Source organism: Caballeronia sp. INML1 (assembly GCF_023631085.1).
Lineage (GTDB): Bacteria > Pseudomonadota > Gammaproteobacteria > Burkholderiales > Burkholderiaceae > Caballeronia > Caballeronia turbans.
The window spans coordinates 284,173-340,687 of the sequence record NZ_JALQDT010000004.1 but is presented as its reverse complement, the minus strand read 5'-3'; the positions used below and the strand labels follow the sequence as shown (position 1 = coordinate 340,687).

Sequence of the window (56,515 nt, the reverse complement as noted above, 5' to 3'; positions counted from 1 at the left end):
GGTTGATTTGCGCGGTATCGACCGATGCCTTGCCCGCGGCGACATCCGCCACGGCCTGGCCTTGCGCGGCGACGGCGTTGTCGTAGTCCTGCTTCGACACCGCGTTGGCCGCGACGAGAATCTTGTAGCGCGCCACGAGCGCGTTCTGCGACGCGACGTTCGCCTGCGCCTTCGCCAGCGTCGCCTTCGCGTTGTTCAGCGCGGCGATGTACGGCGCCGGATCGATCTTGTAGAGCCGCTGGCCGGCCTTGACCTCGGAGCCTTCCGTGAATTCACGGCGCAGCACGATGCCATCCACCCGGGCGCGCACTTGCGCGACGAGGTAGGCATTGGTGCGGCCCGGCAAATCGACGACGACCGGCACGCTCGTGGGCTGCACGGTGACGATGCCCACTTCGGGCGTTTGCGGCGGAGGCGCTGATTGTTTTTGCCCGCACGCTGCCAGAAACACGGCAGCCGTCGCGGCGGTGATTAAGCGGAGTGGAACCCGTTCGACGCGCATGGAGCGACCTCTGTCTAAGACTGAGAGTGAAATAGGTGCGCGGCGGCCTTCCCCGGGCAATGCCGCGCACGAGCGTCCCTGAGGACGCTGCCAATAATCAAAACCTGTCCGACGAATGAGCGGCGCCGTGGCCAGTGGCCGGCGTTTCATGCCCGTGCGCGACGCTGTGAAGCGCCGCCTGTGGCCCAAGGACGGCCGGAACGGGGCAATGGAAACGAAGCTTAATTCGAAATCTGATCGTCGGCTGAATTTGTGAATATTGGTAAACGGGTGGTATTGTATATACATTCGTGGATGAATGTAAAAAACTGTACGTGTTTATCCCCATTGGAGTTGAGAAAAAAATCGCTCAGGGGAATCGATTACGGTCGACCAATCTTCGACAAGGGCGCGCGGGCGCGCCCCTTCAACGGCAGAAAGCAGGAGCAGACGGCCCGAAAGGCCGCACGATATGGTCAGACGAACCAAGGAAGAAGCGCAGGCAACGCGCAACCGGGTGCTCGACGCGGCCGAGCGCGTCTTTTACGAAAAAGGCGTATCACGTACGACGCTGGCGGACATCGCGCAGGCGGCGGGCGTCACGCGCGGCGCGATCTACTGGCATTTCGCCAACAAGGGCGATCTCTTCAACGCGATGTTCGACCGCAGCCTGCTGCCGCTCGACGAACTCGTGGAAACCACGCTCGACGGCAAGGAAGAGGATCCGCTCGAGCGCCTTCGGGAGCTTTTCGTCTGGTGCATGCGCAACATCACGACCGACGAGCAGCGCCGGCGCGTCTTCGACATCCTCTTCATGAAATGCGAGTTCGTCGAGGAAATGGGCCCGGTGCGCGAGCGGCATCAGAACAACATGCGCGACGGCATGGAGCGCATCGAGCGTGCGCTGCGCAACGCCGTCGAAAAGAAGCAGCTTCCCGCAACGCTCGATACGAACCGCGCAACTACGATGCTTCACTGCCTCTTCACCGGCATCCTGCACGATTCGCTGATGCTGCCGGATATCGTCCATCCGGAGCGCGACGCCGAAGCGCTCATCGACGCGTGCTTCGACGCCCTGCGCTGCAGCCCGGCCCTGCTCTTACCGGCCAGCGCCTGAATTCGCGGCGCGCGCCCGCTGGTTCGACGCGTAGATGTTGTCGCGCGCGGGCGCGTCGCCGCTCTCCAATGCCCTGATCCAGTCGTCCGTGCCGAGAACGGCGGCGAAACGCGATTGCATCACCACCGTGAACACGCGGTGGATCTCCTCCGCAGTCGCACGGCCCGCGCTGTTTTCGTAGGGCACGGCGCCCGTTGCATCCGCGAGAAGTTCCACGGCAAGGCCGGCATGCACCGCGTGCTTGACGGTCGAATCGTCACAGTTGTGCGTCATGTAGCCCGCGATCGCGATCGTGTCGATGTCGTGAGCCGTCAGCCAGTCGGCGAGACCGGTGCCGGCGAATGCGCTCGGCAGCGATTTCTCGATGTAATGCGCGCGCGGCCGCGACGCCACCGTTTCGTGCAGCTCGGCCATTGCTGAGCCGCGCGCGAAGATCGGCGCGCCCGGCGGCGCGAAATTCTGCACGACGACGACCGGCACGCCGTGCTTCCCGGCGGCGTCCATCGCGCGCGCGATATTCGCGAGCGACACGTTCACATCGGGATATTCGATCAACAGGTTGCCGTCGATGTACTCGTTCTGCACATCGATGACGATCAGGGCGCGGCGCGGCATGGTCAGCTCCTTCGTGGATGGTCGAAGCATTGTCGCCGCGCCCGCGCGGTATCCAGAAGTGGCCCGATCGCCAACTTTCATCGGAATCGGGCCAAAATGTCGAGATCGACGTTTCGCCGGAGCCGCGCCATGACCCGCCATTCGATCGCCGTCGTCGCGTTCGACCGCATCAGCCCGTTTCATCTTGCGGTGCCTTGCATCGTGTTCGGCGAGGAGCGCAGCGGCATCGGCGTGCCGTCGTTCGACTTTCGTGTCTGCGCCGCCGAACCGGACGCGCTCGCAACCTCCGCCGGCTTTACGATCGCGGCCCGGCATTCGCTCGACGCCCTCGCCGGCGCCGATGTGATCATCGTGCCGTCGTGGCGCGATCCGGACGAGATGCCACCCGAAGCGCTCCTCGACGCGCTTCGCGCGGCGCATGCACGCGGCGCGCAAGTCGTCGGGCTGTGCCTCGGCTCGTATGTGCTCGCGGCGGCGGGCCTGCTCGACGGCCGCGCGGCCACGACGCACTGGGCGTGGGCCGACGATTTCGCGCGCCGCTATCCCAGGGTCCGGCTCGATCCGAATGTGCTCTATATCGACGACGAAAACATCACGACTTCAGCCGGCACCGCGGCCGGACTCGATTGCTGCCTGCACGTGCTGCGCAAGCTGGCCGGCTCGCACGCGGCGAATCAGGTCGCGCGGCGGCTCGTCGTGCCGCCGCATCGGCAGGGATCGCAGGCGCAATTCATCGACGAGCCGGTTCCCGAGCGCCCGAACGGCGAAAAGCTCGCCGGTCTGCTCGACTGGCTGCGCGCCAATCTCCAAACCGAACATTCACTCGATGCGCTCGCCGCGCGCATGGCGATGAGCCGCCGCAACTTCACGCGGCGCTTTCGCGAAACGACGGGCGCGACGGTGAGCACGTGGCTCGTCGGGCAACGCGTCGCGCTCGCGCAGCGCTTGCTCGAAGGCACGGATCTTCCGATCGATCGCATCGCGGAACAGAGCGGCTTTCGCACCGGCGCGACGCTGCGCCAGCAATTCGCGCAGACGCTGAAGACGTCGCCGTCGGCTTATCGACGGGCGTTTCGCGGCGTGTAACCGTCATTTGAGCGCGATATGCTGTGCGAGGTAGGCAAACAGCGCGACGCACACGAGCATCGCCGCCCACGCCCAGACGGGCAAGCCGAGCGGATGCGGATCGTGGGAGTGATCGCGCTCGTGATGCACGAAACCATGCCCGTTCAGCCGATGCCGCAGCACGCCGCTCGCGTGGGCATCGGCGGACGGCCCGCGCATCGCGCCCGAGCGACGCGAAAACGCCGCCGACATCGCGCTCGGCCGCAAGAAGACGTGCCGGCGCTCGGTGCGCTCGCCCGCGGCGCGCATCGACGGCAACGCGTGCTTCGCGCGCACCACTTCGCAGAACTCGGCGAAGAAATCATCGGCGCCTTCGCGCAGCGCGTTTTCGATCTGGCGGGCAGGCAAGCCGGCGAGCGGGCCCGATACCGTCGCCCAGACGGTGTATTCGATCCAGGTAGCGGCGCCGTCGTCGTCCGGGTTCAACGCGACCGCGATCTGCCCGCGCAAGGAGCCGACGCCTTCGCCGCGCGCCTTGAAGCTCAGCGTGCGGGCGTACACGGCATCGTCGGATTCGGTGGTTTCGGTGGTATCGCCTGGCGCGCGCGCCGCCTGACGCGTGCGCCCGGCGGCATGAGCGCGGATCTGGTAGCGCGCCCGCAGCGCGCCGAGCGGCACGATCAGCGTGAGGACATACTCGCCGCCGGGCGTGCGTGTGAACGATTCGCAATTGTCGAGGCTCGCGCGCAGCAGCGCGAGATCGCCCAAGGCTTCCCGGACATGCGCCGGGTCGAGCGGAACGCACAGGGCATCGGTGACTTCCATTCGAGCCTCCGCGAAAAGGATCGCATGCGTTCGTTATGGCCGAGCCGGCCTCGGCTGTCTGTTCGGATGCGCGCCTATGACGTTTCGTCGATACGATCGACGCGCGAACCGTAAAACGCGAGATAGCCCTTGATCTTTACGGCGGCGTCGAGCGGCGCTTCGTAGCTCCACGCGGCGTTCTCGACCGGGCCGTCCTCGGTCAGCAGGTGATAGTGCGTGGCCTCGCCCTTGCTCGGGCAATGCGTGGTGTGGATGGAGCGTTCCAGGCGCGCCATGTTTACGTCGGCGCGCGGGAAGTAGTGAACTTTCTCCACACCCGGCTCGATGAGCGTGAGGGACGCGTGCGTATCGGCGTAGGTCACGCCCTGATGGATCACGCGGCAGCGCCGTCCATTCAGCGTGATCTCGATGTGATGCGCCGTCTGGTGTCCGTCGTTCAGTTCCGTGCCCATCGTGCTGCCCCTCCCGCGTGAGAACCGACATCCCAAGAAAAAAGCCACGAGTCATCGAGACACCCGTGGCTTAATTATGAGACAAACTTCCGATACTGCGTGAGCGCTTTCGATGCCCGGGCGTATCCCCTTTCGACGCTCGCGCTTACTGAATGTTCCAGTGGAACGCCGCCTTGGCCTTGCCCGGTCCGGCAACGGTCACCGCCTGCTTTTTCTCCTGGTCCTTGTACTTCGCGTAGACCGTATAGCTGCCCGGCGGAAGTTTGACGAGCATGTACGGCCCCATCGACTCGGTGGAAAGCGTCTCGCCGCCCTTGCCGTCGACGATGCGAACCTGCACGCCCGAGAGATAGTCGGCGGTCGGGCCCGTGAAGCGCAGCGACAACGGCCAGTGCGCCTGTTCGCGCAACAATGCCCGCGATTCGTCGAGTCCCACGCCGCCCGATGTGTAGGAGACGTCGCCTTGCTGCTGGATCTGCGGCAGACCGCCCCCGTTGGTATTGCCGGCGCTCGACGTGTCGCTCGTCGTGCCACCCGCCGCTCCGCCCGCTTGCTGCGCCCAGGCGCCGCCCGTCATGCCGGCGCTCATCGCCGCAACGAGAACTGCGGCCGCCAGCTTGCCCGTGGTCTTGCTCGTCATGTTTCTGCTCCTTTGTCCGGTGCCGCCGCGCCCGGGAGCCGGCGGCGTCACGCCCGATGCGTCGATGTCACGCGATGGGGCACCAGGCAACCGCAGAGCATGGTTCGTGCCCGCATCGCGCAAGCCGACGGCCGCGCGTCAGCCGAGATCGACCGGCACGAAGATCTGGGCATCGTCACGCTGGATCAGAAGCGCGATGCTGTCGCCCGCGTGCTGGACCATCGACTTCAATTGCTGCACCGACGTGACCGGCTGGCCGTTCACGGCGAGAATCACATCGCCCGGCTGAATGCCCGCGTTCGCCGCCGCGCCGTTCGACTGCTGCACGAGCAGGCCGCGCGAAAGCGAATCGTTCTGCCGCTCTTCCGGCGTGAGCGGGCGCACCGCGACGCCGAGGCGCGCGTCCTGCGCCGACGCGCTGTCGGCGCCGCCGGTGTTCGCGCTCGCGGTCTTCGCATCCTTCAGCGCGCCGATTGTCACGGAAAGATCCTTCGCGCTCTTGTCGCGCCACACCGTCACTTTCGCGGACGTACCCGGCGAGAGGCCCGCGACCTGCGACGGCAGCGAAGTGGAATCCGTCACCGGCACGCCGTTGAGCGCGGTGATCACGTCGCCCGGCTGCAGCCCTCCCTTCGCGGCCGGTCCTCCCGGCTCGACCGAACTCACGAGCGCGCCTTGCGGCGACTTCATGCCGAACGAATTCGCGAGCGTCTGGTTCATGCCCTGCACCGTCACGCCGAGACGGCCGCGATCCACGTGTCCCGTCTTGATGAGCGCGTCCTTGACCTTGATTGCCTCATTGATCGGGATAGCGAACGAAAGCCCCTGGAAGCCGCCCGTTTGCGAATAGATCATCGAGTTGATGCCGATCACCTCGCCTTGCAGGTTGAAAAGCGGGCCGCCCGAATTGCCCGGATTCACCGGCACGTCGGTCTGGATGAACGGTGTGTAGTTTTCGTTGGGCAACGCGCGCGACTTCGCGCTGATGATGCCCGAGGTCACGGTGTTGTCGAATCCGTATGGCGAGCCGATCGCGACGACCCACTGGCCGACCTTGCTGCCGTTAGGATCGCCGATTTTCACCACCGGCAGGTCCTTCGCGTCGATCTTCAGCACGGCGACATCCGACTGCTTGTCCGCGCCGATGACCTTCGCGCGATATTCGCGCTTGTCCGTGAGCTTCACGGTGACGACATTCGCGTTGTCGACCACGTGTGCGTTCGTCAGGATGTAACCGTCGCTGCTCACGATGAAGCCCGAACCAAGACCTTCGCTCGGACGATCCGCACCGGGACCGCCGTCGCCGCCGCCGAAGCCGGGCATGCCGCCGAAGCGCTTGAAGAACTGATAGAAGGGATCGTCGGGGTCCATCGGCAGTTGACTCTGGCCGCGGCGATTCGACGTCTGCTTGACGACGTGCTTCGCGCTGATATTCACCACGGCCGGACCGTATGTCTCGACGAGGCCGGAGAAATCGGGAATGCCTGTTTTTGCCGCGGCTTCGGCGGGCATCAGCGCGGCTGCGGCGGGCGAGATGACCTGCGGCGCCGGGACGTTGTTGTGCCCAGCCACGTAGCCCGCCGACAAGGCAACGGCAACGGCCGCTGCGACGGCGCTGCGGGTGAGGATCTTCGCTTTCATCGTGTGCTCCTGACGAGGGGATGTGCGCTTGAGAAGCGCGCTATGTCGATGGAGCAAGATTACGGGGTGTCGCTTAAACCTTTCTTAAAAACGTAAAGGGGCGTCTGTTTCCGCGAACAGACGCCCCTGGTAGTGCGGCTTGCTTATACTGCACTGGGTCGAACTCATTGCATTACTTTCTGACACATTCAACTTAGTCGACTGCTGCTCGTTGTTTCAAGAACGGTCAACCAACGACCGCGGCATCAGAACGTCACAGTGACCTTGAGCCCGCCCGCTTCCGACTCCCCGAGCGACACCGCCGCGCCATGCTGAACCGCGATGCGGCGCACGATCGCAAGCCCGAGACCGCTGCCCGCGACATCCGTGCGTGCGCGATTCGCGCCCTCGCCGACGCGATAGAACCGGTCGAACACTCTTTCGCGTTCTTCTTGCGGAATGCCCGGCCCGGTGTCGGAGATTTCGACGACCGGACGTCCGTCGCGCACCTTCAGGCAGACATCCACGCGACCGCCTTTGGGCGTGTACTTCGTCGCGTTGTCGATGAGATTGTTGAACATCACGCGCAGCGAATCGGCATCGCCCTTCACGATCGCCGGCTCGCTCACTTCGATGCCGAGATCGACGCCGCGCTCCTGCGCGACCAGCACATAACCGCGCACGCAGCCTTCCAGCAGTTCGCGCAGATCGACTTGCGTCTCGACACCCTTGCCGTCCGGCTCCGATCGCGCGAGAGCCAGCAATTGTTCCGCAAGCCGCGTGGCGCGCGCGATGCCTTCATGCAGATCCCCGAGCGCCTCGCGGCGCGTTTCGTCGTCCTGCGCACGCGCGACGAGCTGCGCCTGGATCTGCACCGCCGCGAGCGGCGTGCGCAGTTCGTGCGCGGCGTCGGCGACGAAGGCCTTTTGCGTATCGAGCGCAGCCGACAGCCGCGAAAGCAGCGCATTCAGCGCGCGCACGACCGGCCGCACTTCCTGCGGCAGACGTTGATCGGAGAGCGGATCGAGCGCTTCGGGATGACGTGTGTCGAGCGCGCGCGTCACGCGCTGCAAGGGCGCGAGGCCGAGTCCCACGATCACCCAGATCGCAAGCCCGAGCAGCGGCAGCAGCAGCACGAGCGGCCACAGCGTGCGCCACGCGACGCCCGCCGCGACACGATTGCGGATCGACAGCGGCTGGGCGAGCTGCACGACGTTGTCGCCGACGATCGCGCTATACACGCGCCATTCGCCGCGCGGCGTCATTTCGGTGGAAAAGCCGAGCTCCGCGTGGGGCGCGAGCGGCACGCGCGGATGCGAGTAGTACATCAGCACGCCGTTGCGATTCCAGATCTGGATGACGACGCCCTCGTCGCTCTCGCTGCGCGAACTCAGCACCGACGAAAACGGCTCCGAAGGCAGCGCGGCCGCGATCTGCTGCAACTGGTAGTCGAAGAGTTCGTTGGCTTCCGCGAGCGCCTGCCGATAGATGAGCCATCCTGCAAACCCCACGCCGACGATGACGAGCGCGAGCAGCCAGATCAGCAATTGCCGGCGGATCGACCGCATCAGGCGTCCTTCGCGACCATGTAACCGAGGCCACGCACGTTGCGGATGAGATCGGCGCCGAGCTTCTTTCTCAGCGAATGGATATACACCTCGACGGTATTGCTGCCGATCTCCTCGCCCCAGCCATAGATCTTTTCCTCGAGCTGGCTTTTCGACAGCACCGCGCCGGGCCGCGCCATCAGCGCTTCGAGGAGCGCGAACTCGCGCGCCGACAGCGACACGGGCGCGCCCGCGAGCGTCACCTGATGACCGACCGGATCGAGCGTCAAATCACCGTGGCGCACGAGCGATTCGCCCCGCCCCGCGTGCCGGCGGATGAGCGCACGCATGCGCGCGCCGAGCTCGTCGAGATCGAAGGGCTTGACGAGGTAATCGTCCGCGCCGGCATCGAGTCCCTTCACGCGATCCGCAATCGCGTCGCGCGCCGTGACGATCAGCACCGGCAGGGCGTTGGCCCGCGCGCGCAAAGTTTTCAGCACATCGAGGCCGTCCCGTTTGGGTAGACCGAGGTCGAGCAGCATGAGGTCATAGGACTCGCCCGCGACGGCGGTGAGCGCAGCCTCGCCGTCCTGTACCCAGTCGACTGCGAAGCCGTCCGCGCGCAGCGCCTTGCGTACGCCTTCGGCAATCATCCGGTCATCTTCGACAAGCAGGATTCGCATGGCACATGTCTGTTCGTGGTTACATGGGCAGCCTCGTAGCCGCGACCCATTGTAGCCGCGCGGGCTTGCCACAGGCTTAAACGCGACTTAACCGCGCCGATCGTCCACGTTCGGAAGACAACGGCGTGCCGCGCCCGACGCCCATCGCCCGACGAAGATTTTCAGCCCGTACGATTTCCGCAAGCCAGCTTGTCTACAATAGCCGCTTCCCGCGCGGCGCACCCCTGCCCGGCCACGCGCCGCCGCCTGCCATCCAGTCCAAGAACAACGCTCGTCCATGCCGTCTGCATTTCGCTTCCTGCCCAGCCGTCTCTCTTCGTTCGCGCTCGCCGCAACCTTCGCCTGCGCAGCGCTCGGCCATATGCCCTACGCCGAGGCGCGCAGCGGCTCGAAGTCCGAATCGCAGGCGCAATCGCCGGAGCGCGCGGCGATCGGTGGAACCCGGTCGAAGCACGCGGCGAAAAACGAAGCGAAGCGCGCGAAGGCCGAGCGCGAGCGTGCCGAGAAGGCGAGCGTGCCCGCCGGACCGCTGCCCGCATCGGTGATGACGGCGCTCGCGCACGCGCACGTACCGCTTTCGTCGATGAGCGTCGTCGTGCAGCGCGTCGGCGCGCCGTTGCCTCTCGTCTCGGTCAACGCGAGCCAGCCGATGCTGCCCGCCTCGACGATGAAGCTCGTCACCACATACGCCGGCCTCTCGATGCTCGGCCCGGACTATCGCTGGAAGACGACCGCGTATGCCGACGGCGACGTCGATGCTCAGGGCGTCCTGCACGGCAATCTGTACATCCAGGGTACTGGCGATCCAAAGCTCGTGCCGGAGGAGCTGATCGATCTCGTCGAGCAGGTGCGCAAGAACGGCATCACGGGCATCGATGGCGCGCTCGTGCTCGACAAGCGCTACTTCGACGCTTCCACGCGCGATCTGCCCGCCTTCGACAACGATGACACCGCGCCCTACAACGTCGGCCCGGACCCGCTGCTGTACGCATTCAAGTCGCTGTCCTTCACGCTGACGCCGAGCCCCGACGGACAAGTCTCCATCGACGTGCTGCCGCAACTCGCGCAATTGCAGATCGACAACGAACTGCGCGTCACGCGCGGCGCCTGCACCGGCTCGCTCCAGGCGGCGTCGCCGAGCGTCGCGCAGACACAGGGCGGCTTCGTGCAGGCATCGTTCATCGGCGACTATCCGTTGCGTTGCGGCTCGCGCACGATCAACGTCGCGGCGCTCGATCACTCGACGTTCTTCGCGGGCGGCTTTCTCGCACTGTGGAAGCAGGCGGGCGGCACGTTCCAGGGCACGACGCGCGAAGGCCCGACGCCGTCGAACGCGCGGCTCGTCGGCACGCATCGCAGTCCGGTGCTGTCGGACGTCGTGCGCGACATCAACAAGTTCAGCAACAACGTGATGGCGCGCAACCTGTTCCTCACGATCGGCGCGGCGCAATCGAAGCCGCCGGCGACGACCGCGAAATCCTCCGCGGCGATCCAGGCGTTCCTGAAGCGCAGCGCCCTGCCGATGAGCGGCCTCACGCTCGACAACGGCTCGGGCCTTTCGCGCGACGAGCACATCTCGGCGAGCTCGCTCGCCGACCTGCTGATGGCGGCCAACGCGAGTCCGGTCGCGCAGGTGTTCGTCGAATCGCTGCCCGTCGCGGGCGTCGACGGCACGATGCGCAACCGCCTCACCAACGCGGGCGCGCTCGGCAACGCGCACATCAAGACCGGCACGCTGCGCGACGTACGGGCGATCGCGGGCTATGTCGGCGCGGCGAACGGCGAGAGCTATGTCGTCGTGAGCTTCATCAATGATCCGCGCGCCGAAGCCGCGCGCGCCGCGCACGATGCGCTGCTCGAATGGGTCTACGAAGGCGTGCGCAGGCCGGGCGCGGCGGATTGAACGGCTCGGCCATCGGCTGAATACGGCGCTCGCGGGCACGGAAAGCCGGCGGGACCGAAGATTTCTTCTACGAAGTGACGTCCGGTAACGTGCGCGCGGCGTGTACGCTGTCGGGCACGCCGCTGGCCCGGTGCAGGTGTGCACCGGAGCGGGCGGGCGGCATCGCTTAAACTCGCAGGTACGCGGCAGGCGGACCGCAACAAGGTCAGGCGCCGCAATCGAACTAGAAAACACCGAAGAAGGGAGACGAGGTCCATGAACAAGCAACGCTCGACGCGCGCCGCACTGGTGCGCTTTGCCCAAGTCGCGACGGCCAGCGCGGCCTTCGCTCTGCTCGCCGCGTGCGGTGGCGGCGGCGATGACAACAATTCCACGCCGGCGGGCGGCGTGAAACTGCAGGTGGTGTCGTTCGGCGACAGTCTTTCCGACGTCGGCACCTATTCGCCGGTCGCGGCGGCGAACTTCGGCGGCGGCCGGTTCACGACGAATCCGGGTCAGGTCTGGGTGCAGAATGTCGCGCAGTATTACGGCGATACGCTCACGCCGGCGATGACGGGCGGCTTCGGCACGCCGCCTGCCACGCAAGCGGGTCTCGGCTACGCGCAAGGTGGCGCGCTCGTGACGAATCCGATCGGGATCAATCACGTGTCGACCGATCCCGCGAATTACACGGGCGCGCTCACGGTGCCGATCGTTCAGCAGGTGCAGAACTATCTCAGCGCACACGGCAGCTTCAATTCGAACCAGCTCGTGATTGTGAACGGCGGCGGCAACGACATCCTCTATAACTTCCAGCGGGCCGTGGCCGGCGCGATCACGCCGGCACAGGCGAGCGCAGCGATCGGCAAGGCGGCGATCGACCTCGCCGGTCTGATCGGCAAGGTCGTGCAGAGCGGCGCGACGCACGTACTGGTGTCGAACGTGCCGGACATCGGCGCCACGCCGCAGGGCATGATGAGCTCGGCGGCCAATCGCGCGTTGCTCACACAGGCATCGCTCGGCTTCAATCAGGCGCTTGCGGCAGCGCTTACGCAGTCGGGACTGATGCCGAAGGTGATTTATCTGGACATCGTGCCGGTGCTCGCCAATGTCACGGCGAATTATCAGCAGCTTGGATTCGCGGTTTCGAACACCGGGACGGCCTGTAACCTGCAGGCGATGGCGGCGGCGGCGCAGAAGTTCGGCGAGCCCAATCCGCAAGCGTTCGCCACCTCGCTGTTCTGCTCGCCGGAGACGCTGACCGTCGCGGGCGCGGACCAGACGTACATGTACGCAGACACCGTGCATCCGACGACGCATCTGGGCGCGCTCTATGCGCAGGCGGCGGAGCAGGCGATTGCGAAGTCGGGGTTGGGGAAGTAAGCGGGTTCTTTCGGTTGCGAATGGAAAACCGCCCGGCGAGAGATCGCCGGGCGGTTTTGTTTTGAGGCTTGGAAGAGGTGTGCGCGGGCGCGGAGGAAACATCACGCCACCGCCGAGGCGATCTTCTGAAAGGTGTATCTCCGCACACGCGGAGGAAACTGGCAGAACTCGGGTATGGGTTCGCCTACCGGGGGTCTATCTCCGCACACGCGGAGGAAACGCGCCCATCGCCATCATCGATCCGGCATATGGGGGTCTATCTCCGCACACGCGGAGGAAACTACAAAGCTCAGACCCAGTACCTCGATCCTCAGGGTCTATCTCCGCACACGCGGAGGAAACCCTGTCCGCTCGTCGATACAGTCGTCTGTGAAGGGTCTATCTCCGCACACGCGGAGGAAACGGCCAATCCTATCTTGATCCCGTCTACGACCAGGGTCTATCTCCGCACACGCGGAGGAAACTTTTTTGGAGGTCCATTGCAGTTGACTGACCACGGTCTATCTCCGCACACGCGGAGGAAACAAAGTCGTCGCGGTCATGGCTCAGGCCATCCACGGTCTATCTCCGCACACGCGGAGGAAACGGGCCGAACAGATCGTGCGGCGGCGGATGCAGGTGTCTATCTCCGCACACGCGGAGGAAACGCGAGGATTGCGCACAGCTCTTCCTGGATCATGGGTCTATCTCCGCACACGCGGAGGAAACTTGTGCTCTACGCTTGCGACTCGCCGCGCAATGGGTCTATCTCCGCACACGCGGAGGAAACGACGGCTTGCCGCTCACGCTGTCATGGTCGGACGGTCTATCTCCGCACACGCGGAGGAAACTAGATCCATCGCCGAGCCATCGCTCATCGCGAGGGTCTATCTCCGCACACGCGGAGGAAACTTTGTTTCCATCACGCGATGGTAGTACCCGAACGGTCTATCTCCGCACACGCGGAGGAAACCTCAGACTCGCGCATAGCGCCTACGGCGGCCCGGGTCTATCTCCGCACACGCGGAGGAAACCGCGGGTCCGAATCGATGACGAGGATGGGATCGGGTCTATCTCCGCACACGCGGAGGAAACGGCGAGACGTTCATGCACTTCAAGGTCCGCGTGGGTCTATCTCCGCACACGCGGAGGAAACCCTAGATGATAACCGCTTGATCCAAAACCGAAATCCCCGCAACCCATCTTCACAAATGAGGCCCCCGCGCGCCCTCACTCCTCCCGCTCGAACGCCGCCGCCGCCCTCCCAAGCCGATCATTCACCGCGATCCACTCGACCGTATCCGGCAGTTTCTCGATGAGAATCCGCTCGACATCCGCCCGATCCAGCGCACGCAACAAACCATACAAATCGCGCGCGTAACTCTGCGGATTTTCCGGCGCGGCCGCGAAATGCACATGCGCCGCATGCGCCCATTCCCCCGCGCTTGACGCCCTCGCGACCAGCGCGATCTTCCTTCCGCTCACCCGATCGTGAGCCGCGAGCAACGGCTCGATCGACGCGAACGGCAACAACGCAAGCGGCGTGCGCGGCGCGTAATGCGCCTTCAACGTCCCGGAAGCGCGCGGCGCCGTGGCATCCGCCCCATCCGGCAACCTCGGCGCAGTACCGATCACATCCGCGATCTGCTGCGGACTCACATGTCCCGGCCGCAGCAGCGCCGGAAACCCGCGCGACAAATCCAGAATCGTCGATTCGATGCCGACGTCCGCCGCGCCGCCATCGAGCACGTGCACCGCGCTGCCGAACTCGTCGCGCACGTGCTGCGCGGTCGTCGGACTGACATGACCAAACCGGTTGGCCGATGGCCCCGCGACGCCGCCCTGCTTCCCCGTGCCGATCCGCCGCGCGTGGAACGCCGACAACAGTTGCTGCGCCACCGGATGCGACGGACATCGCACGCCCACCGAATCCTGGCCGCCGCTGACCGCCGCCGGAATATGGGCCGCGCGCTTGAGGATCAACGTCAAAGGCCCCGGCCAGAACGCATCGATGAGCTTCTGCGCATCTGCGGGCAACTCCCGCACCCAGTAGCCCGGATCGGCTTCGGGCGCGAGATGCACGATCACCGGATGATTCGCCGGACGGCCCTTCGCCGCATAAATACGCGCGATGGCGTCCGGATTCTCGGCGTCGCCGCCGAGCCCGTAGACCGTCTCGGTCGGAAACGCGACGAGTTCGCCCGCATCGAGCAAAGCCGCGGCTTCAGCGATCTGCGCGGCGCTCGGAAAGTGAATGGTCATTGCCTGCTGCTTCGGTAAGTCTCAATCGAGCGGGATATGCAGCATCCGCGCGCAGTCACGCGCCGCCGTGCGCGCTTCCTCGAGCGTCGCCGCCGTGAAATTGATGTGGCCCATCTTGCGGCCCCGGCGCGCCTCTTCCTTGCCGTAGAGATGCAGCCGCGCGGCCGGCATCGCCGCAACCTCCGTCCATGCGGGCGCTCGCGCCTTGTCGCCATCGAACCAGATATCGCCGAGCAGGTTCAGCATCGCGGCGGGCGAATGCTGGCGCGTATCGCCGAGCGGCATGCCGGTCATCGCGCGGACCTGTTGCTCGAACTGGCTCGTCGCGCAGGCATCGACCGTGTAGTGGCCGGAATTGTGCGGACGCGGCGCCATTTCGTTGGCGATCAGCGTGCCATCTTCCAGCACGAAGAATTCGACGCACAGCACGCCGACATAACCGAGCTTCGCGGCAATGGTCAGCGCGGCGTCCTGCGCCTGCGCGACAAGCGATGCCGAAGCATCGGGCGCAGGCACGACCGTCTTCGCGAGAATGCCGTTCACATGCACGTTCTGCGCGAGCGGAAACACGGCCGACTTGCCGTCGCCGCCGCGCGCGATCAGCACGGACACTTCGTACTTGAGCGGCATGCGCTTCTCGAGCACGCACGGCACGCCCGACAGCGACGCATACGCGTTGCGCACGTCCGCGACATTGCGCACGCTGACCTGCCCCTTGCCGTCGTAGCCGAGACGCGCGGTCTTGAGAATGCCCGGCAGCACCGCCGCGATCTTCTCGTCGGGCAACGCGGCGAGCGCCTGCGGCGATTCGATCACGACATGCGGCGCGACCGGCACGCCCGATGCCGCAATGAAGCGCTTCTCCGCGACGCGGTCCTGCGCGATCGCCACGCAGCTCGCAGCCGGGCTGACGAACGTGCACGACGCGAGAAATTCGAGGCTCGCGGAAGGCACGTTCTCGAATTCCGTCGATACCGCCGCGCACAGGCGGCCGAGTTCGGTGAGCGCCGCGCGGTCGTCATAGGCGGCGCGGATGTGGCGATCCGCGACAGCGCCCGCGGGGCTCGTCTCGTCCGGATCGAGGACGGCGACGCGATAGCCCATCGATTGCGCGGCGAAGCAGAACATGCGGCCGAGCTGGCCACCGCCGACCATGCCGAGCCATGCGCCCGGCAGGATGGGGGAGATCGGAGAATTGTGTGGGTTCATCGTGGGGCTTGGGTGGCTGGCTGTGGGCATCAGCGATTGCGCGACGCGCGGTCCGCGCGCGGGGTCATCAAAGCGGCGGCAGCGCCATGTCCCGCGCCGCCTGATTCTGCTTCACACGGAAAGCGGCGAGCGCGTCGGCGTATGCGGCATCGGTGACGCTCAGCATCGATACGGCGAACAGCGCCGCGTTCGCCGCGCCCGCCTCGCCGATGGCGAAGGTCGCGACCGGCACGCCCTTGGGCATCTGCACGATCGAATGCAGCGAATCGACGCCCTTCAGATATTTGCTCGCCACCGGCACGCCGAGCACCGGCACGGTGGTCTTCGCGGCCAGCATGCCCGGCAGATGCGCCGCGCCGCCCGCGCCCGCGATGATCGCACGCACGCCGCGCTCACGCGCGCTTTCCGCGTAGGCGAACATCTCGTCCGGCATGCGATGCGCCGAGACCACTTTCGCCTCGTACGGCACGCCGAATTCCTGAAGCATCGCGACGGCGTGCTTCATCACGTCCCAGTCGGAGCTGGAACCCATCAACACGCCGACGAGCGGCGCTTCGTGTGTGTGCCCTTTTGCCAGATCCGGGGCCTTCACTTCGCTCATTCCAATTTCCCAGAGATATGCCCGCGCCGCTCTTTTCGTGAGCGGCGCGCGTGCCGAACCTTAAGACAGCGTCTTGCCAGTGAGACGCTGCAACGCTTCCTGATACTTTTCCGACGTCTTGGCGATCACCTCGTCCGGCAGCGCCGGCGCGGGCGGCTCTTTTTTCCACGGCTGCGTTTCGAGCCAGTCGCGCACGAACTGCTTGTCGAAGGACGGCGGATTCGTGCCGACCTGATAGCCATCGGCGGGCCAGAAGCGCGACGAATCGGCCGTCAGGACTTCGTCCATCAGATACAGCTCACCCTTGTTGTCGAGGCCGAACTCGAACTTCGTATCCGCGATGATGATGCCGCGCGTGGCCGCGTATTCGGCCGCTTCCTTGTACAACTGGATGGAGATGCGCTTGATCGTCGCCGACAGTTCGGTGCCGATGCGGCGCTCCATCTCATCGTAGGTGATGTTTTCGTCGTGATGACCCATTTCGGCTTTCGCCGCCGGCGTGAAAATCGGCTCGGGCAGCTTCTGCGCATTCTGCAGCCCCGGCGGCAACTCGACGCCGCACACCGCGCCCGTCGCCTGATAGTCCTTCCAGCCGCTGCCCGCGAGATAGCCGCGCACGACCGCTTCGACGAGGATCGGCTCGAGGCGCTTCACGACGACCGCGCGGCCCTTCACCTGCTCGACCTCGTCGGGCGCGACGACAGTCGAAGGATCGATGCCCGTGTTGTGATTCGGCACGATATGACCGAGCTTCTCGAACCAGAAATCGGCCATCGTGTTCAGCACGCGGCCCTTGTTCGGAATCGGCTCGCCCATGACGACATCGAATGCGGAAAGGCGGTCGGTCGTTACGATCAGGAGCTTGTCCTGACCGACTGCGTAGTTGTCGCGGACCTTGCCGCGGCCGAGCAGCGGCAGCGATCTGATCGTGGATTCGTATAGCGTGGACATCGTCATGTACCGGAAAGGGTGCTGAAATGGTTAACGCCGCGCTTCGGCATCCAGCGCGGCGAGAGAAAAAAAGCGAACGGGCTCCGAACCCGGAACCCGTTGATTTTACTTTACAAATAACGCCTGGCTCAGATCAGGCTTATTTCGCGCTCACTTGACGATCTGCGCGAGGGCGCCCGACTTGTACTTCTCGGCGATCTTGTCGAGCGAAACCGGCTTGATCTTGCCCGCCATGCCTTCGCAGCCGAACTGCATGTAGCGCTGGCGGCAGATTTCCTTCGCCGCTTCGCGCGCGGGCTTCAAATAGTCGCGCGGATCGAACTTCGACGGATTTTCGAACAGATAGCGGCGAATCGCGCCGGTGATCGCGAGGCGCAAATCGGTATCGATGTTCACCTTGCGCACGCCGTGCTTGATGCCTTCCTGAATCTCTTCGACCGGCACGCCGTAGGTTTCCTTCATGTCGCCGCCGAATTCGCGGATCTCGGCCAGCAATTCCTGCGGCACGGACGACGAACCGTGCATCACCAGGTGCGTGTTCGGAATGCGCTGGTGGATTTCCCGGATGCGGTCGATGGCGAGAATGTCGCCCGTCGGCTTCTTCGAAAACTTGTACGCGCCGTGCGACGTGCCGATCGCAATCGCCAGGGCATCGCACTGCGTCTGCTTCACGAAGTCGGCGGCCTGCTCGACGTCGGTCAGAAGCTGCTCGCGCGTCATCGTGCCTTCGGCGCCGTGGCCGTCTTCCTTGTCGCCCTTCATGGTTTCGAGCGAACCGAGCACGCCCAGCTCGGCTTCGACGGTGACGCCGATCGAATGCGAAAACTCCACGACCTGCTTCGACACCGCGACGTTGTATTCGTACGAAGCGACCGTCTTGCCGTCGGCTTCGAGCGAACCGTCCATCATCACGCTCGTGAAGCCGGAGCGGATTGCGGCCATGCACACGGCCGGCGACTGGCCGTGATCCTGATGCATCACGACCGGAATATGCGGATACGACTCGACGGCCGCTTCGATCAGATGGCGCAGGAACGCTTCGCCCGCGTACTTACGCGCGCCGGCGGACGCCTGCATGATGACGGGCGCGTTCACTTCGTTCGCGGCCGACATGATCGCCTGCACTTGTTCCAGATTGTTGACGTTGAATGCCGGGAGGCCGTAACCGTGTTCGGCTGCGTGATCCAGCAGTTGACGCATTGATACGAGAGGCATTGTGGTGAGACTCCATGATGTGAAACGAATTCTGCAGCGCGCTCGATTCCGCTCTCGGGCGGTTTTCGGCTTGATCGTCGCCTCGACTGACGCATTGCTCCGCGTCGTCTTGCGCGCTTGATTGGGCGCCCGCCGCTGCTGGACGGCGGGCGCTCCGGACCTGCGGCAATCGCGCGGCGTTTGACCGCGCAGATTTCTCAAAAATGCTTAGAAGTGGTCGCCCACACGCACGATCTTGAGCGTGTTGGTGCCGCCCGCCTGACCCATCGGCTCGCCGACGGTCAGCACGACCATGTCGCCGCGCGCCGCATAGCCCTTCGACACGACCACTTCGAGCGCCTGATTCAGCGCGGTGTCGCGATCCATGTTGGTGTCGACGTGCAGGGGCGTCACGTTGCGGTACAGCGACATCGTGCGCTCGCTCGACACGCGCGGCGTCAGCGCGAAGATCGGCACGTGCGTCCAGTGACGCGACATCCACAGCGCCGTCGAGCCGGATTCGGTCAACGCGACCACGGCCTTCGCGCCGAGATGAAAGGCGGTGAAGAGCGCGCCCATCGCGATCGACTGGTCGATGCGCGTGAACGTGCGGTCGAGGAAATCGCGGTCGAGCTGCGACTCTTCCGACTTCTCCGCCTCGACACACACGGCCGCCATCGTCTCGATGGTCGTCACCGGATACTTGCCGGCTGCCGTTTCGGCGGAGAGCATCACGGCGTCGGTGCCGTCGAGCACGGCGTTCGCGACGTCCGACACTTCCGCGCGCGTCGGCACGGGCGCGTGGATCATCGATTCCATCATTTGCGTGGCGGTGATCACGAGCTTGTTCGACTCGCGCGCCATGCGGATCATGCGCTTTTGCAGCGCCGGCACCGCCGCGTTGCCCACTTCCACAGCGAGATCGCCGCGCGCGACCATGATGCCGTCCGATGCGTCGAGAATGCCCTGCAATGCCGGAATCGCTTCGGCGCGCTCGATCTTCGCGATCATCTTCGGCTTGATGCCATACGGCGCGCCCGCGATGTTCGCGAGTTGACGCGCCATTTCCATGTCCGTCGCATTTTTCGGGAACGACACCGCGACGAAGTCCGCGCCGAGCGACATCGCCGTCTTGATGTCCTCCATGTCCTTCTCGGTCAGCGCGGGCGCGGTGAGACCGCCGCCCTGGCGGTTGATGCCCTTGTTGTTCGAGAGCTCGCCGCCGACTTTGACCGTCGTGTGAATTTCCTCGCCGATCACGCGCGTCACGTCGAGCACGATGAGGCCGTCGTTGAGCAGCAGCACGTCGCCTGCGCGCAGGTCGCGCGGCAGATCCTTGTAGTCGAGGCCGACGCGCTCGTTATTGCCGAGCGTGCAGTTGGCGTCGAGGATGAACGGGTTGCCCGCGACGAGCATCGTCTTGTTGTTCTCGAACTTGCCGACGCGGATCTTCGGGCCTTGCAGGTCCGCCATGATCGCGACTTCGCGGCCCACCTGACGCGCCGCCTCGCGGACGATTTCAGCGCGCTGGCGATGGTCGTCGGCGGTGCCGTGCGAAAAGTTGAAACGTACGACGTCGAGACCCGCCTGCAGCATTTGCAGCAGGATGTCCGGGCTAGTGGAAGCCGGGCCGATGGTGGCAACAATCTTTGTAGCGCGATGCATGGAATTCCTCGTCTCAGTAGGATCGCCCGTAACTACGCTGCGAGCACGTTGCGCTTGCAGTGAGGTGTTGCTCACCGGTTGCGCGCGCGCGCCGGTTCGTGCCGGCGTCGCTTTGTCGATTTCCTTCAGGGCATGGGCGGGCATGCCGCCAATGATGACCGGAGGCGGGGGCGGCACTGCGGCCGCGGCTTCGCCTTCGGATGCTGCCTGATCTGTTTGCGCCGCTTGCGCGATCGCCAGCGCTGCTTCAGGGGCGGCATCGGGCGCGCCGCTGTCGATCACGTCCTGCGTCACATCGTCTTGCGCGCCGCCGGCTGCTTGCGCGCCCTTCTTACCTGCTTTCGCCGGATTGCCTCGGGCCGCCAACGCCTCAGGCCCGCGACTCGAGCACTTCCACCGCGGGCAGCTTCTTGCCTTCCAGGAACTCCAGGAACGCGCCGCCGCCGGTCGAGATGTAGCTCACTTTGTCGTGGATGTTGTACTTCGCGATGGCCGCGAGCGTGTCGCCGCCGCCCGCGATCGAGAACGCCGACGAATTGGCGATCGCCTGCGCGAGCGTCTTCGTGCCGTTGCCGAACTGGTCGAACTCGAACACGCCGACCGGGCCGTTCCAGACGATCGTGCCGGCGGTTTCGAGCTGCGCCGCGAGCGCCTTCGCCGTATCCGGGCCGATGTCGAGGATCAGGTCGTCGTCGGCGACATCCGCGACGGGCTTGATCTGCGCCTTCGCGGTCGGGGCGAATTCCTTGGCCGTCACGACGTCGCTCGGAATCGGCACCGATGCGCCGCGCGTGCGCGCCTGCTCGATGATTTCCTTCGCTTCGTCGACGAGATCGGCCTCCGCGAGCGACTTGCCGATCTTGAGGCCCGACGCCAGCATGAACGTGTTCGCGATGCCGCCACCGACGATCAGTTGATCGACCTTCTCGGCGAGCGACTTCAGAATGGTGAGCTTGGTCGACACCTTCGAGCCCGCGACGATCGCGACGAGCGGTCGCTTCGGGTTGCCGAGCGCCTTGCCGAGCGCGTCGAGCTCGGCGGCGAGCAGCGGGCCCGCGCATGCCACCGGCGCGTACTTCGCGATGCCGTGCGTCGTGGCTTCGGCGCGGTGCGCGGTGCCGAACGCGTCATTCACGTAGACGTCGCAGAGCTTCGCCATTTTCTGCGCGAGGGCGTCGTCGTTCTTCTTCTCGCCCTTGTTGCAGCGGCAGTTTTCGAGCAGCACGACGTTGCCCGGCTGGACCTGGACGCCGTCGACCCAATCGGCGACGAGCGGCACGTCGCGGCCGAGCAGCTCCGACAGACGCTTCGCGACCGGGGCCAGCGAGTCTTCCGGCTTGAACTGGCCTTCGGTCGGGCGGCCCAGATGGGACGTGACCATCACGGCCGCGCCCGCGTCGAGGGCGGCCTTGATTGCCGGGACAGAGGCGCGCACGCGCGTGTCTTCGGTGATGTTGCCGTCATCGTCTTGCGGCACGTTGAGATCCGCGCGGATGAACACACGCTTGCCGGAGACTTTGCCTTCGGCGATCAGATCGGTGAAACGCAGTACTTTCGTCATGGGAGTCAACGTAGGTAAAGAAGCGGTTCGGGCGGGGACGGCCGTCGGGGCGGCCGGTTCGTGGAGTCGCCGCGCGCGGGCCGCCGGGCAGGACGGCTCGCGCGCGGATCAGGCTGGAGGCGAAGGGCGCGCGGTGAAGCCGAACGCGCGTGCAAGAAGCGGGAGAAAGGGATCGGACAGATGAATCCGGAGAGGCGCGCGAGCGGCGCTCGGGCGCGTGCACGCAGCCGGGAGCGGCGGGTTGGACAGCGGGTTGGACCATCCTGGCGCGGTGACTGCCGGAGACACTTTCGACCTCGCTCACTCGGGAAAGACCATCATTTTAACCGATCGCCCTGTCCGCTTTTAGCGGGCAATCGTTGATGACGCGTATTTGGCGCCGACGCATGCGACCCGAGCGTGGCGCGTTCACGCCGCGAGCCGCAGCAGCGTGAACACGAGCATGCCGACGGCGATCGTGCCCATCATGCCGCGCCGCCACAGGTAGTACGCGAGTCCGGCCGCCGACGCCCATAGCGCATGATTCGACAGCGCGAGCGAAATGCCCGCCGACGTCTCCAGCAGGTCGGGCACGACGACGCCCGCCAGCGCCGCGGCCGGCGCGTAGCGCAGCACGCGCTGCACGCGCGGCGGCAGCACCATGCGTTCGCCGCCGGCCAGAAACAGTGCCCGCGTCACCGCGGTGACGAGGCCCATGCCGAGAATCGCGAGCCAGACATGCAGGGCGCTCATCGGAGTGGCCTCGTGGCGGCGGGTTTGTCGGCTTTCTTTTCGTCGGTGGCCTGCTTAGGGCCGGTGCGCTCCGCTATCACGTCCGCGAGCGTGCCCGCGAACAGCGCCGCGAATACCGCGAGCGGCAAGCCGAAGCGATACGGCAGATCGAACGCCAGCAGCGCGACCACGCTGGCGACGGCGACGGCCGCGAGCGTCGAGCGCGTGGCGATCGCAGAAACGATGAGCGGAATCAGCGCGAGCGTGCCCGCGAGCTCGAGGCCCCAGTTATCCGGAATCAGGCTCGCGAGCAGAATGCCGATCACCGACGAACTCTGCCAGGACAGCCAGCTCGACACCGCCAGTCCCCAGAAGAACGCCTCCTTGCCGGGCTGCCAGCCGACCGGAAAATTTCGCTTCGAGAACATCAGATAGATGATGTCGCCGTTGAAATAGCCGAGCAGCAAACGCCGCTTGAGCGGCAAGTAGGAGAAATGCGGCGCGAGGCCCGCGCTGAAGATGACGAAGCGCAGGTTGACCATCGCGGCGGTCAGGAGAATCGTCCAGAGCGGCAGCTTGGCGGCGAAGAGCGGCAGCACCGCGAGCTGCGACGAGCCCGCGTACACCGCGAACGACATGCCGAGCGCCTGCGGCACGGTGAGTACGGACTTCGTCATCGCGACGCCGGTCACGAGGCCCCAGGAGAACGTCGCCAGGACGGCGGGAGAGAAGGTGCGCACGCCCTCGAAAAACGCGCGGCGATTCGTGTCGGACAGCCGGTCGAGCATGAGCAAATGCGAGGCGAACAAGACAACCCGTGATGCCATTGCGCGGCCTCGATCGAATGCGCGATGGATCGGGAAAAACCGGGAAAATCGGGAATGGTGAGCTTCGCCGTTTCAGCCCGCGGTTTTTCAGCGGACGGCGAAAGGCAAATTATAGCGGCGTGAAAGGCGTGCCAAGGTCGGTTTCGTCGTGAAAAGACGCTAAAATGACGGTCTTTCGCCGCCTTTGCGCCCTCGACACGCGACTTCCCCTACGGAATCCGAGCAAGAAAGCGCGCCGGGCGCCGCCGCCCCTTCAGAACGCGGGCGGCCTGCCGAAACCCACTTGAACCGAGACAGCTAGGAGAACCGTATGTCAATGGCCGACCGCGACGGCAAGATCTGGATGGATGGCAAGCTGATCGACTGGCGTGATGCCAAGATCCACGTTCTGACGCACACGTTGCACTACGGCATGGGCGTTTTCGAAGGCGTGCGCGCGTACAAGACCGCGCAGGGCACGGCGATCTTCCGCCTGAAGGAGCACACGAAGCGCCTGCTGAACTCCGCGAAGATTTTCCAGATGGAGGTCCCGTTCGACGCTGCCACGCTCGAAGCCGCGCAACTGGAAGTCGTCAAGGCGAACAATCTGGAAAGCTGCTACATCCGCCCGATCATCTGGGTCGGCTCGGAAAAGCTCGGCGTGTCGGCCAAGGGCAACACGATTCACGTGGCCATCGCCGCCTGGCCGTGGGGCGCGTATCTCGGTGAAGACGGACTCGCGAAGGGTATTCGCGTGAAGACGTCGTCGTTCACGCGCCATCACGTGAACGTGTCGATGGTCCGCGCGAAGGCATCCGGCTGGTACGTGAACTCGATTCTCGCGAATCAGGAAGCCGTCGCCGACGGCTACGACGAAGCCCTGCTGCTCGACGTGGACGGTTACGTGTCCGAAGGCTCCGGCGAGAACTTCTTCCTCGTGAACAACGGCAAGATCTACACGCCCGATCTCGCCTCGTGCCTCGACGGCATCACGCGCGATACCGTCATCACGCTCGCGCGCGATTTCGGCATCCCGGTGATCGAAAAGCGCATCACCCGCGACGAGGTGTACACCTGCGACGAAGCGTTCTTCACCGGCACCGCCGCCGAAGTCACGCCGATCCGCGAGCTCGACAACCGCACGATCGGCTCCGGCAAGCGCGGTCCGATCACGGAGAAGCTGCAAAGCGCGTTCTTCGACGTCGTCGGCGGCAAGAACGAGAAATACGCGAGCTGGCTCGCGAAGGCTTAACCGACCTCATGCGACGCGGCGAGCCTGACACTCGCCGCTAGCAGGACATCTGACAAGAGATAGCAATGAGCGACCTGAAGGAAATGCCGCTGGTGGAATTGTCGGCGAAAGATCTGCCCGCCTTCTGCCCGAACCCGAAGATGCAGCGCTGGAGCACGCATCCGCGCGTGTTCATCGACGTGACGCACGGCGAAGCGCGCTGCCCGTACTGCGGCACGCGCTACAAGCTGAAAGACGGCGAAGTGCTCAAGGGCGGTCACTGAAAACGCGCCGGGCGCCGCCGCCCTGTTTCCGCGCCGTAGCAAAAGGCGCACATCAGACCCACGACAATCGACGGCTCGCCCCAAGGCGGCGGGCCGCGTTCATTTTGAGATCGGATAACGACAGATGCGCCGTGCGCTGGTTATAGCACCGAACTGGATCGGTGACGCATTGATGGCGCAGCCGCTCTTTACGCTCTTGCGCAAACTGCATCCGCGCATCGCGATCGATGCCGTCGCGCCGGGCTGGGTCGCGCCCGTGCTCGAGCGCATGCCCGAGATCCGCGACGTCTACGCGACGGATCTCGCCCACGGCAAGCTGCAACTGCTGCGCCGCTGGCAGCTCGCGAGCGATTTGCGCGATGTCGGCTACGACGCCGCCTACGTGCTGCCCAACTCCGTCAAATCCGCGCTGATTCCGTGGATGGCTGGCATCAATTTGCGTATCGGCTACACGGGCGAGAGCCGCTACGGGCTCTTGAACGTGCGTCACGCGAATCCGCCGAAGACCGAGCGTCCGCCGATGACCGCGCATTACGCCGCGCTCGCCTACGCGCCGGGCGCGAAGCTGCCGTTCGTCGACAAATTCGCCCAGCCCGATGCCGCCGGAGAGCCCGAGGCGCAGACGCTTCCCGTGCCGCGTCTCGAATTCGATCCGAACGAAGCCGCGCGCGTCTCGACGCGCTTCAATCTCGACACGCGGGCGCCGCTCGTCGTGTTCTGCCCGGGCGCGGAGTACGGGCCCGCCAAGCGCTGGCCGCCGGAGCATTTCGCGTCGCTCGCGCAATTCATCGCGCAGTCGTTCCCGTATGCGCGCATCATCGCGCTCGGCTCGAAGAAGGATGCGCCGATCGCGCAGGCCATCGCGGAGCGTGCGCCGATGGTGCGCAACCTGTGCGGCCAGACGTCGCTCGGCGAAGCGTGCGCGCTCATTTCACGGGCGAGCGCGGTCGTCACCAACGATTCCGGCCTCATGCACGTCGCGGCCGCGTCGCGCCGGCCGCTCGTCGCGGTCTACGGCTCGACCGATCCGCGCCACACGCCGCCCTTGTCCGATCTCGCAAAGGTACAATGGCTGCATCTTGAATGCAGTCCGTGCTTTGCCCGCGAGTGTCCGCTCGGCCATCTGAACTGCTTGCGCGAACTCTCGGCCGAACAGGTCTTCGGCGATTTGCGCGGGATGCTGCTCGCGCATCGTTGATGTTGCGCTCACGCGTCGAAAACGCGTGTCCAACTCGACGGTTTCCAGCCGTGTGTGCGGGTGCGGACACGCGAATGTCTCCGAACGGGGGCATGCTTTGACCAATGACCGATGCAGCGCGCCGTTCCGTCGCCTGCCGCCATCAGCGGCTTCGCGCGGCGCCGAGCACCGAATGCCAGAGACCCACGAGCCATGCCACGTTTCGCCCGCCTCTTCGAAGCCGCAGCCGATACTCTCAACGCTTACTATCAGGCGGTCGCGGACAACAGCATCGACAGTGTGATGTCGTTGTGGATCGACGAGGAGTTCGCCACCTGCGTCTGCGCGGACGGCACGCATCTGCACGGGCTGGAAAGCATCCGCGCCGGTCTCGGCAAGCAATTCGAAACGCAGGCGGTGACCATCGAGCCGCTCGATATCCGCGTGTACGACAGCTTAGGCACGGTGGTCTATGCGATCGCCGAGGCGCACCAGCAGGCCGCGCCCGCGAGCGTACCGCGCATGATCTACACGACCTACGTGATGGTTCACGAGCGCGGCGAGTGGCGCATCGCGCACATTCACGCGAGCGAGATGCCGCCGGACACGGCGGGCCAGTTCGCGGCCAGGCTGCGTCACGGCCAGGGGCCGCTGCACTGAAGGTAGATTTGAAGCGCTGAAGAAGACGTCTGTCGGGGAGGGGCCATGAAGCGCGATCCGTTGATGAAACACGATTCGTCATTCGTGGACAAAGCGCCTGCCGTCGCGCTGAAGGCAACCGCGCGCGTTCCGGGGCTGCCGGGCTCGGAATGGCTGTACAACGCGCCGCGCTGGCTGCCGACGAGCCACGCACAGACCATCGTCCCTGCCCTGTTCGGTCGAAAACCCGATGTGGGCTATCGGCGCGAGCGCTGGAACACGCCCGATGGCGATTTCATCGATCTCGACTTCCTCGCGCACGAAACCGGCGACGAACCCGCCGCGAATGCCCCGCTCTTCGTGCTCTTTCACGGCCTCGAAGGCAATTCAGATTCGCACTACGCGCGCACGATGATGGCCGCCGCCCGCGCGCGCGGCTGGCGTGGTGTCGTGCCGCATTTTCGCAGTTGCAGCGGCCCGCTCAACCTGCTGCCGCGCTTCTACCATCTCGCGGATAGCGCAGAAGTCGACTGGATCCTGCGTCGGCTCGCGCAGACGCATCCCGGGCCGGTCGTCGCGGCGGGCGTCTCGCTCGGCGGCAATGTGCTTTTGCACTGGCTATGCCAAAGCGGCAAGGATGCGTCGATCGTCAGCGCGGCCGCGGCCATCTCCGCGCCGCTCGACGTCCACGCCGGCGGCCTCGCGATCTCGCAGGGCTTCGGCATGGTCTATACGCGCAGCTTCCTGAAATCGCTCAAGAAGAAGGCGCTCGCGAAGCTCGGCCAGTATCCTGGTCTTTACGATCGCAACGCCGTGCTCGCGGCGCGCACGCTGTACGAGTTCGACAACGTCGTCACGGCGCCGCTGCACGGCTTTCGCGACACCGATCACTATTGGTCGACGGCGACCACCCGCGCGCATCTGAAGCACATCGAAGTGCCCGCGCTGCTGCTGAACGCGCGCAACGATCCGTTCCTGCCCGAGTTCGCGCTGCCCTCGCTTACTGAAGTGTCCGAGCGAGTCACGCTCGACCAGCCGAACCACGGCGGGCACGTCGGCTTCATGACGGGGCCGTTTCCCGGCCGGATCGACTGGCTGTCGCTGCGTGTGTTCGGCTATCTGGAGAACTTCGTTTCGTGAACGATCATGGATGAAATCGTCAAACAGGCGCTCGCCAAATGGCCCAACGTTCCGCACTGCACGGGCTGGCTGCTGCTCGACCGACGCGGCCAGTGGCGCATGCGCGACGACGCCGCCCAGGCTGCCGGCGAACTCGGGACGCCGATCCGGCATGAAGCGCTGCTGGGCTTCATCAACCGCAACTACGAAAGCGATGCAGACGGCCAGTGGTTCTTCCAGAACGGTCCGCAGCGCGTCTATGTGGAACTGGCCTACACGCCGTGGATCGTGCGCCTGCACGCGGCGGACGGCGTATTACGCCTGACGGATCAGGCCGGCGCGGCATTCGAGCCGGCGCAGGCGTACATCGACGACGAAGGCGGCATCCTCTTTTCCGACGACGCATCGCCGGCGCGCGTGGCCGCCATGCACGACCACGATCTCGAACTGTTCGCGAATCACGCGTCGCTCGACGATGCGGGCAAGGGCGGCATTTTCCATTGGCGCGATGGCGTCGATCTGCCCGTGCAGCCGATCGCACGCGCCGACGTCGCGACGCGTTTCGGCTTCGTCGCGAGTCCGGCAAACCGCGCCGCCGCGAAGAAAGACTGACCTAGCCGTTCTTCTCCAGCTCGCGCTCTTCCCTGTAGCGCATTTCAAAATCGCGCAGGCGCGCGGAAATCGTTGAAAGATCGTAGAAGCTCGCGGTCTTCACATCGCGCGCTTCCTTCAGTTGCCGGATCGCGGATAGCCACGCGCCGTCCAGCGCGAACTTCTCCGCCATCGCCTGATGTTGTTGCAGCGGATCGTTCAGACCCGCGCTCGCCTGCGCGAGATAGAACCACCAGTCGGGCCGCGTCGGCTCGGCGCGCGTTTCGCGGCGTGCGAGCGTCTGCGCTTCGGCGAAGCGGCGTGCGGAAAGCAGCGTCTGCAGATGCACGTCGATGGCCGCGTGGGACGCCGGCCAGCGTTTCTGCGCGATGTCCGCGAGGCGGATCGCGTCGTCGTTGCGGCCCGCGCGGCGGGCGATGTCAGCGGCGAGCACGTCGAGGCTCGGCGTGCTGCGTAATGCTTGCGGCGCGGGCTGCGGTTTTGGCGCCGGTGCCGTTCGGCCTTCGACGTGAACCGGCGCCAGCGCAATGTCGCTGCTCGCGCGAGGCGCCGTCGCCGGCGTCGAATCGGGCTGCGGTGCGTGGCCGAGATTCAGCGCCGCGCGTGCGTGATCGAGCGGCGTTGCGGTCATCGAAGGATCGGCGTTGCGCAGCGACTGCGCGCCGCCCTTTCGCGAAGGCACGGGCGGCGCGGTCGCGGCCACGTCCTGCGGCGCATGCGCGCGATCCTCCTGCTGAACCTGCGCCGATGCCGCCGCCGCGCTCGCCTCCTCGCCCTCGAACAGCTGGCGTGCTTTGGCGAGTGCGTCGTTGGCCGCATCGAAATTGCCCATCAACGATTGCGCGAGTGCAATTCCATACCAGTTCGATGCCGGATTGAGCGCCGTCTGATCCTCGATTTCCGATTTGAGCCGGCTCGCGACCTCGCGATAATCGCTCGCGTAATTCACCTGCAGCGCGCGCGCGCGGGCACGCACGAACGCATATTCCGCCGATTGGCGTGGCTGCCGGTACGGCACGCGCCGCGCGCGGCCTTCCATGTCGGCGATGCGATCGGTCGTGAGCGGATGCGTGCGCACGTAGGGCGGCACGCCGTTATCGGCCATCGACGCGCGGTCGAGGCGCTCGAAGAACGCCACCATCGCGTATGGATCGTATCCGGCGGCGGCGAGCATCTGGAACCCGACGCGATCGGCCTCGTGCTCGGCCGCGCGCGAGAAGCGCAGTTGATTGTCGACGGCGAACGCCTGTCCGCCCATCGCGATGCCCATGCCCAGATCTCCGCTGTGCGCGAGCAGCCCCGCGAGCATGCCGGCGACCATCGCCGCGAGCGCCGCGTAGGTGCTCTTTTCCTGCGTGCCGAGCATGCGCGCGATGTGGCGCTGAAGCACATGCCCCATTTCGTGGCCGATCACCGACGCCAGTTCCGACTCGGTCTGCGTCGCGGCGACCAAGCCCGTATTCACGCCGATGAAGCCGCCCGGCATCGAGAATGCGTTGATCTGCGGATCGCGCACGGCAAAAAGATCGAAATCCGGCCGATAGCCGCCGAGATACTGTGTCGCTGCGGCCGCGGAGAGCTTCGAGGAGATCGAATCGAGGTAATCCCGCAGCAGCCAGTCGTCGAGATAGTCGGGATCGGCGCGCACTTCACGCATCATCCGCTCGCCGACCTTGCGCTCGGCCTGTGGGGTGAGCGAGCCGCCAGAGCCATCGCCGAGATCCGGAAGCTGCACCGACGAGAGCGGTGCGCGCAGGCCCGACATCGTGCCCGGACGATTCGCGAAACGGCTTTCCGCGCCGCCGTATACGCCGAACACGCCATCCGCGACATTGGCTGGCACGTCGCTGACAGTGCTTTCCTGCGATGAACGCAGTTGCGAGGCCGCGAGCGTGCCGGTCGAACTCGCGGAAGGCGCACTCGATTGCGCCAGCGCCGCGGGCGGCATGGCGAGGGCAACACACAGCAGGGAGATGAGCACGCGGCTCGGACGTGTCGGATGCATGGCGCGAAACGGTCGAAGCGCCGATGGTCGGCTCGAAAACTGAAACGAGCTTATCGTATCAAGTGTTGCGCGGGGGGCGTCCCGCGTCGGCCCTGCGTCGCGCCGGAGCGCGACCTTTCGCGAAAAACCGCGCGAAATCACGCTGGTATGATAGGCGCCCATTCGAAGGAGACGCTATGTCCGGACTCACCCATTTCGATGCCGCCGGCGAGGCGCACATGGTCGATGTCGGCGCAAAGAACGAAACGCGGCGGGTCGCCGTGGCGCGCGGCTCGATCGCGATGCTCGACGGCACGCTCGCGCTGATCCGCGAAGGCCGCGCGAAAAAAGGCGACGTGCTCGGCGTCGCGCGCATCGCCGCGATTCAGGGGGCGAAGCGCACGGCCGATCTGATCCCGCTGTGTCATCCGTTGGCGCTGACGCGCGTCGCGGTGGATTTCACGATCGACGAGGCGCTGCCCGGCGTGCATTGCGAAGTGCGTGTGGAGACGGTCGGACGCACGGGTGTGGAGATGGAAGCGCTGACCGCCGTGCAGGTCGGGCTCCTGACCATTTACGACATGTGCAAGGCGGTGGATCGGGGGATGACCATCACGAACGTGCGCGTGATGGAGAAGCACGGAGGAAAATCCGGCGATTGGGTGGCGGACGATCACACATCGCCGACACCCTGATCCGCCTCACTCCTCGTCGTCGTCCGCCGAAGACTCCTGACTCTGCGCCGGCACCCCATACAGCTTCACCAGATCCGCCCTGAAGGAAGCGAGCGGCTTGCCCGCCTCGTCGACCAGATCGTAGACGGCGGCAAGTTGCTTCGGCCAGTCGTGTAACTGAGTGGCGAAGATCTTCAGGCGCGCCATCGTGTCGAGCGCTTCGGCGCGCTGTCCGGCAAGCGCCTGCAGCACCGCGTATCGGCGCAACACCGTCTCGCCCGGCAGCAGCGCGATTGCCTTCCGATGCGCGGCGAGCTTCTCCTCGACGTTCTGCGCGTTGATCGGCAACAGCGTCGCCGCACCGTATTCGCCCCACGCCGTGAACAGGAACGACGGATTGTCCCGATATTGCTCCGCCGGCCGCGATCCGTAATAGAGCACTTCGGCGCGGTTGTAGTCACGCATCGTCGGATAGAGCGCTGCGAGCCCGCCGAGCACGAGCACGACGTACACGCCATACGACAGCGGACGCGCGACGAGGCGCAGCGGCCGCGTCTCCAGCAGCCCGATGACGAGCATCGCCGGCATGAGAAAGAACATGTACTGCTGCGGATACTCGACGAGCGCGTGCATCATCAGCACGCCGAGCAGCGACAGGGCGAAAATGCGCGCCGGCGTCTGCGGCGCGCGCAGCACGCGAATCAGCCAGAACACGATGCCCGCGACGAGAATCGCCATCCCGAGCGCGCCCGTTTTTGCGAGCAGGTCGATGAAGATGTCGTGCGCATTATTCGCAACCTCGACACCGCCGAGATCGCGGACGAGATCGAACTGATAGCGCGGAAACTCGCCCCAGCCGACGCCCAGCAACGGATGCGTCTTGAACATCGTCCAGCCGTATTTCCAGAGCGCGAGGCGCGGCGCGATCTGACTGGCTTCCTGCATGCGCTCCGCCGCCGATTGCGCAAGACCGAAGTCGTAGCGCACGTTCGCCCAGCGCACCGCCGCGTTCACGGCGAAGAAGACGATTGCAAGCAGAATCGGGACGATCCACGCACGCACATCACGCCGGCCCGGGCCGTCGAAACCCTCCGACGCAACCGGACGCCCGATAACGAACGCCATCCAGAATCCGGCGACGACGATCACCGCCGTTTGCAGCCACGGACCGCGCGACACCGTGAGCGCGAGCCCGAGTGAGTAAGCCGCCGACAGAATCAGCCACAACACGATCGGCAGCCGCCGCGCCTGCACGAAATACAACGCCGCCGCCAGCGCGAACGCGATCACGGTCGCGAGGTGATTCGCCTGCGCCATATTGCCGAAGGGGCGCCTTTCGACCATCACGTTGTACGCGACCACGAATGGCGTGAACTTCACTTCGAGATGCAGCAACTGCACGATCTGGCAGAAGACTGCGAACAGTCCGCCGACCATCAGCGCCGCCGCGCCGATTCTCAGCGTCTTCTCGGCAAGCCCTGCCCGCACGAGTCCGAAGCCCGTATGCACCGCGACGAACGATGCAAGCAGATACGCGCCGCCGAGCCAGTTCATCGATGGCTGAGCGACCGGCAACAACAGCGTCTGCGCGACGAGCAGCACGCCGAACGCGAGCGGCATCAGCGCGACGACCGGCGACGCGAACGGCACCTTTGGCTCCGATACGCGCACGAGCAGCGCAACCGTCGCGCCGAGCGCCAGATAGAGCGCGAGCGCGCTGTATTCAGCGTAGAAAGTCGGAATCGGATACGTATGGTTGACGACCGCGAAAGGAATCGTCAACGCAAGACACAGGACAGCAAAACAAAGAAAGCGTGCGTAGTGGGAAGGCATGAGGGCAAGGAACGTCGGGTAGGGTAGCCCCCCCTCCTTGCGAAAGAGGAGCCCCCTAGGAACCGTACGTGCGAGTTTCCCCGCATACGGCTCGAGCCTACAGATTTCTTATACAAAGCCCCGTCATTGCAACGACGGGGCCGGCTTAGTTACGACAAGTTTACCAACGTGCACCTGCCGGTGGCAGTCCGGATGGAGCAAAACCCGGTTGGAGAGAGCGTCTGATCCGCCATGCATCCGGTATTCAAGATGATGATCGTGCCAGCCAGTCTCTTCCGTCAGGGCACTACCACAGTGCGCACACATCCCGCTCTGTGACATATACAGCGAAGCCCATTGCTTGCGATAGCGCATTGATTCCCACATGCGCATCTGTCGCAACTGCTCCCCGTATTGCTCCCACTGCGGATCAAAGGGATTGAAGTCACCCTTGACCTTCTTGTGTCGCCTGATTTCCATACCGCTGAGTTGGTACAGCTCAAGCAACCCCGTACTCCCATCGTCCCGAACTATCGGGACAGCGAACACCCAATTTCGACTACCGGTCGAGTGTAAGTACTTCTGCTTCACCCAATCGGTGTTCTTGTTCGGATGCCGCCGTTTCGACCACCGCCAGAGTCGGAAAAACACCAGCGACTCCATGCGGCTGTAGGCCTGCTTGGCAACCACCGAGCTGTGATACTGCGCCCAGCCCCGTAACATCGGGTTCAGCAGGCGGATCAGTTCCGCCTGTTTCACCGTCTTGTGACCGCTGATCGTATCCGCCACCTTTCGGTAGAACGTCTGCACATTCTTCCGGCTCGGCTTGATGAGCAGTGTCCCCGAGTACTTCCGGAAATTCCACCCAAGGAAATCGAAGCCTTCGTCAATGTGTGTGATACGCGTTTTCGCCTCGGACAGTCGCAAGCCTCGTACAGCAAGGAATGCTTCCACCCAAGGCCTGACCTCGTTTTCCAGAATCTCTTTCGAGTCGCCGGTGATCACGAAGTCATCCGCATATCGAACCACATTCACTTTCAGCTTCTTTGCCTTTGCGATCCCGAATTTCGCACCGAGGTGCGCAATCAGTTCACGCTCCAGCCCGTTCAGCGTCACGTTTGCCAGCGTCGGGGAGATGATGCCTCCCTGCGGCGTACCGGCCTCAGTCGCCTGTAGCTGCCCCTTGTAAATCAGGCCAGCCTTCAACCACTTCCGAAGGACTTCCCTATCCATCGGGACATGTCGTTCCAGCCAGTCGTGGTTGATGTGGTCAAAGCACCCCTTGATATCCGCTTCGAGCACCCATTGCGATGAACTGCGCCGGGCCATGACAACGAAAATCTGGGACATGGCGTCGGCCGTCGAGCGGTTTAACCTGAACCCATACGAGTTCGGATCGCTCGTCGACTCCGACGCCGGCTCCAAAGCCAGCAAATACAGGGCTTGCATCGCCCTGTCCCGCATGGTTGGGATGCCCAAAGGGCGCTCCTTTCCATTGGCTTTGGGGATAAAGACTCTCCGTAAAGGCAGAGGCCTGTATCCACGCCGCTTTAACCTGCCGACGGCACGCCATCGGCTTTCAGGCGAATCCCACAGTTCGCGATCGACTCCAGCCGTTCGCGCACCCTGGTTCTGCGTAACACGTCGTACCGCGTACAACTTTGCGGACAACGTGCGGGTAAGCATCCGTTGCAAGGCTTTCACCCTGCGCCAGTCGCCTTCCCGCGTCGCCTTCGCAATTCGGATCTGCATCCCTCTCACGTTCCGTTCAACCCGACGCCAATCGACGGCGTACCAGTTATCCGGCGCGTGGGAAAGCGCAGATCCGGTCTTTCGACTGGATACTTTCATGCTGCTCTCCTACCTTGGATTAGATCCCCGGCAGGAGGCGCATCTTCCCCAGCGGGAAGACACACCCCGCTGGGGAACAACAAACACCTCAATATGGGCGCATGCACCCATATCTCGATCAAACACCTCAGTACGAGCGCATGCGCCCGTACCTCACCAAGTTACAGAGGGTAGTCAGCCGTCTTACGACGGTAGACCAGACGGAAGTCTGCCCGCTTTCGCGTGGGGCGATGTCTAAGCCCCTATCCGAACCATTACAGCCCAGCATTCGCTTTTTCCGTCCTCCCATACCTGCACAATCAACAGCGTCCCTTACGGTTCGCCTGCCAGCAGTACAGCACTGGCAACCATACAGGCTTACCACGTTCCCGGCATGTCACACGACTGACGTAGGTTCTGCCTCTTCCCCGGTGGCTTGATGACGACGTAATCCGACGGTTGAGCGGATTAACCAGCCACGTACCTTTTGGTTAGAGCCCGATGTTCAAGCAGCTTTGGCTCCTCAGTGCTTACGAGGTTTATCAGCAGTTCACGTACGTTAACCTTATCAGCCAGCCTAGCTCCTCAACCCCCTTGCTGCTGGGAGTCTCCAGATCGTTCCTCGCGGAACCGGTCTGCCCGAAACGTCCAGGGGCTACGTTGTCAGAAGAGCTTCACACCCCACCGTTGCCAGTGACGCATGTCTTCCTAGGCTACTGCTGGTCGTACAGCAGGTTCACTTCCTCGCCCAGACTGCAGGTGAGGCAAAACAATGACACACCGAGCTTTCGCTCGTATCGGCTAGCGACTCCGTCGCCTAGTGGCGCAGGAAATGCACACATCATTCCGCCCTGTCGGCGGAGAGGAAGCCGCTGACTGGGCGGGACCTGACGGTAATCAGGTCAATGCAATGCGGTATCCGGCAAACTACTCCGGGTCCCGCTTTCACTAAAAGAAACCGTGCTCACAAACAGCACGTCTACTGCCTAAATTGCGGCCCACAAGGGGGCCGCCTGTGGAGGGCATGGTGATCCGGCCGAGGCCGATTCAATAACCCTCTAGTCGATGCCCCGTAACGTGGGGCATACGGACACGAGCGTGCGTGTCGCACGTAGGGACGGCCGGAATTGCAACGAAATCGCTGCTTATCGTGCAAAAACGACGTCGCAAAGACGCGGCGGCGCCGTAAATCCTGCCGCCGCGCTTACCTCTCGTGCCGAACTTTCGCACCGCTTACGCGCGGCACTCCGGCGGTGCGAGGTTCGCCCGGAGCGTCGGCGCCTGCGCCGGCAACGGACCGGCGCCCGGCGCGGGCAGCGACGAGTCCGTCTTTGCGGCCGCGAAGCATTCCCATGTCACCGAGCCTGCCTGCACGACGCCGCGGCTCAACGCGACGCGCGCGGTCGGGGTATCGGCGTTATCGGGCGTCGAGGGTACGAGCGCACGAGCGTGTTCGAACCCGCGGGCGCGACGCGCGTCGTGTAGGCGATCGTAATCTGCCCGGTGTCGCTGTCGACGTGAATGGACTCGACGTTGCGCGTGCCCGGCGGCGACGAAAACCCGCCCGCGAGATCCGCGCCGCTCGCCGCGTTCTCAGCGACCGCGAGCCGCGCGGCCGCCGCGAGCGTGATGCCCTCGCCCACGCGGCTTCGCGCCAGATAATCCTGGTAAGCGGGTATCGCATACGCCGCGACCACGCCGACGATCGCGAGCACGATCATCAGTTCGATCAACGTGAAGCCGCGCGTCAGCACTTCTTGCGCGCGCCTCCCGAACCACCCTGCGCGCCGTTCGCACGGCGCGCCCAAACTACAAGCCATCGTCGTCATTGCTGCTCCAAGAAAACAAGAAAGCGCCCTGCCGCGCGATGCGGTCAGGACGCTTCGATCGTATTGAGGGAGCGCAACGGGCGACAGTCGGCCGAACGGCCTAGGCAATTTCGCGGACGTGTGCTCAGCCAGCCGCGCGATTGCCCTCGGCGAGCGCGCGGCGCTTGAGCAGCCAGCCCAGCGCAAGGACGAACAACGCGCCGGCGGCGCGTGCCGTATAGCCGGCGAGTTCGGTGTTGAGCGCGGGCCATCGGTCGATGAACGGATCGTCGATGATGAGCCCGCCCGCGATCCATCCGAGCAGGCCCGCTCCGAGCAGCACGACGACCGGGAAGCGGTCGAGCAGCTTCAACACCAGCGTGCTGCCCCACACGATGAGCGGAATGCTCACGATCAGCCCGAAGATCACCAATGCGAGCCGATGACGCGGATCGGCGGCTTCGGCCGCGCCGGCGATCGCGATCACGTTGTCGAGGCTCATCACGGCATCCGCGATGATGATCGTCTTCACCGCCGCCCACAGACGGTCCGATGCGGTGATCTGATGCTCGTCGTGATCCGGCTGCATCAACTTCACGCCGATCCACAAAAGCAGCATGCCGCCCACGAACTTGAGGAACGGAACGTCGAGCAACATCACGGCGAACGCAATCAGCACGACGCGCAGGATGATCGCGCCGAGCGTACCGAGCACGATGCCGCGCGTGCGCTGCTGATCGGGGAGGTTGCGGCAAGCGAGCGCGATCACGACGGCGTTATCGCCGCCGAGCAGAATGTCGATCACGATGATCTGAACGACCGCGCCCCAATGAAGCGTTGAGAAGAATTCGAGCATGTAGCAAAGAGAAAGCAGGCGCCGAAATGAAAAAGCGAGGAAGCAACGCTCCCTCGCTTTTGATCGGCTTTATACGAAAGGAATCAGTAAGAGTACCAAACCCTCGCGTAATTTGCCCGCTCGATGTCAGAGAACCGACTTCAGCAGACGCGCCATCTCCGACGGATTCTTCGTGACCTTGATGCCGCACGCGTCCATGATTTCCAGCTTGGCGTCCGCCGTGTCCGCCCCGCCCGAGATCAGCGCGCCAGCGTGGCCCATGCGCTTGCCCGGGGGCGCCGTCACGCCCGCGATGAAGCCGACGACCGGCTTCTTCATGTTGTCTTTGATCCAGTAAGCGGCATTCGCTTCGTCCGGACCGCCGATCTCGCCGATCATGATGACGGCGTCCGTCTCCGGATCGTCGTTGAACATCTTCATCACGTCGATGTGCTTGAGACCGTTGATCGGATCGCCGCCGATACCGACCGCCGACGACTGGCCGAGGCCGAGCGCCGTCAACTGACCGACCGCTTCATACGTCAGCGTGCCCGAACGCGACACCACGCCGATGCGGCCCTTCTTGTGGATGTGACCCGGCATGATGCCGATCTTCAGCTCGTCCGGCGTGATCGTGCCGGGGCAGTTCGGTCCGAGCAGCAGCGTCTTGCGGTTTTCGCGGCGCATGCGGTCCTTGATTTCGAGCATGTCGCGAACCGGAATGCCTTCCGTGATGCAGATCGCGAGATCGAGATCGGCCTCGACGGCTTCCCAGATCGCAGCGGCTGCGCCTGCGGGCGGCACGTAGATCACCGAAACGGTGGCGCCCGTTTCAGCCTTCGCTTCCTTGACGGACGCATAGATAGGAATGCCTTCGAAGTCCTCTCCGGCCTTCTTCGGGTTCACGCCCGCGACGTACGCTTCGCGGCCGTTCGCGTATTCGCGGCACGCCCGCGTGTGGAACTGGCCGGTCTTGCCGGTGATGCCCTGCGTGATGACCTTCGTGTCTTTGTTGATCAGAATCGACATGTAGTGACCTCTGTTCGTTTGGCGTCGCTCAGGCTCGCGCCCGGCGCCGCCATTCGTATCTGGTGGAACGCTCTCTTAGGCTCGGTAAGCGAAAACGCGCTTACTTGCCTTCGGCTGCCGCGACGACCTTCTGCGCGGCTTCTTCCATGCTGTCCGCCGAGATGATCGGCAAGCCCGAATCAGCCAGCATCTTCTTGCCGAGGTCTTCGTTCGTGCCCTTCATGCGCACGACGAGCGGCACTTGCAGATGCACTGCCTTCGACGCCGCGATCACGCCTTCCGCGATCACGTCGCAGCGCATGATGCCGCCGAAGATGTTCACGAGAATCGCCTTCAGGTTCGGATTCTTCAGCATCAGCTTGAACGCTTCGGTCACCTTCTCCGTCGTCGCGCCGCCGCCGACGTCGAGGAAGTTGGCCGGCTCGCCGCCGAACAGCTTGATGGTGTCCATCGTCGCCATCGCCAGACCCGCGCCGTTCACGAGGCAGCCGATGTTGCCGTCGAGCGAGATGTACGCAAGGTCGAACTTCGACGCTTCGACTTCAGCCGGATCTTCTTCGTCCAGATCGCGGTACGCGACGATTTCCGGGTGACGGAAGAGCGCATTCGAATCGAAGTTGAACTTGGCGTCGAGCGCGATGACCTTGCCTTCGCCGGTCACGATCAGCGGGTTGATTTCCGCGAGCGATGCATCGGTTTCGTAGAACGCCTTGTACAGGCCTTGCAGGATCGCGCGCGCTTGCGGGATCGATGCGTCGGGGATGCCGATCTTGCGTGCGAGGTCATCCGCGTCTGCGTCCTGCAGACCCGTCGACGGCTCGACGGCGAACTTGTGCAGCAGCTCGGGCGTCTTTTCCGCGACTTCTTCGATGTCCATGCCGCCTTCGCTCGACGCCATCACGACGACCTTCTGCGAAACGCGGTCGAGCACGAGGCCGACGTACAGTTCCTTCTTGATGTCCGCGCCTTCTTCGATCAGGAGGCGATTCACCTTCTGGCCTTCGGGGCCGGTCTGGTGGGTGACGAGCTGCATGCCGAGGATCTGGTTCGCGTACTCGCGGACCTGCTCGATCGACTTCGCGACCTTCACGCCGCCGCCCTTACCGCGGCCGCCGGCGTGAATCTGCGCCTTGACGACCCAAACCGGGCCGCCCAGCTCTTCCGCGGCCTTGACCGCATCATCCACCGAGAACACGGGTTTGCCGCGCGGGACCGCGACGCCGAATTTCCGCAGGATTTCCTTACCCTGGTACTCGTGAATCTTCATGCGTGATTCCTTCAGTCTGAGAGTTGGAGTGAACTTCTATGTGTTTGAACCGCTGATCTTCTTCGATTCTTGTTTGAATTCCGTGCGTACGCGCAAGCGCAGCCTGCGCGCTACGAGGCGGACTTTGTCTCCGGCCTGTCCTGTACCGTTGTGCCGGTATCCGTTTGCCCGGCGGGTGCGTGACCGAACCAGCGCGGGTAATACTCCTTGACTGCGGGACCGTCGAAGCGCAATGCGTGGCATCGGCCGAGCTGAAACGGCGGCTCGTCCCGCGCTGCGGTCGTGGAGGAATGAACTGCGTCGGATTGATTGAACGGATTGCCGTTCTCGATCTTCCAGACGCGCCGGCGAATGCCTGAATGGCTGCGGTCGGCAAAACGCCGCACAATTCGGTGAGATGCGTGCAGCCGGCCGCGCCGCGCAGCAGCTTGTTGGCTTCGCGGCGAAAACTTTGGAGGAGATTGAGCCCGATGAGCTTGCGATAAACCGGATTGGACTCGGCGCACAGACCGCCATAGGGCGACCAGTCCGACGATGCTTCGACGTCGACGATGGTGAGCTTGCGGTCGATGGTGATGCGCAGCCAGAGTTCATGGATCGGCAGGCCGTGTGGCCGGACGCCCGTCGCGAGGCGAAAGTCGCGCGGCTTCTCATCGGTTAGACAGGCTTCGATATCCCACAGGCCATCGTCACGCTCGAACGCTTCCAGCCGAATCGCGCGACGATGGCGCAATTGTCGGGGAGCGGGAGGCGAGAGAGGCATGCTGAAAGTGAGCCGGTACGGGGAAAACCGTGGAATTTTAGCATATTGGGTATTTGGAGCCGGGCATACGCGTGACGAATGAAACGCGCGTGCGGTTCGCAGGAGATGGACGGCGCTCAGTCGTCGACGATCTCTTCGCTCCAGTCTTCCTCGCCGCCTTTCAGGATCTTGCCGATCGTGCCGCTCGAAAAACCCCGCGCGGCCAGGAAACGGGCCTGCTTGGCGCGCTCGGCAGGCGTCTCGGGCGGCATGCCGTATTTCTTCTCCCAAACGGCCCGGGCGCGCGCGGTCTCGGATTGCGCGAGCTTGTCGGCGGTTTCGCTGATGAGCGCATCGCCGACGGCGTGACGCTTCAACTCGTCGATGATCCTGCTGCCGCCCATGCGCGACGCCCGCCGATGCACGACGCTTTCGACAAAGCGCTCATTCGACAGCCAGCCGTCGCGCTCGAGGCCGTCGAGAAGGGATTCGAGCGAATCGGCCTCGTCGACGTACGGGCGCAGTTTGCGCGACAACTCCGCGCGGCTGTATTCGCGCCGCGAGAGAAACGCGAGCGCGCGCCCCTTCAGGGAGCGTTGCGGGCGTTTGGAATTGCCGACTTCGGTAGCCGAAGTCTTTCGAGTGCGCTGACTGGAGCGGCTGTAGACCGGCTCGGCCGATTCGGCGTGCGGTCCTTCGCAAGGCACGCACTGTTCGAAGGGCTCGAAAGGATCGGCGTCTTCGAACGGATCCGTGAAGGGAATGGGCTCGGGTTCGGACGGTTTGCTTGCAGGCTCGGCGGGCTGCGGCGCGCGATCAGTGGGACGCGCCTTCGGCTGCTCGGTTGCCTGTTTCAGCAGAGCGCGCGCTTGCGCCAGACGCGCCGCGCGATCACTCTGGTCCGCGCCACTTTCACCGTCTTTAGCGCGGTCAAAAACGCGACGCGCCGACGCGAATGACTTCGCGTCGGCGCGCTGCTTGTTACTGCGTTTGAAGCCGCTGGACTTCGACGATGCACCCCGTCGCTCGCTGCTTCGTTCGTAGCGATCGGCGGATTCGGAACCGTTATCGGTTCCGTCATCCGCCGTGTCAGCCTTCGCTCCGAACCGACGCTTCTGCATCGCCCTTCAGGCCCGATGCTTACTCGTCGTCGGCCGTTGCGGCGCCTGCGACAACAGCCTCGCCCAACGCGGCCACACCCAGCGATTCGCGGATCTTGTTCTCGATCTCGCGTGCGATGTCCGGATTCTCGCGCAGGAATTCACGCGCGTTGTCCTTGCCCTGACCGATGCGATCGCCGTTGTAGCTGTACCAGGCGCCAGCCTTGTCGACCAGCTTCGCCTGCACGCCGAGATCGATGATTTCGCCCTGACGCGAAATGCCTTCGCCGTACAGGATGTCGAAAATGGCTTCGCGGAACGGCGGCGACACCTTGTTCTTCACGACCTTCACGCGCGTCTCGTTACCGATGACTTCGTCGTTCTTTTTGATCGAGCCGATACGGCGGATATCCAGACGCACCGACGAATAGAACTTGAGCGCGTTACCGCCCGTAGTGGTTTCCGGGTTGCCGAACATCACGCCGATCTTCATGCGAATCTGGTTGATGAAGATCACGAGGCAGTTCGTGCGCTTGATCGTACCGGTGAGTTTGCGCAGCGCCTGCGACATCAGACGCGCTTGCAGACCCGGAAGCGAATCGCCCATTTCGCCTTCGATTTCCGCCTTCGGCACGAGTGCCGCGACCGAGTCGATGACGATCATGTCGATGGAGCCGGAGCGCACCAGCGCATCCGCGATTTCCAGCGCCTGCTCGCCCGTGTCCGGCTGCGAGATCAGCAGATCCTGCGCGTTCACGCCGAGCTTTTGCGCGTATTGCACGTCCAGCGCGTGTTCCGCGTCGATGAACGCCGCCGTGCCGCCGAGCTTCTGCATCTCCGCGATCACCTGCAGCGTGAGCGTAGTTTTACCCGAGGACTCCGGGCCGTAGATTTCCACGACACGGCCGCGCGGCAGACCGCCGACGCCGAGCGCGATGTCCAGTCCGAGCGAACCGGTGGAGACCACCTGAATGTCTTCGACCGCCTCACCTGCGCCGAGCCGCATGATCGACCCTTTGCCGAATTGCTTTTCGATCTGCGAGAGCGCGGCGGCCAGGGCTTTGCTCTTTTCCGCAGTCATTCCAGCCGGGCCTTTCTTGCTTTCTTCCATGAATCGTCCTTTGCTATGATGAACGGCGTCTGAGGCAGTGTTCACGGGCTTTTCCGCTGCTCGATCGAGCATACGAAACCGCGCTTCCACTCACGCAGACACTGTATAAAAAAACAGTAGTTTTTGCAAGCACAGATCGGCGTGACGCAACTTTTTTCCACGCCGCGCGAGACGCGCAAAGACTATGAAACACCTGGAGACCGCCGCGCCGGGCGACACACGGTGCCGGCAATGCCGATGCGCTTCATCGCGCATGCACGGCGTAAAAAAGGCGCACACGACGATGCGAATCCTCATTGCCGAAGACGACAGCATACTCGCGGACGGCCTCGTCCGATCACTCCGCCAATCGGGATACGCCGTCGACCATGTGAAGCATGGCGTCGAGGCGGACACCGCTCTTTCCTTGCAGACGTTCGACCTGCTGATACTCGATCTGGGCCTGCCGCTCATGCCCGGTCTCGAAGTCCTGCGCCGCCTGCGCGCGCGCAACTCGCAGATGCCCGTGCTGATTCTGACCGCCGCCGACAGCGTCGATGAACGCGTCAAGGGCCTCGATCTCGGCGCGGACGACTATATGGCCAAGCCTTTCGCGCTGAACGAGCTCGAAGCGCGCGTGCGCGCGCTCACACGGCGCGGCGCGGGCGGCGGCCCGACGGTCGTGAAGCACGGCTCGCTTTCTTTCGATCAGGTCGGACGAATTGCGACGATCGGCGATCAGGTCATCGATCTGTCCGCGCGCGAGCTCGGTGTGCTCGAAGTGTTATTGCAAAGAACCGGCCGGCTCGTGTCGAAGGAACAGCTCGTCAATCATCTGTGCGAGTGGGGCGAGGAAGTCAGCAATAACGCGATCGAGGTCTATGTGCATCGGCTTAGAAAAAAGATCGAGCCGAGCGGCGCGAAGATCATTACGGTACGCGGCCTGGGTTACACGCTCGAGAAAGCGGGCGCGGCGACACCTGGCGCAAGCGGCACGAGCGGCACAAGCGGTACGAGCGGTACCAGCGGCACACACGGCGCGAACGGCGCGGGCCCGCAACCGTCGGGCGTCGCCACCGGCCATCACTATAAGTAGAGTGCATGGCGTCGCCCGTTTCCACCGAACCGCCCGAGTCGAAAAGCCAGGCACAGGCGAACGCCGACGATTCCGACGCCCTGCGCGACGCGCGCTACGCCAATCCCTTCGCGCCGCCCGACGAACTCGAGCCCGACAACGAGACGCATCCGCGCTCGCTCTTCGGTGAAATTCTCGACTGGATGCTCGCGCCGCTTCTGCTGCTCTGGCCGATGAGCATCGCGGTGACGTATCTCGTCGCAAAATCGATCGCGAACGGGCCGTTCGACCGCGCGCTCGAAGCCGACGCCTACGTGCTCGCGCGCCAGATTCAGCCTGTCAATGGCGTCGCCGAATTGCGCCTGCCCGATGCGACGCGCGATTTCCTGCGCGCCGATAACGTCGACAGCGTGTTTTTCCAGGTGCTCGGCACGCGCGGCGAGCTGGTCGGCGGCGACCGCGACATGCCCTTGCCGCATGACGACGATCGTCCGCAGCCGGGCATCGTCGAGTTTCGCGACGACGTGCTGCGCGGCAACGACATTCGCGTCGCCTATACGACCGTCTATCTGCCCGGACTCGCGCCCGGACGCGATCCTGACAGCGCGCAGCCGGTGCTCGTGCAGGTGGCCGAAACGCTCGACAAGCGCAGCCAGCTCGCCAACGACATCATCAAGGGCGTGATCCTGCCGCAGTTCGTGATCCTGCCGCTCGCCATCATCCTCGTATGGTTCGGACTGTCGCGCGGGCTCGCGCCGCTGCATGCGTTGCAGTCGAACATCCGCGCACGCCGCCCCGACGATCTCTCGCCGCTTCAGGCGGGCAGTGCGCCGCCGGAGATCGCGCCGCTCGTCGCGTCGTTCAACGATCTGCTCACGCGCCTCGAGCAGAACATGGAGTTCCAGAAGCGCTTCATCGCCGATGCCGCGCACCAGATGAAGACGCCGCTCGCGGGCCTGCGCATGCAGGCGGAACTGGCGATGCGCCAGGACGTGTCGACGGAAGTGCAGCGCTCGCTCGAACAGATCGCCATGAGCTCCGAGCACGCGGCGCGCCTCGTGACGCAACTGCTCGCGCTCGCACGCGCCGAGAATCGCGCGACGGGGCAGATATTCACCCCCGTCGTGCTGACGGACCTCGCGCGGCTCGCCGTGCGCGACTGGGTGCAAGCCGCGCTCGCCAAGCGCATGGACCTCGGTTATGAGGAGCCGCCGTTTCCGGTCGAAGTGGAAGGCAACGTCGTGATGTTGCGGGAGATGCTGTCGAACCTGATCGACAACGCGATCCGCTACACACCGGCGGACGGGCGCATCACCGTGCGCGTGCGGATCGACGACCACGATCTCGATCTCGTTCATCTCGAAGTGGAAGACACGGGCCTCGGCATTCCGGTAGCGGAGCGCGAGCGCGTGGTCGAGCGCTTCTATCGGATACTCGGGCGCGAGGGCGACGGCAGCGGACTCGGCCTTGCGATCGTCAAGGAGATCGCGACGATGCATGGCGGCACGCTCGCCATCGAGGATCACGTCTATCAGGAAAGCCCGAGGCTCGCCGGAACGCTTGTAAGGGTCACTCTTCCGCGGGTTTTTCCTGCCCGGGACAAACCCTGAGCGCAAGCGTCGCATAGCCGTTCTGCGCACGTGAGAAGAACGAAGTTAGAAGAAATTAAACGACCGTTCGAATAACATGCCCGACAATGGCGTACAGATACTCGTTCAGTCTTTGTGTGGCGCGTCATCCACCGCGTCAGAACGCCGTAAGTTTTCGTTCCAATAATCGTTGCACCGGAGCCGCCTAATCGCGGACCGATGTATTCGAAAATCAAATCAGGAGACGATACATGGCTACGGTTGAGGGGCGCGTGTCACACGCACCGATGACGGCGGAGGAGAAGAAAGTCATCTTCGCCTCATCGCTCGGCACGGTGTTCGAATGGTATGACTTCTATCTGGCGGGCTCGCTCGCCGTCTATATCAGCAAGACTTTCTTCTCTGGCGTCAATCCGACGGCCGGCTTCATCTTTACTTTGCTGGGCTTCGCCGCGGGCTTCGCGGTGCGTCCCTTCGGCGCGATCGTGTTCGGCCGTCTCGGCGACATGGTCGGGCGCAAGTACACGTTCCTCGTGACCATTGTGATCATGGGTCTGTCGACGTTTCTGATCGGCTTCCTGCCGGGATACGCGACGATCGGCATCGCGGCGCCGGTCATCTTCATCGCGATGCGGCTGTTGCAAGGTCTCGCGCTCGGCGGCGAGTACGGCGGCGCGGCGACGTATGTTGCGGAGCACGCGCCATCGAACAAGCGCGGCGCGTGGACGGCGTGGATCCAGACGACGGCGACGCTCGGCCTCTTCATCTCGCTGATCGTGATTCTCGCGGTGCGCACGATCATGGGCGAAGAGCAGTTCGGCGCGTGGGGCTGGCGCATTCCGTTCCTCGTGTCGATCCTGCTGCTCGCCGTGTCCGTGTGGATTCGGATGAAGCTGCACGAGTCGCCTGTGTTCGAGCGCATCAAGGCGGAAGGCAAGACCTCGAAGGCGCCGCTCACGGAAGCGTTCGGCGAGTGGAAAAACCTGAAGATCGTGTTGCTCGCGCTCTTCGGTCTGACGGCGGGCCAGGCGGTCGTGTGGTACACGGGCCAGTTCTATTCGCTCTTCTTCCTTACGCAGACGCTCAAGGTCGATGGCACCAGCGCGAACATCATGGTCGCGATTGCGCTCCTGATCGGCACGCCGTTCTTCGTGTTCTTCGGTTCGCTCTCGGACCGCATCGGGCGCAAGCCGATCATCATGGCCGGCTGTCTGATCGCCGCATTGAGCTTCTTCCCGCTCTTCAAGGCGCTCGCGCACTATACGAACCCGACGCTCGAAGCCGCGACGCAGAAATCGCCGATCGTCGTCATCGCCAATCCGGACGAGTGCTCGTTCCAGTTCAACCCGGTCGGCACGTCGAAGTTCACGACGTCGTGCGACATTGCGAAGAGCGCGCTGTCCAAGGCGGGCTTGAACTATGAGAACGTGGCGGCGCCCGCGGGCACGCTCGCGCAGATCAAGGTCGGCGAGACGGTGGTGAACACGTACGACGGCAAAGCCGCCGACGCCAAGGCGCAAGGCGCGGCCTTCGACAAGACGCTGGCGGGCACGCTGAAGAGCGCGGGCTATCCGGCGAAGGCCGATCCGGCGCTGATCAACTGGCCGATGGCGATCGTGGTTCTGACGATCCTCGTGATCTTCGTGACGATGGTGTATGGACCGATCGCGGCGATGCTGGTCGAGATGTTCCCGGCGCGGATCCGCTATACGTCGATGTCGCTGCCGTATCACATCGGCAATGGCTGGTTCGGCGGCTTCCTGCCGGCGACGGCCTTCGCGATCGTCGCGGCCCGTGGCGACATCTACTCGGGCCTGTGGTATCCGATCGTGATCGCGCTTGGGACCTTCGTGATCGGCATGCTGTTCGTGAAGGACACGCGCAAGTCGAATGTCTATCACGAGGATTGATTGTGGCTTCACCTGCCCTTCCATACGGTTCTTAAGAATTTGCGTGGAAGGGCTTGACAGTCTGTACGACGCTCGCCATAATCTCGTCTTCTTTCGGCGAATTAGCTCAGTCGGTTAGAGCGACGGAATCATAATCCGCAGGTCCGGGGTTCGAGTCCCTGATTCGCCACCAGCTTCAAGAAAAAGCCGCTGTCTCAAAAGGACAGCGGCTTTTTGCTTTTCTCCTCACGCGCCCGTTCCGCAACGCGCTCATGCTTAAATAGCGCATCCGCTTCCTCAAGCATTCAGAACGTGCCCACCTTCGACCAACTCGCCGCGACCATCCGCGACCGTTTCCCCGATCTGAGCCCGCAATTCCAGGCCGGCGCCGCATTCCTTCTCGACTATCCCGATGAGGTCGCCGTCCTCTCGATGCGCAAGGTCGCCGAACGCGCGAAGGTGCAGCCCGCCGCGATGGTCCGTCTTTCGCAACAACTCGGCTTTCCCGGCTGGAACGAGCTGCGCGAAATCTTCGTGAGCCGCGTACGTACGCGTCCCGAACCGCTGACGACGCGCGCCCGCTCGCTGGTCAAAAGCGGCGCCGACAATCACCTGAGCCGCGATCTCGCAGAAGCGCAATCGCACAACCTCGATCTCACGCTCGCGCAAAACGCCGAGCGCGTCGTCGATGCAGCGAAGACTTTGAAGAAAGCGCCGCATGTCCACGTCGCGGGCTTTCGGTCGTGCTATCCCGTCGCGTTCAGCCTGCTCTATGGATATCGCCTGTTCCGCCCGTCCGTGAGCCTCGTCAGCGGCGAAGCCGGCACGCTCGAAATGCAGTTGCGCGGCATCGAGAAACGGCATGCGGTGGTCGTCGTCAGCTTCGCGCCGTATTCCGTCGAAGCGGTGCGCGTCGCGCAAGCGGCAATCGAGCGCGGCGCGAAACTCATTGCGCTCACGGACAGTGCCGTATCGCCCATCGCGTTGAATGCGGATCACACGCTGATCTTCTCGCACGAATCGCCATCATTTTTTCCGTCGCTCGTCGCGGCATCGGCGCTGGCGGAAATGCTCGTCGCGCAACTGCTCGCCCTCGAAGGCAAGGACGCCGTCGCGAATCTGGAGCAGGCCGAAGCCGCGCTGCACTCGCAAGGCGCCTACGCGGCGAGCTAGCCGAACGACGGCATCATCGTGGGCTGAGTGCGTCATTGACAACATATGTTGTTATTTGGTTAGAATGACACATCGCGTGTTGTGAACGCACTCAACAGGCAGAAACCATGACCACGGTATTTCATCGCGCGCCGCGCGCCAAACTTCCCGTCGCCGTGCGCGGCGACGGCATCGAGATCGTCGATTCGACCGGCAAGCGCTATATCGACGCATGCGGCGGCGCGGCCGTCTCGTGTCTCGGTCACAGCCATCCGCGCGTGATCGACGCCATCCAGCGCCAGGTGCAGCAATTGCCCTACGCGCACACGTCGTTCTTCACGACGGAGCCGGCCGAAGCGCTCGCGGACCGGCTCGTCGAAGCCGCGCCAAAGCATCTCGGTCACGTCTATTTCGTCTCCGGCGGTTCGGAAGCGATGGAAGCCGCGCTCAAACTCGCGCGCCAGTATTTCGTCGAGAAACGGCAGCCGCAACGGCGGCATTTCATCGCGCGCCGGCAGAGCTATCACGGCAACACGCTCGGCGCGCTGGCCATCGGCGGCAACGCGTGGCGGCGCGAGCCGTTCCTGCCGATCCTGATCGAGGCGCATCACGTCACACCCTGCTTCGCGTATCGCGAGCAGCAGGCGGGCGAAAGCGATGAAGCCTTTGCGCAACGCCTGGCCGACGAGCTCGAAGCGAAGATCCTCGAACTCGGCGCGGAATCGGTGGCGGCGTTCGTCGCGGAAACGGTCGTCGGTGCGACGGCGGGCGCGGTGCCGCCGGTGCGTGAGTACTTCCGCAAGATCCGCGCGGTCTGTGACAAATACGGTGTGCTGCTGATCCTGGACGAAGTGATGTCCGGCATGGGCCGCACCGGCTATCTGTTCGCGTGCGAGGAAGACGGCGTGTCGCCCGATATTCTCGCGATCGCGAAGGGTCTCGGCGCGGGTTATCAGCCGATCGGCGCGACACTCGTCAGCAACGAGATCTTTGACACGATCGTCGGCGGCTCGGGCTTCTTCCAGCACGGGCATACGTATATCGGTCACGCGACGGCGTGCGCGGCGGCGCTCGAGGTGCAGAAGGTCATCGCCGAAGACAAGCTGCTCGACAACGTGATGGCGCGCGGCGAACAACTGCGCGCACTGCTGCGCGAACGGCAGGCGAATCACCCGTTCATCGGCGATGTGCGCGGGCGCGGTCTCTTTACCGGCGTGGAACTGGTGCAGGATCGCGCAAGCAAGACGCCGTTCGACCCGAAACACAAACTGCACGCCGTCATCAAGAGCGAGGCGATGAAGCGCGGCCTCATGGTCTATCCGATGGGCGGTACCGTCGATGGCCGGATCGGCGCTCACGTGCTTATCGCGCCGCCGTTCATCACGACGAGCGAACAGATCGAGACGATTGTCGAGCGTCTTTCCGACGCCATCGACGGTGCGCTTTGCGCTATCGCATGAGAACAAACATGAGCAAACGACTTCCCGACTTCCAGCCCGCGACCGCATCCGACGAGCAGAAAGCCGTCTTGCACGACATCCTGAGCGGCCCGCGCGGCAATCTCAACGGCCCGTTTCTCGGCTGGATCTTCAGTCCCGAACTCGCGCAGAACGCGCAGAAACTCGGCGCGTTCTGCCGCTACAAGACGGGCCTGCCGCTGCGTCTTTCGGAACTCGCGATTCTGGTGACCGCGGCGCGCTGGCGCTCGCAGGCGGAATGGCACATTCATCATCCAATCGCGCTCGATGCCGGCCTGCCCGCCGATATCGCCGAAGCCCTGCGCACCGGTGAGACACCAACTTTCGCCGACGCCGACGACGAACTCATCTTCGATTTCGCCACCGAACTTTACGAAACGAAGCGCGTGAGCGATGCGACGTACGAGGCCGCCGTCGCGCGCTTCGGTCATACGGTCGTGGTGAATCTCGTCGGCTTGCTGGGCTATTACGCGCTCGTCGCGATGACGCTCAACGCCTTCGGCATGCGCGCCGAAGGGCAGACCGACCTGCCCTTCGCCGAGTAAGCCGCGCCGGTCACATCGTCATTCGAACGCCTTGTCGTTCGGCTGCGCGTAGAGCTTCTGCATCGTCTCGCTCATCGGAAAATCGAAGTTGATGTTCTTCGGCGGGACGGGCTTCATGAACCACTTGTCGTACATCGTCCTGATCTCGGGGCCCTTCATCACCTGGCTCATTGCGTCATCGACGAGCTTTTTGAATTCGGGATCGTCCTTGCGCATCATGAAGCCGTACGCCTCCGACGACTGCGGCGTGCCGACGAGCACCCAGTCCGAAGGCTTCGAGGTCAGCGAGCGCGTGCCCGCGAGCAGCACGTCGTCCATCATGTAGGCGACCGCGCGGCCCGTTTCGAGCGTCGCGCGCCCTTCGCCGTAATCCTTCGCGCTGATGATGCTCATGTTCATCTTCTTCTCTTCGTTCATCTTGCGAAGAATGCGCTCGGACGTCGTGCCCTGATTCGTCACGACGGTCTTGCCCGCGAGATCGGGAAAATCCTTGATGCCCGAATCCTTCTTCGTGAGCAGGCGCGTCGTCGCGATGAAGAAGGTGTCGGAAAACGCGACCTGATTCTGCCGCGACGTGAGATTGGTCGTCACGCCGCATTCGAGATCGACCGTGCCGTTCTGCACGAGCGAGATACGGTTCTGCGACGTCACCGGAATGAAGCGCACGCGCAAATCCGGATGCTTCGTCTTCGCCTTCACCGCGTCGATCACCTTGTTGCACAAGTCCTGCGAAAACCCGACGACATCGTTGTTCGCATCGACATACGAGAACGGCACCGACGTTTCACGATGGCCGATCGCGATCAGGTTGACGCTCTGGATCTTGGCGAGCGTCGGCTGTCCGTTCTGGCCGTAGCTCGGCCCCGTAAAGAGCGATAGCGCGGAGAGCACGACAGACGATGCAAGCAGCGACGTGGATTTCATGACGACCTCGTTTTCTCGTGTGGAATGATACATATGTTGCCATTAACAATATTTATGCAACATATGTATTCGCCCTAGGCCGACGTAAAACCGTCCGCGATGCGACGTTTGCTTACAAATGTCACAGCAATCGCGTGCACCGTCTGCGTCGCACGGCGTTATAGCTGGCAGGCATCTACAGGAGTCGCTGCCATGAACGCCGTTCCCGAGATTCAAACGAAGCCGTCCCGCATTCATCCGCTCGTCGCGGCAGCCGCCGTGTCGATCATCCTCGCGTGCGGCACCGGCGTCGCCGCGATGACGGGCCTTCTGCCGTCGTCCAAAGCGACTGCCACGACGGTCACGGCTTCGCCGCTCGTCGATGCCCAGACCGCCCGGCCCGCGGCCGCCGAGCAGGCGTCGCCGGCGGCGGCTCGGCAACCCGCATCGCTGCCGCGCGCGGTGCGCGGACATCATCCGACGCCTGTGCGCAAGCCCGCGCCGGCTCAGGAAAGCGCGGCTTACGCGCCGAACCCCGCGCCCGCCTACGATCCCTACGCCGGCGAAGTGACCGCCGTCAACGCCGTCCAGACCGCACAGCCGACGACCGGCATCGGCGCGATTGGCGGCGCGGTGGTCGGCGGGCTCGCGGGCACGCAGATCGGCAACGGCCGGGGACGCACGGCGGCGACGATCATCGGCGCGATCGGCGGCGGGCTCGCGGGCAACCAGATCGAACACGTGGTTCACAAGGCGACGACTTATCAGGTGCAGGTCCGCATGAACGACGGCAGCGTGCGCAGCTTCACCTACGAAGCGGCGCCGGGCGTGGCGGTCGGCCAGAAAGTGCACGTGTCCGGCGAAACGCTGACGCCCGCCTGAGCAAGCGGCCGCGCGCCTTAAGAAACAGCTAATTTTCCGGTGCGATGATGCTTCCCACGTCCAGCGCATCCAGCGATACAGCGTCCCGGCGCGACAGACCGCCCCGGCCCGCGAACACCTCTTTCGGGAGTACTGCCGTGAAGAAGAAATCGACGAACATGAAATCCGCCCGTCCCCCGATGTCGCCGCTGCTGCGCGCGTTGACATACAGCCGCGCGGCGCGCGAACCGATGATCGACGCGATGCTGCTGCATTGCTATGCGGCGCTCGACGCGTTTCATCGGGGGCACGGCTCGCAGCCGCTTTTCATGACGCTGTGCCGTCACATGCTGGTTGCCGAGGAGTTGTGTCAGCTCGGCCACGCGCCGGAATTCGAAGACGACATCACGCTCGCGCACGAGGCGCTGGTCGAACTGGATGCGCGTCATTCGGCCAACGCCGTCTGGACGCTCGACGCCGGCGAACACGCGCGTCTGTGCACGGCGCTCGCCGTGTTCTCGGCGCAACTGGAGGACGCGACGCTCGAGCACATTGCGCAAGCCGAAGCGCGCATGGTCACGCAATCGCTCGTCGCGGCGAACATGCGCTCGGGCATCGGGCGCGCACACGCGGTCTCGTCAGCCGGCTGAACATCGAGCCGGGCTCAGTGCTTTCCCTCAATGGGCTTATCAATTGCGGATGTGTTTGCGAGCGTACATTCTTAGGAATGGCCTTTCGCAATACTTATTCCAGCGCACGGGGGGAAGTAGTAAAACGCGCCGAGAGACCGACGAACAGGATGGGCGGCACTCAACCGGGTGGCGGGTGAAAGCAAAGCGCGACAAAAAAACCAAAGCGCGAGTTTTTGCCAACGACGCGGCGAGTCGCAGGCGAAGAAGGCCAGCGCCCCGACAAAGAAGCTCAAAAGCCGGCAGCCGCCGGCTTTTCTTTTGCTGTGGCCGGGGCGTCGCACGATTTCGGATGCCTGCCACGACCCGCGCGTAACATGAGACGGCGCGCGTTCACGCGCTTTTCATTGTTGCGAGCGGAGACAGACGATGAGCGCCTATCCGAAGGACCGCACGGCTCTGCTGTTCGTGGACCCCTACAACGACTTTCTCGCCGAAGGTGGCAAGCTCTGGCCGCGCGTCGCGCAGACGCGCAATGCGGCGCATCTGCATGAAAACCTGAAGCGCATGACCTCGGCCGTGCGCGCGCTCGGGCTACCGGTGTTCATCGTGCCGCATCGCCGCTTCGAGCCGGGCGACGTCGATAGGTGGGCGCATCCGTCGCCGTATCTGCAGACGGCGGCGAAATCGCTCGTGTTCGGCAAAGGGACGTGGGGTGGCGAGTGGTTTCCCGACTTCGCGCCGCATCCTGGCGACACGATCGTCAAGGAGCACTGGATGAGCAGCGGCTTCGCCAACACCGACCTCGATTTCCTGCTGAAACAGCGCGGCGTATCGCACGTAATTCTGATCGGGCTCGTCGCGAACACATGCATCGAGGCGACGGGACGCTTCGCCGCCGAACTCGGCTATCACGTAACGCTCGTGCGCGACGCGACCGCCGCTTTCTCCGATGAAGCGCTGCACGCCGCGCATGAAATCAACGCGCGCACCTACGCGCACGCACTGCTGACGACGGACGAACTGGTGATGGCTCTGAACGGCGCTTGACGAAGGATCAGGGAAAGGCGGTCAGCAAGGTCCGCGCGCAATCGACACACCAGTGGCGCGACGCCTTCTCAGGAAGCGCGTCCCACACGTGGCCATGGGCGCATTGCCAGCGCAGCGGCGTCGCGGCATCCACATAGCGGCGCGAGAGCAACGCGCCGCCGCGCACCTGCGCCACGTCGCGCAGGCGCTTCGTTTCCAGTTCGAGCCGTTCGGCCGCGCATTTCATGCAGCGCACGTTCTGCGCGACGCCCAGCGCCTTGTCCCAACGATGGCCGCGGTCGCACTCCCAGCGAGCGATCGCCTGCTCGTCGGCGTCGTGCCGCATCTGATCGCGATAACGCGACGCCTCCTCCAGCAGGCGAAGGCGCGTCTCGCAGATAGCGGAATCGCTTATCGATCTCATGCTCGGGCGTCAGCGCTGACCACCGCGAATCGCTTCGGAGCGCGAGGTCGTCACGACGATGCCGTCAGGCCCGAAATGCGCGTTGAACATCGCGTCCTGATTCACGCCGTCTTCCAGCCAGTGCCAGCTCCAGACGCGCTCCTTCTTCAGGCGGTACTCGGCGATCTCGGTCGGCTTGCCGAGCAACCTGCGCACTTCATCCATCGTCATGCCGGGCCGCACCCTCGCGAAATTTTCAGCGGTCAGCACTTGCGTCACGGAGACGAAGAGACCGTTCGCATCGAGATCGACCATGTACGTATTGGTTCCCGCCGGACCGCGCGGATACTCGAGACGCTTGCTTCCGTCGGTAAAGGTGCGCTCGGTCTCCGGCTCGCCCATTTGTTCGCGGATCTGCGCCTCGGTCGTAACGCCGGGCTGCAGGTTCTTGAGCAGCAGGTTATCCGGCTTCACTGCATTGAAGAACGCCTTGAGCTTGTTCAACCCTTCCTCGCTCTGCTGTTGATCGCATCCGGTAAGCAGCGATGTCAACGAAGCCGCGGCCAGCGCGGCGATCACGATCTTTTTCACCTTCCTTCCCCTTCCTGCACGCACCGCATCAGCCGCCCGCCGCGCCGAGCAGCGGCACCGGGTCGACTGCGGCACCCGACTTTCTCACTTCGAAATGCAAGGTCGGCGCGCCGCCCGGCCCGGTGCCCATGTCCGCGATGGTGGCGCCCTGCTTGACGGTGTCGCCTTCCTTCACGAGCAGCTTTTCGTTGTATGCGTAGGCGGTCAGATAGTCGTTGCCATGCCTGACGATGATCATGCGCCCGTAGGAACGCAAGCCGCTGCCCGCGTACACCACCTTGCCCGACGCCGCCGCCTTCACGGGCTGTCCGACCTTGCCCTCGATATCGATACCCTTGTTGCCGCTCACGCCGAACTTGCGCACGACTTCGCCGTGGGCCGGCCAGACGAACGTGCCCTTGGGCGCGGTCGCGGTGACTGCCGATGGACGCTCCTCGTTCGCTGCGACGGGCTTGTCGGCCGAGGGCTTCTGCGCCGCCGATTTCTCGGGCGTCGGCAAAAGCGGGGGCTGCGCCGTCTTCGATGTAGCCGCCGATGTGCTCGCCGTCGTCGAAGCCGGCACCGATGCGCCAGGCGGCGCGACACGCAGCACCTGCCCGACGTTCACCTGCTTGCTTTCCGGCAGCGCGTTCCACCTGGCCAGATCGGCGGGCTTCTGCTTGAAGGTGCGCGAAATGGCATAGAGCGTGTCGCCCGGCTTCACGCGATAAAAGCCCGGCTCGACCGGCGCGGCAATGGCCGGCCCGAGCGGCACGACCGGTGCGGGCGTCACGCCCGGAGACGTGCCTTGCACGACCGGCGGCGCGCTCAACGCCGAATTTTCGATGATCGGCGCGGGCGTGCGCGGCGTCGACGTGCAGCCCGCCAGTCCTGCCGCCATCGCCGCCACGAGCGCCATGCCCGCGATCGCCCCGCGCGAGTCGGATCTAAAATCTTCCTTGTGCCCCACCAGCTTTCCCATGCTTGTCGTCTTGAACTTTTTCAACTCGCCGGCCGCGTTCGTCCGCGGCGTTTTGATTACGCGCAGACGCTTATCGCTACGCCGTACACCGCCGTTCCACCGCATCGGAGAATGCCACAGCCGGACGCCAACGCGATGAATGCCAGCGCGATCAATACTCCGGACACCGCGCGCACCCGCTCGCCCCACACAAATCTCAAATTCTGAAAAAACACGATTCCGCCAGCATAAAACATTACAGAAACAAATTCGCCTCAGTGACCTAAACGACACACCTCGTTAAACAGTCGACAAATCCTTTGGCATTCTAAATTTTTGACGTAAACCGCCGCACCCACGCGTCGTCTGCCGTACGGCAAATCGCGGGCTGGCCGCCTTGACAATCTTTGACGGTTGACGGACCCCCGCCACGGTCATTTCCGATACATTGCCCGCGCCCGGATGCAGGTTTTGCCTGCGTCCCGCAACTCTCAATTCGACAGGAGCCTCACCCCATGCAAATCATGCAACACGGCATCATCCTCAGTCTGATCATCGGCGGCGTGGCCGGCTGGCTCGCCGGTCTCATCATGAACGGCAGCGGCTTCGGCGTGATCGTGGACATCCTCGTCGGTATCGTCGGCGGCGTGATCGGCGGATGGATCTTCGGCACGCTAGGCCTCTCGTTCGGCGGCGGCATCCTCGGCACACTGCTTACGGCCGTGATCGGCGCGGTGGTGCTGCTTTTCATCATCCGCCTGTTCCGCCGCGCCTGACGCGGCTGCGCAGCGCCCGCGAGGCCGGCGTTCGGCGGCCTCGCGGGCCGCCCCTATCTCAAGCCTTCGAATTGCGGCGGCTCATCTTCCAGAGCGCGCCGATCGCGATCGGCACGATCGCGGCACCGATTCCCACCAGCACGATCACGTTCAGATACTGCTTGATGAACGGA

General features: G+C 64.2%; 52 protein-coding genes, 1 tRNA gene, 2 pseudogenes and 1 CRISPR repeat array (2 of these 56 running past the window's edge). Of the genes and pseudogenes, 22 read left to right on the top strand and 33 right to left on the bottom strand.

The window, feature by feature from the left end; all coding sequences use genetic code 11:
- Positions 1-502, bottom strand: partial view of an efflux RND transporter periplasmic adaptor subunit gene (locus NCR38_RS02600; protein WP_061117687.1) — the 5' portion only. 761 nt of this gene lie to the left of the window's left edge; the window shows 502 of its 1,263 coding nt (coding positions 1-502); it begins with the start codon at positions 500-502; its stop codon lies off the left edge, out of view.
- Between the two features lie 451 nt (positions 503-953).
- Here NCR38_RS02600 and NCR38_RS02595 point away from each other — a divergent pair, with 451 nt between their 5' ends.
- Complete coding sequence (locus tag NCR38_RS02595) at positions 954-1,598, top strand: TetR family transcriptional regulator (RefSeq protein WP_061117688.1); 645 nt, start codon at positions 954-956, stop codon at positions 1,596-1,598.
- On the opposite strand, the gene NCR38_RS02590 is transcribed toward NCR38_RS02595, so the two are convergent.
- Positions 1,581-2,219, bottom strand: a complete 639-nt coding sequence (locus NCR38_RS02590) for a cysteine hydrolase family protein (RefSeq protein WP_250476358.1) — start codon at positions 2,217-2,219, stop codon at positions 1,581-1,583. The two genes, NCR38_RS02595 and NCR38_RS02590, sit on opposite strands and share 18 nt — an antisense overlap.
- Before the next feature lie 123 nt (positions 2,220-2,342).
- On the opposite strand from NCR38_RS02590, the gene NCR38_RS02585 reads away from it, so the two are divergent.
- Positions 2,343-3,299: a helix-turn-helix domain-containing protein gene (locus NCR38_RS02585; RefSeq protein ID WP_250476341.1), complete on the top strand. Its 957-nt coding sequence runs from the start codon at positions 2,343-2,345 to the stop codon at positions 3,297-3,299.
- Between the two features lie 3 nt (positions 3,300-3,302).
- Here the strand turns inward: NCR38_RS02585 and NCR38_RS02580 are convergent, their stop codons facing one another.
- The 6 genes from NCR38_RS02580 to NCR38_RS02555 all read right to left on the bottom strand — a co-directional run bounded on the left by NCR38_RS02580 (position 3,303) and on the right by NCR38_RS02555 (position 9,045).
- Positions 3,303-4,103 (bottom strand): CoxG family protein, encoded by an 801-nt coding sequence (locus NCR38_RS02580; RefSeq protein WP_061117690.1) that lies wholly within the window; start codon positions 4,101-4,103, stop codon positions 3,303-3,305.
- Between the two features lie 74 nt (positions 4,104-4,177).
- Complete coding sequence (locus NCR38_RS02575; RefSeq protein ID WP_061117691.1) at positions 4,178-4,555, bottom strand: DUF427 domain-containing protein; 378 nt, start codon at positions 4,553-4,555, stop codon at positions 4,178-4,180.
- 145 nt (positions 4,556-4,700) lie between these two features.
- Positions 4,701-5,195, bottom strand: a complete 495-nt coding sequence (locus tag NCR38_RS02570) for a hypothetical protein (protein ID WP_061117872.1) — start codon at positions 5,193-5,195, stop codon at positions 4,701-4,703.
- Positions 5,196-5,333: 138 nt separating this feature from the next.
- Positions 5,334-6,836, bottom strand: coding sequence for a DegQ family serine endoprotease (locus NCR38_RS02565; protein ID WP_061117692.1), 1,503 nt, complete (start codon positions 6,834-6,836; stop codon positions 5,334-5,336).
- A 245-nt stretch (positions 6,837-7,081) separates the two neighbouring features.
- Complete coding sequence (locus NCR38_RS02560; protein WP_061117693.1) at positions 7,082-8,383, bottom strand: ATP-binding protein; 1,302 nt, start codon at positions 8,381-8,383, stop codon at positions 7,082-7,084.
- Positions 8,383-9,045, bottom strand: a complete 663-nt coding sequence (locus NCR38_RS02555) for a response regulator (protein ID WP_061117694.1) — start codon at positions 9,043-9,045, stop codon at positions 8,383-8,385. The genes NCR38_RS02560 and NCR38_RS02555 overlap by 1 nt, the downstream gene beginning before the upstream one ends.
- 277 nt (positions 9,046-9,322) lie before the next feature.
- Here NCR38_RS02555 and dacB point away from each other — a divergent pair, with 277 nt between their 5' ends.
- Both dacB and NCR38_RS02545 read left to right on the top strand, forming a co-directional pair.
- Positions 9,323-10,948: a D-alanyl-D-alanine carboxypeptidase/D-alanyl-D-alanine-endopeptidase gene (gene dacB / locus NCR38_RS02550; RefSeq protein ID WP_250476340.1), complete on the top strand. Its 1,626-nt coding sequence runs from the start codon at positions 9,323-9,325 to the stop codon at positions 10,946-10,948.
- A gap of 255 nt (positions 10,949-11,203) precedes the next feature.
- Complete coding sequence (locus NCR38_RS02545) at positions 11,204-12,310, top strand: SGNH/GDSL hydrolase family protein (RefSeq protein ID WP_061117696.1); 1,107 nt, start codon at positions 11,204-11,206, stop codon at positions 12,308-12,310.
- A gap of 131 nt (positions 12,311-12,441) precedes the next feature.
- Positions 12,442-13,445: a CRISPR direct-repeat array (repeat unit 28 nt; unit sequence GGTCTATCTCCGCACACGCGGAGGAAAC).
- A gap of 74 nt (positions 13,446-13,519) precedes the next feature.
- Here NCR38_RS02545 and NCR38_RS02540 read toward each other — a convergent pair.
- From NCR38_RS02540 to NCR38_RS02500, 9 genes are all read right to left on the bottom strand, one after another.
- Positions 13,520-14,551, bottom strand: coding sequence for an L-threonylcarbamoyladenylate synthase (locus tag NCR38_RS02540; RefSeq protein ID WP_061117697.1), 1,032 nt, complete (start codon positions 14,549-14,551; stop codon positions 13,520-13,522).
- A gap of 21 nt (positions 14,552-14,572) precedes the next feature.
- Positions 14,573-15,760: a 5-(carboxyamino)imidazole ribonucleotide synthase gene (locus NCR38_RS02535; RefSeq protein ID WP_061117698.1), complete on the bottom strand. Its 1,188-nt coding sequence runs from the start codon at positions 15,758-15,760 to the stop codon at positions 14,573-14,575.
- A gap of 67 nt (positions 15,761-15,827) precedes the next feature.
- Complete coding sequence (purE, locus tag NCR38_RS02530) at positions 15,828-16,361, bottom strand: 5-(carboxyamino)imidazole ribonucleotide mutase (RefSeq protein ID WP_061117699.1); 534 nt, start codon at positions 16,359-16,361, stop codon at positions 15,828-15,830.
- Positions 16,362-16,421: 60 nt separating this feature from the next.
- Positions 16,422-17,312, bottom strand: coding sequence for a phosphoribosylaminoimidazolesuccinocarboxamide synthase (locus tag NCR38_RS02525; protein WP_061117873.1), 891 nt, complete (start codon positions 17,310-17,312; stop codon positions 16,422-16,424).
- 150 nt (positions 17,313-17,462) lie between these two features.
- Positions 17,463-18,527 (bottom strand): class II fructose-bisphosphate aldolase, encoded by a 1,065-nt coding sequence (gene fba / locus NCR38_RS02520; protein WP_035497826.1) that lies wholly within the window; start codon positions 18,525-18,527, stop codon positions 17,463-17,465.
- Between the two features lie 207 nt (positions 18,528-18,734).
- On the bottom strand, positions 18,735-20,537 hold the full coding sequence (gene pyk / locus NCR38_RS02515; protein ID WP_409219253.1) for a pyruvate kinase: 1,803 nt from the start codon (positions 20,535-20,537) through the stop codon (positions 18,735-18,737).
- Between the two features lie 4 nt (positions 20,538-20,541).
- Entirely contained in the window at positions 20,542-21,732 is a 1,191-nt protein-coding gene (locus NCR38_RS02510) for a phosphoglycerate kinase (protein WP_250476339.1), read from the bottom strand.
- Between the two features lie 408 nt (positions 21,733-22,140).
- Positions 22,141-22,464, bottom strand: a complete 324-nt coding sequence (locus tag NCR38_RS02505; protein ID WP_250476338.1) for an AzlD domain-containing protein — start codon at positions 22,462-22,464, stop codon at positions 22,141-22,143.
- Positions 22,461-23,231, bottom strand: coding sequence for an AzlC family ABC transporter permease (locus NCR38_RS02500; RefSeq protein ID WP_061117875.1), 771 nt, complete (start codon positions 23,229-23,231; stop codon positions 22,461-22,463). The genes NCR38_RS02505 and NCR38_RS02500 overlap by 4 nt, the downstream gene beginning before the upstream one ends.
- Positions 23,232-23,580: 349 nt before the next feature.
- Between NCR38_RS02500 and NCR38_RS02495 the strand changes: the two genes are divergently transcribed.
- The 6 genes from NCR38_RS02495 to NCR38_RS02470 all read left to right on the top strand — a co-directional run bounded on the left by NCR38_RS02495 (position 23,581) and on the right by NCR38_RS02470 (position 28,311).
- Positions 23,581-24,501 carry a branched-chain amino acid transaminase gene (locus tag NCR38_RS02495; protein ID WP_250476337.1) on the top strand — a complete coding sequence of 307 codons (921 nt, stop codon included), beginning with the start codon at positions 23,581-23,583 and terminating at the stop codon, positions 24,499-24,501.
- 65 nt (positions 24,502-24,566) lie between these two features.
- A complete protein-coding gene (locus NCR38_RS02490; protein ID WP_008351333.1) occupies positions 24,567-24,764 on the top strand; it encodes a zinc-finger domain-containing protein in 198 nt (65 codons plus the stop codon).
- Between the two features lie 124 nt (positions 24,765-24,888).
- A complete protein-coding gene (gene waaF / locus NCR38_RS02485) occupies positions 24,889-25,962 on the top strand; it encodes a lipopolysaccharide heptosyltransferase II (protein ID WP_061117703.1) in 1,074 nt (357 codons plus the stop codon).
- 192 nt (positions 25,963-26,154) lie between these two features.
- On the top strand, positions 26,155-26,601 hold the full coding sequence (locus NCR38_RS02480) for a nuclear transport factor 2 family protein (RefSeq protein WP_061117704.1): 447 nt from the start codon (positions 26,155-26,157) through the stop codon (positions 26,599-26,601).
- A gap of 63 nt (positions 26,602-26,664) precedes the next feature.
- Positions 26,665-27,720 (top strand): YheT family hydrolase, encoded by a 1,056-nt coding sequence (locus NCR38_RS02475; RefSeq protein ID WP_409241418.1) that lies wholly within the window; start codon positions 26,665-26,667, stop codon positions 27,718-27,720.
- A 6-nt stretch (positions 27,721-27,726) separates the two neighbouring features.
- Positions 27,727-28,311: a DUF2946 family protein gene (locus tag NCR38_RS02470; RefSeq protein ID WP_061117706.1), complete on the top strand. Its 585-nt coding sequence runs from the start codon at positions 27,727-27,729 to the stop codon at positions 28,309-28,311.
- Position 28,312: 1 nt separating this feature from the next.
- Here NCR38_RS02470 and NCR38_RS02465 read toward each other — a convergent pair whose 3' ends face one another.
- The gene (locus NCR38_RS02465; protein ID WP_061117707.1) at positions 28,313-30,316 is read right to left on the bottom strand and encodes a M48 family metalloprotease; all 2,004 of its coding nucleotides are present in this window, start codon (positions 30,314-30,316) and stop codon (positions 28,313-28,315) included.
- Positions 30,317-30,492: 176 nt separating this feature from the next.
- On the opposite strand from NCR38_RS02465, the gene moaC reads away from it, so the two are divergent.
- The gene (moaC, locus tag NCR38_RS02460; RefSeq protein WP_061117708.1) at positions 30,493-30,990 is read left to right on the top strand and encodes a cyclic pyranopterin monophosphate synthase MoaC; all 498 of its coding nucleotides are present in this window, start codon (positions 30,493-30,495) and stop codon (positions 30,988-30,990) included.
- A 6-nt stretch (positions 30,991-30,996) separates the two neighbouring features.
- On the opposite strand, the gene NCR38_RS02455 is transcribed toward moaC, so the two are convergent.
- The 9 genes and pseudogenes from NCR38_RS02455 to recA form a co-directional block, all read right to left on the bottom strand.
- Entirely contained in the window at positions 30,997-32,802 is a 1,806-nt protein-coding gene (locus NCR38_RS02455) for a PglL family O-oligosaccharyltransferase (RefSeq protein WP_061117709.1), read from the bottom strand.
- A 123-nt stretch (positions 32,803-32,925) separates the two neighbouring features.
- Positions 32,926-34,632, bottom strand: coding sequence for a group II intron reverse transcriptase/maturase (ltrA, locus tag NCR38_RS02450; protein WP_250476335.1), 1,707 nt, complete (start codon positions 34,630-34,632; stop codon positions 32,926-32,928).
- 1,212 nt (positions 34,633-35,844) lie between these two features.
- A pseudogene (locus NCR38_RS02445) lies at positions 35,845-36,408 on the bottom strand (pilin).
- A gap of 156 nt (positions 36,409-36,564) precedes the next feature.
- The gene (locus NCR38_RS02440) at positions 36,565-37,275 is read right to left on the bottom strand and encodes a TerC family protein (RefSeq protein WP_061117710.1); all 711 of its coding nucleotides are present in this window, start codon (positions 37,273-37,275) and stop codon (positions 36,565-36,567) included.
- 126 nt (positions 37,276-37,401) lie between these two features.
- On the bottom strand, positions 37,402-38,283 hold the full coding sequence (gene sucD / locus NCR38_RS02435) for a succinate--CoA ligase subunit alpha (protein WP_008351350.1): 882 nt from the start codon (positions 38,281-38,283) through the stop codon (positions 37,402-37,404).
- A 100-nt stretch (positions 38,284-38,383) separates the two neighbouring features.
- Positions 38,384-39,550: an ADP-forming succinate--CoA ligase subunit beta gene (sucC, locus tag NCR38_RS02430; RefSeq protein ID WP_061117711.1), complete on the bottom strand. Its 1,167-nt coding sequence runs from the start codon at positions 39,548-39,550 to the stop codon at positions 38,384-38,386.
- Positions 39,551-39,660: 110 nt separating this feature from the next.
- Positions 39,661-40,313: pseudogene (locus tag NCR38_RS02425) on the bottom strand (DUF2889 domain-containing protein).
- Positions 40,314-40,429: 116 nt separating this feature from the next.
- Positions 40,430-41,413 (bottom strand): recombination regulator RecX, encoded by a 984-nt coding sequence (gene recX / locus NCR38_RS02420; protein ID WP_061117713.1) that lies wholly within the window; start codon positions 41,411-41,413, stop codon positions 40,430-40,432.
- Between the two features lie 19 nt (positions 41,414-41,432).
- Positions 41,433-42,503, bottom strand: coding sequence for a recombinase RecA (recA, locus tag NCR38_RS02415; RefSeq protein WP_061117714.1), 1,071 nt, complete (start codon positions 42,501-42,503; stop codon positions 41,433-41,435).
- Positions 42,504-42,786: 283 nt separating this feature from the next.
- On the opposite strand from recA, the gene NCR38_RS02410 reads away from it, so the two are divergent.
- The 7 genes from NCR38_RS02410 (at position 42,787) to NCR38_RS02380 (ending at position 50,210) form a co-directional block, all read left to right on the top strand.
- The gene (locus NCR38_RS02410) at positions 42,787-43,578 is read left to right on the top strand and encodes a response regulator transcription factor (RefSeq protein ID WP_086960958.1); all 792 of its coding nucleotides are present in this window, start codon (positions 42,787-42,789) and stop codon (positions 43,576-43,578) included.
- 5 nt (positions 43,579-43,583) lie between these two features.
- Positions 43,584-45,167: a sensor histidine kinase gene (locus tag NCR38_RS02405; protein ID WP_061117715.1), complete on the top strand. Its 1,584-nt coding sequence runs from the start codon at positions 43,584-43,586 to the stop codon at positions 45,165-45,167.
- 230 nt (positions 45,168-45,397) lie between these two features.
- Complete coding sequence (locus tag NCR38_RS02400) at positions 45,398-47,056, top strand: MFS transporter (protein WP_250476334.1); 1,659 nt, start codon at positions 45,398-45,400, stop codon at positions 47,054-47,056.
- Between the two features lie 95 nt (positions 47,057-47,151).
- Positions 47,152-47,228 (top strand) — tRNA-Met (locus NCR38_RS02395).
- A 119-nt stretch (positions 47,229-47,347) separates the two neighbouring features.
- Complete coding sequence (locus tag NCR38_RS02390) at positions 47,348-48,208, top strand: MurR/RpiR family transcriptional regulator (protein WP_061117717.1); 861 nt, start codon at positions 47,348-47,350, stop codon at positions 48,206-48,208.
- Positions 48,209-48,315: 107 nt separating this feature from the next.
- Positions 48,316-49,647 carry an aspartate aminotransferase family protein gene (locus NCR38_RS02385; protein ID WP_250476333.1) on the top strand — a complete coding sequence of 444 codons (1,332 nt, stop codon included), beginning with the start codon at positions 48,316-48,318 and terminating at the stop codon, positions 49,645-49,647.
- Positions 49,648-49,655: 8 nt separating this feature from the next.
- Complete coding sequence (locus tag NCR38_RS02380) at positions 49,656-50,210, top strand: carboxymuconolactone decarboxylase family protein (protein WP_061117719.1); 555 nt, start codon at positions 49,656-49,658, stop codon at positions 50,208-50,210.
- Positions 50,211-50,228: 18 nt separating this feature from the next.
- On the opposite strand, the gene NCR38_RS02375 is transcribed toward NCR38_RS02380, so the two are convergent.
- The gene (locus NCR38_RS02375) at positions 50,229-51,134 is read right to left on the bottom strand and encodes a glutamate/aspartate ABC transporter substrate-binding protein (protein WP_061117720.1); all 906 of its coding nucleotides are present in this window, start codon (positions 51,132-51,134) and stop codon (positions 50,229-50,231) included.
- A gap of 192 nt (positions 51,135-51,326) precedes the next feature.
- Here NCR38_RS02375 and NCR38_RS02370 point away from each other — a divergent pair, with 192 nt between their 5' ends.
- Positions 51,327-51,995, top strand: coding sequence for a glycine zipper 2TM domain-containing protein (locus NCR38_RS02370; protein ID WP_250476332.1), 669 nt, complete (start codon positions 51,327-51,329; stop codon positions 51,993-51,995).
- Positions 51,996-52,023: 28 nt separating this feature from the next.
- Here NCR38_RS02370 and NCR38_RS34120 read toward each other — a convergent pair whose 3' ends face one another.
- Complete coding sequence (locus NCR38_RS34120; RefSeq protein ID WP_284502111.1) at positions 52,024-52,155, bottom strand: hypothetical protein; 132 nt, start codon at positions 52,153-52,155, stop codon at positions 52,024-52,026.
- On the opposite strand from NCR38_RS34120, the gene NCR38_RS02365 reads away from it, so the two are divergent.
- Both NCR38_RS02365 and NCR38_RS02360 read left to right on the top strand, forming a co-directional pair.
- Positions 52,133-52,624, top strand: coding sequence for a hypothetical protein (locus NCR38_RS02365; protein WP_409241416.1), 492 nt, complete (start codon positions 52,133-52,135; stop codon positions 52,622-52,624). The two genes, NCR38_RS34120 and NCR38_RS02365, sit on opposite strands and share 23 nt — an antisense overlap.
- Positions 52,625-53,032: 408 nt before the next feature.
- Positions 53,033-53,653: an isochorismatase family cysteine hydrolase gene (locus tag NCR38_RS02360; protein ID WP_250476330.1), complete on the top strand. Its 621-nt coding sequence runs from the start codon at positions 53,033-53,035 to the stop codon at positions 53,651-53,653.
- Positions 53,654-53,660: 7 nt separating this feature from the next.
- On the opposite strand, the gene NCR38_RS02355 is transcribed toward NCR38_RS02360, so the two are convergent.
- From NCR38_RS02355 to NCR38_RS02345, 3 genes are read right to left on the bottom strand one after another with little or no spacing between them, the layout of a single operon-like run.
- Complete coding sequence (locus tag NCR38_RS02355) at positions 53,661-54,056, bottom strand: hypothetical protein (RefSeq protein ID WP_250476329.1); 396 nt, start codon at positions 54,054-54,056, stop codon at positions 53,661-53,663.
- A gap of 9 nt (positions 54,057-54,065) precedes the next feature.
- Positions 54,066-54,626, bottom strand: coding sequence for an outer membrane protein assembly factor BamE (gene bamE / locus NCR38_RS02350; RefSeq protein ID WP_250476328.1), 561 nt, complete (start codon positions 54,624-54,626; stop codon positions 54,066-54,068).
- Between the two features lie 28 nt (positions 54,627-54,654).
- The gene (locus tag NCR38_RS02345; protein ID WP_250476327.1) at positions 54,655-55,587 is read right to left on the bottom strand and encodes a peptidoglycan DD-metalloendopeptidase family protein; all 933 of its coding nucleotides are present in this window, start codon (positions 55,585-55,587) and stop codon (positions 54,655-54,657) included.
- 503 nt (positions 55,588-56,090) lie between these two features.
- Between NCR38_RS02345 and NCR38_RS02340 the strand changes: the two genes are divergently transcribed.
- A complete protein-coding gene (locus tag NCR38_RS02340; RefSeq protein ID WP_061117878.1) occupies positions 56,091-56,342 on the top strand; it encodes a GlsB/YeaQ/YmgE family stress response membrane protein in 252 nt (83 codons plus the stop codon).
- A gap of 58 nt (positions 56,343-56,400) precedes the next feature.
- Here the strand turns inward: NCR38_RS02340 and NCR38_RS02335 are convergent, their stop codons facing one another.
- A protein-coding gene (locus tag NCR38_RS02335) for a VTT domain-containing protein (RefSeq protein ID WP_061117726.1) crosses the window boundary here: on the bottom strand, positions 56,401-56,515 show its 3' end. 545 nt of this gene lie beyond the right edge of the window; the window shows 115 of its 660 coding nt (coding positions 546-660); the start codon falls outside the window, past its right edge — the gene reads right to left on this strand; it ends in the stop codon at positions 56,401-56,403.

What these genes read in the sequence shown, in the direction of transcription:
- NCR38_RS02595 (WP_061117688.1), top strand. Translation starts at nt 954, where the DNA reads ATGGTCAGACGAACCAAGGAAGAAGCGCAGGCAACGCGCAACCGGGTG.
- NCR38_RS02585 (WP_250476341.1), top strand. Translation starts at nt 2,343, where the DNA reads ATGACCCGCCATTCGATCGCCGTCGTCGCGTTCGACCGCATCAGCCCG.
- NCR38_RS02580 (WP_061117690.1), bottom strand. Translation starts at nt 4,103, where the DNA reads ATGGAAGTCACCGATGCCCTGTGCGTTCCGCTCGACCCGGCGCATGTC.
- NCR38_RS02575 (WP_061117691.1), bottom strand. Translation starts at nt 4,555, where the DNA reads ATGGGCACGGAACTGAACGACGGACACCAGACGGCGCATCACATCGAG.
- NCR38_RS02570 (WP_061117872.1), bottom strand. Translation starts at nt 5,195, where the DNA reads ATGACGAGCAAGACCACGGGCAAGCTGGCGGCCGCAGTTCTCGTTGCG.
- NCR38_RS02565 (WP_061117692.1), bottom strand. Translation starts at nt 6,836, where the DNA reads ATGAAAGCGAAGATCCTCACCCGCAGCGCCGTCGCAGCGGCCGTTGCC.
- NCR38_RS02560 (WP_061117693.1), bottom strand. Translation starts at nt 8,383, where the DNA reads ATGCGGTCGATCCGCCGGCAATTGCTGATCTGGCTGCTCGCGCTCGTC.
- NCR38_RS02555 (WP_061117694.1), bottom strand. Translation starts at nt 9,045, where the DNA reads ATGCGAATCCTGCTTGTCGAAGATGACCGGATGATTGCCGAAGGCGTA.
- dacB (WP_250476340.1), top strand. Translation starts at nt 9,323, where the DNA reads ATGCCGTCTGCATTTCGCTTCCTGCCCAGCCGTCTCTCTTCGTTCGCG.
- NCR38_RS02545 (WP_061117696.1), top strand. Translation starts at nt 11,204, where the DNA reads ATGAACAAGCAACGCTCGACGCGCGCCGCACTGGTGCGCTTTGCCCAA.
- NCR38_RS02540 (WP_061117697.1), bottom strand. Translation starts at nt 14,551, where the DNA reads ATGACCATTCACTTTCCGAGCGCCGCGCAGATCGCTGAAGCCGCGGCT.
- NCR38_RS02535 (WP_061117698.1), bottom strand. Translation starts at nt 15,760, where the DNA reads ATGAACCCACACAATTCTCCGATCTCCCCCATCCTGCCGGGCGCATGG.
- purE (WP_061117699.1), bottom strand. Translation starts at nt 16,361, where the DNA reads ATGAGCGAAGTGAAGGCCCCGGATCTGGCAAAAGGGCACACACACGAA.
- NCR38_RS02525 (WP_061117873.1), bottom strand. Translation starts at nt 17,312, where the DNA reads ATGTCCACGCTATACGAATCCACGATCAGATCGCTGCCGCTGCTCGGC.
- fba (WP_035497826.1), bottom strand. Translation starts at nt 18,527, where the DNA reads ATGCCTCTCGTATCAATGCGTCAACTGCTGGATCACGCAGCCGAACAC.
- NCR38_RS02510 (WP_250476339.1), bottom strand. Translation starts at nt 21,732, where the DNA reads ATGACGAAAGTACTGCGTTTCACCGATCTGATCGCCGAAGGCAAAGTC.
- NCR38_RS02505 (WP_250476338.1), bottom strand. Translation starts at nt 22,464, where the DNA reads ATGAGCGCCCTGCATGTCTGGCTCGCGATTCTCGGCATGGGCCTCGTC.
- NCR38_RS02500 (WP_061117875.1), bottom strand. Translation starts at nt 23,231, where the DNA reads ATGCTCGACCGGCTGTCCGACACGAATCGCCGCGCGTTTTTCGAGGGC.
- NCR38_RS02495 (WP_250476337.1), top strand. Translation starts at nt 23,581, where the DNA reads ATGTCAATGGCCGACCGCGACGGCAAGATCTGGATGGATGGCAAGCTG.
- NCR38_RS02490 (WP_008351333.1), top strand. Translation starts at nt 24,567, where the DNA reads ATGAGCGACCTGAAGGAAATGCCGCTGGTGGAATTGTCGGCGAAAGAT.
- waaF (WP_061117703.1), top strand. Translation starts at nt 24,889, where the DNA reads ATGCGCCGTGCGCTGGTTATAGCACCGAACTGGATCGGTGACGCATTG.
- NCR38_RS02480 (WP_061117704.1), top strand. Translation starts at nt 26,155, where the DNA reads ATGCCACGTTTCGCCCGCCTCTTCGAAGCCGCAGCCGATACTCTCAAC.
- NCR38_RS02475 (WP_409241418.1), top strand. Translation starts at nt 26,665, where the DNA reads ATGAAACACGATTCGTCATTCGTGGACAAAGCGCCTGCCGTCGCGCTG.
- NCR38_RS02470 (WP_061117706.1), top strand. Translation starts at nt 27,727, where the DNA reads ATGGATGAAATCGTCAAACAGGCGCTCGCCAAATGGCCCAACGTTCCG.
- NCR38_RS02465 (WP_061117707.1), bottom strand. Translation starts at nt 30,316, where the DNA reads ATGCATCCGACACGTCCGAGCCGCGTGCTCATCTCCCTGCTGTGTGTT.
- moaC (WP_061117708.1), top strand. Translation starts at nt 30,493, where the DNA reads ATGTCCGGACTCACCCATTTCGATGCCGCCGGCGAGGCGCACATGGTC.
- NCR38_RS02455 (WP_061117709.1), bottom strand. Translation starts at nt 32,802, where the DNA reads ATGCCTTCCCACTACGCACGCTTTCTTTGTTTTGCTGTCCTGTGTCTT.
- ltrA (WP_250476335.1), bottom strand. Translation starts at nt 34,632, where the DNA reads ATGAAAGTATCCAGTCGAAAGACCGGATCTGCGCTTTCCCACGCGCCG.
- NCR38_RS02440 (WP_061117710.1), bottom strand. Translation starts at nt 37,275, where the DNA reads ATGCTCGAATTCTTCTCAACGCTTCATTGGGGCGCGGTCGTTCAGATC.
- sucD (WP_008351350.1), bottom strand. Translation starts at nt 38,283, where the DNA reads ATGTCGATTCTGATCAACAAAGACACGAAGGTCATCACGCAGGGCATC.
- sucC (WP_061117711.1), bottom strand. Translation starts at nt 39,550, where the DNA reads ATGAAGATTCACGAGTACCAGGGTAAGGAAATCCTGCGGAAATTCGGC.
- recX (WP_061117713.1), bottom strand. Translation starts at nt 41,413, where the DNA reads ATGCAGAAGCGTCGGTTCGGAGCGAAGGCTGACACGGCGGATGACGGA.
- recA (WP_061117714.1), bottom strand. Translation starts at nt 42,503, where the DNA reads ATGGAAGAAAGCAAGAAAGGCCCGGCTGGAATGACTGCGGAAAAGAGC.
- NCR38_RS02410 (WP_086960958.1), top strand. Translation starts at nt 42,787, where the DNA reads ATGCGAATCCTCATTGCCGAAGACGACAGCATACTCGCGGACGGCCTC.
- NCR38_RS02405 (WP_061117715.1), top strand. Translation starts at nt 43,584, where the DNA reads ATGGCGTCGCCCGTTTCCACCGAACCGCCCGAGTCGAAAAGCCAGGCA.
- NCR38_RS02400 (WP_250476334.1), top strand. Translation starts at nt 45,398, where the DNA reads ATGGCTACGGTTGAGGGGCGCGTGTCACACGCACCGATGACGGCGGAG.
- NCR38_RS02385 (WP_250476333.1), top strand. Translation starts at nt 48,316, where the DNA reads ATGACCACGGTATTTCATCGCGCGCCGCGCGCCAAACTTCCCGTCGCC.
- NCR38_RS02380 (WP_061117719.1), top strand. Translation starts at nt 49,656, where the DNA reads ATGAGCAAACGACTTCCCGACTTCCAGCCCGCGACCGCATCCGACGAG.
- NCR38_RS02375 (WP_061117720.1), bottom strand. Translation starts at nt 51,134, where the DNA reads ATGAAATCCACGTCGCTGCTTGCATCGTCTGTCGTGCTCTCCGCGCTA.
- NCR38_RS02370 (WP_250476332.1), top strand. Translation starts at nt 51,327, where the DNA reads ATGAACGCCGTTCCCGAGATTCAAACGAAGCCGTCCCGCATTCATCCG.
- NCR38_RS34120 (WP_284502111.1), bottom strand. Translation starts at nt 52,155, where the DNA reads ATGTTCGTCGATTTCTTCTTCACGGCAGTACTCCCGAAAGAGGTGTTC.
- NCR38_RS02360 (WP_250476330.1), top strand. Translation starts at nt 53,033, where the DNA reads ATGAGCGCCTATCCGAAGGACCGCACGGCTCTGCTGTTCGTGGACCCC.
- NCR38_RS02355 (WP_250476329.1), bottom strand. Translation starts at nt 54,056, where the DNA reads ATGAGATCGATAAGCGATTCCGCTATCTGCGAGACGCGCCTTCGCCTG.
- NCR38_RS02345 (WP_250476327.1), bottom strand. Translation starts at nt 55,587, where the DNA reads ATGGGAAAGCTGGTGGGGCACAAGGAAGATTTTAGATCCGACTCGCGC.
- NCR38_RS02340 (WP_061117878.1), top strand. Translation starts at nt 56,091, where the DNA reads ATGCAACACGGCATCATCCTCAGTCTGATCATCGGCGGCGTGGCCGGC.